Annotated in this window: 54 protein-coding genes and 3 pseudogenes (2 of these 57 cut by a window edge); 29 read left to right on the forward strand and 28 right to left on the reverse strand. The window is 54.3% G+C overall.

The genetic code is table 11. The annotated features are described in order from the left end of the window. On the reverse strand, positions 1-158 hold the 5' portion of the coding sequence (locus QMX93_RS01410; RefSeq protein WP_282351806.1) for an ABC transporter substrate-binding protein. 1,036 nt of this gene lie to the left of the window's left edge; 158 of the gene's 1,194 nt are visible here — the first part of the coding sequence; its start codon is at positions 156-158; the stop codon falls past the left edge of the window. Positions 159-481: 323 nt separating this feature from the next. On the opposite strand from QMX93_RS01410, the gene treS reads away from it, so the two are divergent. Further along, a complete protein-coding gene (gene treS / locus QMX93_RS01415; protein WP_282352018.1) occupies positions 482-2,548 on the forward strand; it encodes a maltose alpha-D-glucosyltransferase in 2,067 nt (688 codons plus the stop codon). Positions 2,549-2,596: 48 nt separating this feature from the next. Here the strand turns inward: treS and umuC are convergent, their stop codons facing one another. The 5 genes from umuC to QMX93_RS01440 form a co-directional block, all read right to left on the reverse strand. Next, entirely contained in the window at positions 2,597-3,877 is a 1,281-nt protein-coding gene (gene umuC / locus QMX93_RS01420; protein ID WP_282351808.1) for a translesion error-prone DNA polymerase V subunit UmuC, read from the reverse strand. Beyond that, positions 3,864-4,295 carry a translesion error-prone DNA polymerase V autoproteolytic subunit gene (umuD, locus tag QMX93_RS01425; protein ID WP_053120212.1) on the reverse strand — a complete coding sequence of 144 codons (432 nt, stop codon included), beginning with the start codon at positions 4,293-4,295 and terminating at the stop codon, positions 3,864-3,866. The genes umuC and umuD overlap by 14 nt, the downstream gene beginning before the upstream one ends. Before the next feature lie 106 nt (positions 4,296-4,401). After that, positions 4,402-4,725 (reverse strand): hypothetical protein, encoded by a 324-nt coding sequence (locus QMX93_RS01430; RefSeq protein WP_212549517.1) that lies wholly within the window; start codon positions 4,723-4,725, stop codon positions 4,402-4,404. Between the two features lie 90 nt (positions 4,726-4,815). Next, positions 4,816-5,628, reverse strand: a complete 813-nt coding sequence (locus tag QMX93_RS01435) for a DUF1206 domain-containing protein (protein WP_282351814.1) — start codon at positions 5,626-5,628, stop codon at positions 4,816-4,818. A gap of 138 nt (positions 5,629-5,766) precedes the next feature. Further along, the gene (locus tag QMX93_RS01440; protein WP_053120216.1) at positions 5,767-5,985 is read right to left on the reverse strand and encodes a hypothetical protein; all 219 of its coding nucleotides are present in this window, start codon (positions 5,983-5,985) and stop codon (positions 5,767-5,769) included. A gap of 378 nt (positions 5,986-6,363) precedes the next feature. Between QMX93_RS01440 and QMX93_RS01445 the strand changes: the two genes are divergently transcribed. The 5 genes from QMX93_RS01445 to QMX93_RS01465 all read left to right on the forward strand — a co-directional run bounded on the left by QMX93_RS01445 (position 6,364) and on the right by QMX93_RS01465 (position 11,981). Continuing rightward, positions 6,364-7,086: a hypothetical protein gene (locus QMX93_RS01445; RefSeq protein WP_282351817.1), complete on the forward strand. Its 723-nt coding sequence runs from the start codon at positions 6,364-6,366 to the stop codon at positions 7,084-7,086. After that, positions 7,083-9,083: an integrase gene (locus tag QMX93_RS01450; RefSeq protein WP_282351819.1), complete on the forward strand. Its 2,001-nt coding sequence runs from the start codon at positions 7,083-7,085 to the stop codon at positions 9,081-9,083. The genes QMX93_RS01445 and QMX93_RS01450 overlap by 4 nt, the downstream gene beginning before the upstream one ends. Beyond that, positions 9,080-10,066 carry a TniB family NTP-binding protein gene (locus tag QMX93_RS01455; protein WP_282351821.1) on the forward strand — a complete coding sequence of 329 codons (987 nt, stop codon included), beginning with the start codon at positions 9,080-9,082 and terminating at the stop codon, positions 10,064-10,066. Before QMX93_RS01450 ends, QMX93_RS01455 begins: the two co-directional genes overlap by 4 nt. Positions 10,067-10,279: 213 nt before the next feature. Further along, entirely contained in the window at positions 10,280-10,909 is a 630-nt protein-coding gene (locus QMX93_RS01460) for a hypothetical protein (protein ID WP_282352020.1), read from the forward strand. Between the two features lie 76 nt (positions 10,910-10,985). Beyond that, positions 10,986-11,981, forward strand: a complete 996-nt coding sequence (locus QMX93_RS01465) for a hypothetical protein (RefSeq protein ID WP_349016146.1) — start codon at positions 10,986-10,988, stop codon at positions 11,979-11,981. Positions 11,982-12,084: 103 nt separating this feature from the next. Here the strand turns inward: QMX93_RS01465 and QMX93_RS01470 are convergent, their stop codons facing one another. The 3 genes from QMX93_RS01470 to QMX93_RS01480 form a co-directional block, all read right to left on the reverse strand. Then, a complete protein-coding gene (locus QMX93_RS01470) occupies positions 12,085-13,767 on the reverse strand; it encodes an ATP-dependent helicase (RefSeq protein WP_282351827.1) in 1,683 nt (560 codons plus the stop codon). After that, on the reverse strand, positions 13,764-15,683 hold the full coding sequence (locus QMX93_RS01475; RefSeq protein ID WP_282351829.1) for a TOPRIM nucleotidyl transferase/hydrolase domain-containing protein: 1,920 nt from the start codon (positions 15,681-15,683) through the stop codon (positions 13,764-13,766). The genes QMX93_RS01470 and QMX93_RS01475 overlap by 4 nt, the downstream gene beginning before the upstream one ends. Before the next feature lie 360 nt (positions 15,684-16,043). After that, on the reverse strand, positions 16,044-16,304 hold the full coding sequence (locus QMX93_RS01480; RefSeq protein ID WP_282351831.1) for a hypothetical protein: 261 nt from the start codon (positions 16,302-16,304) through the stop codon (positions 16,044-16,046). Between the two features lie 467 nt (positions 16,305-16,771). Between QMX93_RS01480 and QMX93_RS01485 the strand changes: the two genes are divergently transcribed. Both QMX93_RS01485 and QMX93_RS01490 read left to right on the forward strand, forming a co-directional pair. Then, positions 16,772-17,098 (forward strand): hypothetical protein, encoded by a 327-nt coding sequence (locus QMX93_RS01485; protein WP_282351832.1) that lies wholly within the window; start codon positions 16,772-16,774, stop codon positions 17,096-17,098. 29 nt (positions 17,099-17,127) lie between these two features. Continuing rightward, positions 17,128-17,508 carry a histone-like nucleoid-structuring protein, MvaT/MvaU family gene (locus QMX93_RS01490; RefSeq protein ID WP_282351834.1) on the forward strand — a complete coding sequence of 127 codons (381 nt, stop codon included), beginning with the start codon at positions 17,128-17,130 and terminating at the stop codon, positions 17,506-17,508. 321 nt (positions 17,509-17,829) lie between these two features. On the opposite strand, the gene QMX93_RS01495 is transcribed toward QMX93_RS01490, so the two are convergent. After that, on the reverse strand, positions 17,830-18,303 hold the full coding sequence (locus tag QMX93_RS01495) for a helix-turn-helix domain-containing protein (RefSeq protein ID WP_259073791.1): 474 nt from the start codon (positions 18,301-18,303) through the stop codon (positions 17,830-17,832). Positions 18,304-18,512: 209 nt separating this feature from the next. On the opposite strand from QMX93_RS01495, the gene QMX93_RS01500 reads away from it, so the two are divergent. The 3 genes from QMX93_RS01500 to QMX93_RS01510 all read left to right on the forward strand — a co-directional run bounded on the left by QMX93_RS01500 (position 18,513) and on the right by QMX93_RS01510 (position 20,925). Next, entirely contained in the window at positions 18,513-19,247 is a 735-nt protein-coding gene (locus QMX93_RS01500) for a metallophosphoesterase family protein (protein ID WP_282351849.1), read from the forward strand. Positions 19,248-19,738: 491 nt separating this feature from the next. Next, positions 19,739-20,236 (forward strand): hypothetical protein, encoded by a 498-nt coding sequence (locus QMX93_RS01505; protein WP_017135660.1) that lies wholly within the window; start codon positions 19,739-19,741, stop codon positions 20,234-20,236. A 53-nt stretch (positions 20,237-20,289) separates the two neighbouring features. Beyond that, positions 20,290-20,925 carry an HAD family hydrolase gene (locus QMX93_RS01510; RefSeq protein ID WP_282351855.1) on the forward strand — a complete coding sequence of 212 codons (636 nt, stop codon included), beginning with the start codon at positions 20,290-20,292 and terminating at the stop codon, positions 20,923-20,925. A 74-nt stretch (positions 20,926-20,999) separates the two neighbouring features. Here the strand turns inward: QMX93_RS01510 and QMX93_RS01515 are convergent, their stop codons facing one another. Both QMX93_RS01515 and QMX93_RS01520 read right to left on the reverse strand, forming a co-directional pair. After that, on the reverse strand, positions 21,000-22,223 hold the full coding sequence (locus tag QMX93_RS01515; protein WP_282351856.1) for a hypothetical protein: 1,224 nt from the start codon (positions 22,221-22,223) through the stop codon (positions 21,000-21,002). Between the two features lie 112 nt (positions 22,224-22,335). Beyond that, on the reverse strand, positions 22,336-23,442 hold the full coding sequence (locus tag QMX93_RS01520; RefSeq protein WP_282351858.1) for a DUF2971 domain-containing protein: 1,107 nt from the start codon (positions 23,440-23,442) through the stop codon (positions 22,336-22,338). Here QMX93_RS01520 and QMX93_RS31015 point away from each other — a divergent pair. Beyond that, positions 23,393-23,647 (forward strand): ATP-binding protein, encoded by a 255-nt coding sequence (locus QMX93_RS31015; RefSeq protein ID WP_349016152.1) that lies wholly within the window; start codon positions 23,393-23,395, stop codon positions 23,645-23,647. The two genes, QMX93_RS01520 and QMX93_RS31015, sit on opposite strands and share 50 nt — an antisense overlap. A gap of 183 nt (positions 23,648-23,830) precedes the next feature. On the opposite strand, the pseudogene QMX93_RS01525 reads toward QMX93_RS31015, so the two are convergent. Next, a pseudogene (locus QMX93_RS01525) lies at positions 23,831-24,040 on the reverse strand (zinc-binding dehydrogenase); the annotation flags it as partial. Between QMX93_RS01525 and QMX93_RS31020 the strand changes: the two are divergent. From QMX93_RS31020 to QMX93_RS01540, 4 genes are all read left to right on the forward strand, one after another. Then, on the forward strand, positions 23,939-24,478 hold the full coding sequence (locus tag QMX93_RS31020) for a TonB-dependent receptor (RefSeq protein ID WP_349016154.1): 540 nt from the start codon (positions 23,939-23,941) through the stop codon (positions 24,476-24,478). The pseudogene QMX93_RS01525 and the gene QMX93_RS31020 overlap by 102 nt on opposite strands. Before the next feature lie 226 nt (positions 24,479-24,704). Next, on the forward strand, positions 24,705-25,325 hold the full coding sequence (locus QMX93_RS01530) for a hypothetical protein (protein WP_017135666.1): 621 nt from the start codon (positions 24,705-24,707) through the stop codon (positions 25,323-25,325). Positions 25,326-25,587: 262 nt separating this feature from the next. Further along, on the forward strand, positions 25,588-26,451 hold the full coding sequence (locus QMX93_RS01535; RefSeq protein WP_282351861.1) for a class I SAM-dependent methyltransferase: 864 nt from the start codon (positions 25,588-25,590) through the stop codon (positions 26,449-26,451). A gap of 390 nt (positions 26,452-26,841) precedes the next feature. Then, positions 26,842-28,380 (forward strand): IS3 family transposase, encoded by a 1,539-nt coding sequence (locus QMX93_RS01540; protein WP_282351863.1) that lies wholly within the window; start codon positions 26,842-26,844, stop codon positions 28,378-28,380. A 97-nt stretch (positions 28,381-28,477) separates the two neighbouring features. On the opposite strand, the gene QMX93_RS01545 is transcribed toward QMX93_RS01540, so the two are convergent. From QMX93_RS01545 to QMX93_RS01555, 3 genes are all read right to left on the reverse strand, one after another. Beyond that, entirely contained in the window at positions 28,478-28,867 is a 390-nt protein-coding gene (locus QMX93_RS01545; RefSeq protein WP_282351864.1) for a hypothetical protein, read from the reverse strand. Positions 28,868-28,961: 94 nt separating this feature from the next. Then, a protein-coding gene (locus QMX93_RS01550) for an IS3 family transposase (protein WP_087535084.1) occupies positions 28,962-30,112 on the reverse strand; the annotation gives its coding sequence in 2 pieces (ribosomal slippage) (positions 28,962-29,878 and positions 29,878-30,112; 1,152 coding nt in all). A gap of 79 nt (positions 30,113-30,191) precedes the next feature. Then, a complete protein-coding gene (locus QMX93_RS01555; RefSeq protein ID WP_282351868.1) occupies positions 30,192-31,133 on the reverse strand; it encodes a tyrosine-type recombinase/integrase in 942 nt (313 codons plus the stop codon). A gap of 204 nt (positions 31,134-31,337) precedes the next feature. Between QMX93_RS01555 and QMX93_RS01560 the strand changes: the two genes are divergently transcribed. After that, positions 31,338-32,327 (forward strand): DNA-binding protein, encoded by a 990-nt coding sequence (locus tag QMX93_RS01560; protein WP_282351872.1) that lies wholly within the window; start codon positions 31,338-31,340, stop codon positions 32,325-32,327. 399 nt (positions 32,328-32,726) lie between these two features. Here QMX93_RS01560 and QMX93_RS01565 read toward each other — a convergent pair whose 3' ends face one another. The 6 genes from QMX93_RS01565 to QMX93_RS01590 form a co-directional block, all read right to left on the reverse strand. Next, a complete protein-coding gene (locus QMX93_RS01565) occupies positions 32,727-33,596 on the reverse strand; it encodes a hypothetical protein (RefSeq protein ID WP_282351874.1) in 870 nt (289 codons plus the stop codon). Then, entirely contained in the window at positions 33,593-35,176 is a 1,584-nt protein-coding gene (locus QMX93_RS01570; RefSeq protein WP_282351876.1) for an AAA family ATPase, read from the reverse strand. The genes QMX93_RS01565 and QMX93_RS01570 overlap by 4 nt, the downstream gene beginning before the upstream one ends. 371 nt (positions 35,177-35,547) lie before the next feature. Continuing rightward, positions 35,548-37,731, reverse strand: coding sequence for a DEAD/DEAH box helicase (locus QMX93_RS01575; RefSeq protein WP_282352022.1), 2,184 nt, complete (start codon positions 37,729-37,731; stop codon positions 35,548-35,550). A 43-nt stretch (positions 37,732-37,774) separates the two neighbouring features. Continuing rightward, the gene (locus QMX93_RS01580; RefSeq protein WP_282351878.1) at positions 37,775-39,070 is read right to left on the reverse strand and encodes an ATP-binding protein; all 1,296 of its coding nucleotides are present in this window, start codon (positions 39,068-39,070) and stop codon (positions 37,775-37,777) included. After that, positions 39,067-41,487, reverse strand: coding sequence for a TerB N-terminal domain-containing protein (locus QMX93_RS01585; RefSeq protein WP_282351880.1), 2,421 nt, complete (start codon positions 41,485-41,487; stop codon positions 39,067-39,069). The genes QMX93_RS01580 and QMX93_RS01585 overlap by 4 nt, the downstream gene beginning before the upstream one ends. A 332-nt stretch (positions 41,488-41,819) precedes the next feature. Continuing rightward, complete coding sequence (locus QMX93_RS01590; RefSeq protein WP_168216556.1) at positions 41,820-41,972, reverse strand: hypothetical protein; 153 nt, start codon at positions 41,970-41,972, stop codon at positions 41,820-41,822. Positions 41,973-42,073: 101 nt separating this feature from the next. On the opposite strand from QMX93_RS01590, the gene QMX93_RS01595 reads away from it, so the two are divergent. Next, complete coding sequence (locus QMX93_RS01595; RefSeq protein ID WP_282351885.1) at positions 42,074-42,415, forward strand: hypothetical protein; 342 nt, start codon at positions 42,074-42,076, stop codon at positions 42,413-42,415. 22 nt (positions 42,416-42,437) lie between these two features. On the opposite strand, the gene QMX93_RS01600 is transcribed toward QMX93_RS01595, so the two are convergent. The 3 genes from QMX93_RS01600 to QMX93_RS01610 form a co-directional block, all read right to left on the reverse strand. Beyond that, a complete protein-coding gene (locus QMX93_RS01600) occupies positions 42,438-42,839 on the reverse strand; it encodes a helix-turn-helix transcriptional regulator (RefSeq protein ID WP_282351886.1) in 402 nt (133 codons plus the stop codon). Between the two features lie 615 nt (positions 42,840-43,454). Beyond that, a complete protein-coding gene (locus tag QMX93_RS01605; RefSeq protein WP_282351888.1) occupies positions 43,455-44,972 on the reverse strand; it encodes a purine phosphorylase in 1,518 nt (505 codons plus the stop codon). Between the two features lie 48 nt (positions 44,973-45,020). Continuing rightward, positions 45,021-45,839 (reverse strand): WYL domain-containing protein, encoded by an 819-nt coding sequence (locus QMX93_RS01610; protein WP_282351890.1) that lies wholly within the window; start codon positions 45,837-45,839, stop codon positions 45,021-45,023. Between the two features lie 344 nt (positions 45,840-46,183). Between QMX93_RS01610 and QMX93_RS01615 the strand changes: the two genes are divergently transcribed. From QMX93_RS01615 to QMX93_RS01640, 6 genes and pseudogenes are all read left to right on the forward strand, one after another. Beyond that, on the forward strand, positions 46,184-47,128 hold the full coding sequence (locus QMX93_RS01615) for a CBASS oligonucleotide cyclase (protein ID WP_282351893.1): 945 nt from the start codon (positions 46,184-46,186) through the stop codon (positions 47,126-47,128). Next, entirely contained in the window at positions 47,125-47,613 is a 489-nt protein-coding gene (locus tag QMX93_RS01620; protein ID WP_282351895.1) for a hypothetical protein, read from the forward strand. The genes QMX93_RS01615 and QMX93_RS01620 overlap by 4 nt, the downstream gene beginning before the upstream one ends. Continuing rightward, positions 47,613-48,509, forward strand: a complete 897-nt coding sequence (locus QMX93_RS01625) for an ATP-binding protein (RefSeq protein ID WP_169840237.1) — start codon at positions 47,613-47,615, stop codon at positions 48,507-48,509. The genes QMX93_RS01620 and QMX93_RS01625 overlap by 1 nt, the downstream gene beginning before the upstream one ends. Before the next feature lie 160 nt (positions 48,510-48,669). Further along, positions 48,670-49,218, forward strand: coding sequence for a 3'-5' exonuclease (locus QMX93_RS01630; RefSeq protein WP_169840238.1), 549 nt, complete (start codon positions 48,670-48,672; stop codon positions 49,216-49,218). 42 nt (positions 49,219-49,260) lie between these two features. Beyond that, positions 49,261-49,475, forward strand: a pseudogene (locus QMX93_RS01635) (histidinol-phosphatase); the annotation flags it as partial. Then, entirely contained in the window at positions 49,464-49,814 is a 351-nt protein-coding gene (locus QMX93_RS01640; protein ID WP_282352036.1) for a hypothetical protein, read from the forward strand. The pseudogene QMX93_RS01635 and the gene QMX93_RS01640, both read left to right, overlap by 12 nt. A gap of 126 nt (positions 49,815-49,940) precedes the next feature. Here the strand turns inward: QMX93_RS01640 and QMX93_RS01645 are convergent, their stop codons facing one another. Continuing rightward, complete coding sequence (locus tag QMX93_RS01645; RefSeq protein WP_176687844.1) at positions 49,941-50,309, reverse strand: histone-like nucleoid-structuring protein, MvaT/MvaU family; 369 nt, start codon at positions 50,307-50,309, stop codon at positions 49,941-49,943. A gap of 309 nt (positions 50,310-50,618) precedes the next feature. Between QMX93_RS01645 and QMX93_RS01650 the strand changes: the two are divergent. The 3 genes and pseudogenes from QMX93_RS01650 to QMX93_RS01660 all read left to right on the forward strand — a co-directional run bounded on the left by QMX93_RS01650 (position 50,619) and on the right by QMX93_RS01660 (position 53,880). Then, positions 50,619-51,747: pseudogene (locus tag QMX93_RS01650) on the forward strand (alkene reductase). A 44-nt stretch (positions 51,748-51,791) separates the two neighbouring features. Beyond that, positions 51,792-53,501: an RNA-directed DNA polymerase gene (locus tag QMX93_RS01655; protein ID WP_282351912.1), complete on the forward strand. Its 1,710-nt coding sequence runs from the start codon at positions 51,792-51,794 to the stop codon at positions 53,499-53,501. 160 nt (positions 53,502-53,661) lie between these two features. Further along, positions 53,662-53,880, forward strand: coding sequence for an antitoxin Xre/MbcA/ParS toxin-binding domain-containing protein (locus tag QMX93_RS01660; protein ID WP_282351914.1), 219 nt, complete (start codon positions 53,662-53,664; stop codon positions 53,878-53,880). A gap of 378 nt (positions 53,881-54,258) precedes the next feature. On the opposite strand, the gene QMX93_RS01665 is transcribed toward QMX93_RS01660, so the two are convergent. Next, positions 54,259-54,618 (reverse strand): hypothetical protein, encoded by a 360-nt coding sequence (locus QMX93_RS01665; RefSeq protein ID WP_282351917.1) that lies wholly within the window; start codon positions 54,616-54,618, stop codon positions 54,259-54,261. Positions 54,619-55,264: 646 nt separating this feature from the next. Between QMX93_RS01665 and QMX93_RS01670 the strand changes: the two genes are divergently transcribed. Continuing rightward, entirely contained in the window at positions 55,265-56,047 is a 783-nt protein-coding gene (locus QMX93_RS01670; protein WP_282351918.1) for a hypothetical protein, read from the forward strand. Positions 56,048-56,232: 185 nt separating this feature from the next. Further along, positions 56,233-57,219 carry a hypothetical protein gene (locus QMX93_RS01675; RefSeq protein WP_282351921.1) on the forward strand — a complete coding sequence of 329 codons (987 nt, stop codon included), beginning with the start codon at positions 56,233-56,235 and terminating at the stop codon, positions 57,217-57,219. Positions 57,220-57,346: 127 nt separating this feature from the next. On the opposite strand, the gene QMX93_RS01680 is transcribed toward QMX93_RS01675, so the two are convergent. After that, positions 57,347-57,671 carry the 3' end of a hypothetical protein gene (locus QMX93_RS01680; protein ID WP_282351923.1) on the reverse strand. The gene runs 878 nt beyond the window's last position, so 325 of the gene's 1,203 nt are visible here — the last part of the coding sequence; its start codon lies beyond the right edge, outside the window; its stop codon occupies positions 57,347-57,349.

Below are 57,671 nucleotides of genomic sequence, written 5' to 3' on the forward strand. Positions count from 1 at the left end.
TCACCGGATTTGGCCGACTGCCCGGAAAGGGCCGCGACCAGACCGACCTTGATCGGCGGCTCAGCCGCTTGCGCGCCACCGAACATTGCCATATTGAGCGTGACTGCCGCAGCCACGGGAAACAGCAGACGTTGCAGGTTTTGAAACCGAGTTGCCATGGGTGATTCTCCTGATTGCTAGCAGTTACTGATTTATTGCTAGCAAGGAGGGTGCCACTCGGATTTGCCGTGGAAACTACAGTGTTTACGGGGTGCTCACGGAGTGATTGCGCTCCAAATGAAGGCGAATTGCACCATGGCGAGGCGCCGGGCCATTTGGCTATTTGATTTTTCCGCCCTGTCTGGCGGGTCGAGACGCCTTCGCCAAGACCAATGCAACGAAATCCACCTCCGGGCCTCATACATAAATGAATCGGGCGGTGTCGCTGTGCTGGATGCAAGGCCCGATCGCACGCTCACTCCAACGAGAGGCAATGGTTTTCATGACGACGGCTGAACAGAACCAAGTGGCGTGGTTGGTCGAACAATCCATGCTGCATGCCGCAAGGCAGCGGGCCAAACTCTATTCGGGACAGGGCCGCTTGTGGCAGCAGCCCTACGCCCATACCCGGCCTCGGGACGCTTCGGCTTTGGCCTCGGTCTGGTTTACCGCGTATCCCGCTTCCATTGTTACCCGTGAAAACGGCACCGTGCTGGAGGCCTTGGGCGATGAAGGTTTGTGGCACCTGCTCTCGAAAATCGGCATTCAGGGTATTCATAACGGGCCGCTGAAAAAGTCCGGGGGCCTGCGGGGCACTGAACACACGCCGACCATCGACGGCAATTTCGACCGCATCAGTTTCGACATCGACCCGCAACTGGGCACCGAGGCGCAGCTGCAGGCGCTGACCCGCATGGCCGCTGCGCACAACGCCGTAGTCATCGATGATGTGATCCCGTCGCATACCGGCAAGGGCGCGGATTTTCGTCTGGCTGAGATGGCCTATGAAGATTATCCGGGCCTCTATCACATGGTCGAAATCCGTGAGGAGGACTGGCCGCTGCTGCCTGATGTGGCAGAGGGGCGTGACGCGCAAAACCTCAGCCCGCAGCAGGTTGATGCGCTGCGCGACAAGCATTACATCGTCGGCCAGTTGCAACGGGTGATCTTCTTCGAGCCGGGGGTCAAGGAAACCGACTGGAGCGCGACGTCCATCGTCATTGGTGTTGATGGCAAGCCGCGCCGCTGGGTGTACTTGCATTATTTCAAGGAAGGCCAGCCGTCGTTGAACTGGCTGGATCCGACCTTTGCCGCGCAGCAGATGATCATCGGCGATGCGCTGCACGCCATCGACGTCATGGGCGCAAAAATCCTCCGTCTCGATGCCAACGGTTTTCTCGGTGTGGAGCGCAAGCTCGACGGCACTGCGTGGTCGGAAAGCCATCCGCTGTCGATCACCGGCAACCAATTGCTGGGCGGGGCGATTCGCAAGGCCGGCGGCTTCAGCTTTCAGGAGTTGAACCTGACGGTTGACGACATCGCTGCCATGTCCCACGGCGGCGCCGATCTCTCCTACGATTTCATCACCCGGCCGGCCTACCAGCACGCGTTGCTGATGGGCGATACCGAATTCCTGCGCCTGATGCTGCGCCAGATGCACACGCTCGGCATCGACCCGGGCTCGCTGATCCATGCCTTGCAGAACCATGATGAACTGACGCTGGAACTGGTGCATTTCTGGACGTTGCATGCCCACGACACCTACATGTTCCAAGGCCAGACGTTCCCCGGCAACATCTTGCGCGAACACATCCGCGAGCAGATGTACGAGCGCCTGACCGGTGAGCACGCTCCCTACAATCTCAAGTTCGTGACCAACGGCGTGTCCTGCACCACCGCCAGTATCATCACCGCCGCCCTCGGCATTCGCGACCTCGATGCAATCACCGCTGCGGATATTCAGCAGATCAAACAAATCCATTTGCTGCTGGTGATGTACAACGCGATGCAACCCGGGGTGTTCGCGTTGTCGGGGTGGGATCTTGTCGGTGCACTGCCTTTGCCGGCAGAGCAGGTCGAGCATCTGATGGGCGATGGCGATACCCGCTGGATTCATCGTGGCGCTTATGACCTGGTGGATCTGAACCCGGAGGCGTCGCTGTCAGCGGGCCTCATGCCGCGTTCGAAATCCTTGTACGGCAGCCTGCCTGCGCAATTGCAGGATCCGGATTCGTTTGCCTCGCAACTGCAGCGAATTCTCTCCGCGCGCCGGGCCTACGATATTGCCGCCAGTCGGCAGATTCTGGTTCCGGACGTTGAACACCCGGGGTTGCTGATCATGGTTCACGAACTGCCTGCGGGCAAAGGCACGCAGATCACCGCCCTGAACTTCGGCGCGACACCGATTACTGAAACCCTGCACCTGCCCAACATTGCCCCGGGGCCGGTGGTCGACATCATCAACGAGCGGGTCGAAGGTGACCTTACGCCGGAGGGCGAATTCACCATTGTTCTCGATGCCTATGAAGGCCTGGCGCTGCGGGTCGTTAGTAGTTCGCCGATGATCTAGGACTTTGCCGCTAGCGGGTGTTGTCGGATGTTCGGCGACACCCGCCGGCTATCGGGCCTTGACCGTCCACAGCTGATTGACCTTGGTCGTGTAGCTTTGGCTCATCAGGTCTCGACGCATCCCCCAGTCAGGCGCGGCGGGCACACTGGCCACCCGAAGAACGCCCTTGCCCCAGCGCCCATTGATCTCATCCAGAACGCTCATGACCTTGTCAGCCATCGCCGGTTGCGAATGGGCGAACAGGTCATCCGTGAATTCACCCGGCTGCCGCAAATCCATCAGCAGCACTTCGGCCTTGCTGTATCTGAAACCCGGTCGAAACAGCCGATTGACCGCTTCCGTGGCTGCTTTCGTCATCAGACGCACATCGTTGGTCGGGTAGGGCAATTCCACCAGCGCGCCGTTCGCATACTTCGCTTCTTCCGGATTGAACATGCCGGTGCGAATGCTCACGCGGATCTTCTTGCACAGCGAGTTCTGCGCGCGGAGTTTTTCGGCCGCACGCTGGGTGTAGGTCGCGACGGCTTCCTTGATCGGCTCGATCTGCGTGAGTCGCGTGCCGAACATCCGGCTGCAGCAGATTTCCTGCTTCGGCGGGTCAGCTTCTCCCAGTTCGAGGCATGACGTGCCGGCGAGCTCGCGTGCGGTCTTCTCGATCACCACGCTGAATTTCTGCCGAAGCATCCACGGGTCGGCTTTCGCCAAGTCCATGGCAGTTTTGATGCCCATGACTTCCAGGTGAGCTTTCATGCGTCTGCCAATGCCCCAGACCTCGCCGACATCGGTGTTGCGCAGCGTCCAGTCACGTTTGAACGGATCGCAGAGATCGACCACGCCGCCGGTGATGTCCAGCAGCCTTTTCGCAGTGTGGTTGGCGAGCTTGGCCAAGGTTTTGGTGCGGGCAATGCCCACGCCGACAGGAATGCCCGTGCGTTTGAGCAGTGCAGAGCGCATCTGCCGACCAAACGCGGACAAGTCACCGGCAATGCCCGTCAGATCGGCAAACGCTTCGTCGATGCTGTAGACCTCAAGCGCAGGCACCAGCGATTCGATGATGGTCATGACGCGCTCGCTCATGTCGCCATACAACGCGTAATTACTGCTGAACGCGACGATGCCGTTACGGCGCAGATGATCCTTGATCTGGAAGTACGGCTGGCCCATTTTCACAAACGGTTTGGCGTCGTAGCTGCGCGCAATCACACAGCCATCGTTGTTGGACAGCACCACGATGGGCGTCTTCGCCAGGTCGGGCCGGAAAACCCGCTCGCAACTCGCATAAAACGAATTGCAGTCAATCAGGGCGAAGACCGGTTCAGGTGTTGTCATGATCGCGCACGCTGTATTTCACCACACCCCAGATCACCAGCTCATCGCCTTCCATGACATGTCTTGCCGGGTATTTCGGGTTCTCCGATAAAAGCATCACGGCGTTCTCGCGCAGCAGCAGACGCTTGCAGAAGGGTTCGGAGTTCAGCGCAGCGATGACGATATCGCCACTGACCGCATCAATACTTCGATCAACGACCACCAGATCCCCTGAATAGATGCCGGCGCCCTGCATGCTGTCGCCGTCAATTCTCACCAGGTACACGTGCGGCGCGCGGATATCGAACAGCTCATCGAGGGAAATGTGCTTCTCGATGTGATCAGCCGCCGGGGAGGGGAAGCCCGCCGGCACACGGGATGAGTAGAGGGGCAGCTTCTGGCCGCCGGTCGCGAGTGGGCCGAGGAGGGTGATGCTCATGATGCAAGCCTTATCAGGTTAACTGTACATGCATACAGTTAACGATTTGCTTGGCTTTTGGTCAATCTAAGGGCACGGCAATTCGACGGATGACCGTATTGGCGGGCTAATCAGTTCCTTTGCAGAGCGTTTCATACCATTGCGCGTAAGGCGTATTGGAAACTTGATGCCTGTTTAGATCAGGACTGCCATCGTCCCACCACACCGGGCCTCGTTCTCCGAGCGCAACTTTCGCAGCATGAACGCGTGCTCTTACTGCTTTCAATTGCTGCGGATCACTGGCGGCTTTTGCAACTTTTACGTCCCGTCGGGCGGCCATGAGTTCGTTTACAAGTTGCTGTCGCAGATCTTCTTGCAGCGAGGGATTGGTGCATCGCCATAGCTGCCCTTTGACAACAAAGTAGCGACCGTCAGGCGTCACTGGGTGCATTGCTCATCTCCGATCGTCCAAAGAATGCTCGATGGACGATTGTCGAAGTATCGGGAACAGGAGGGCGGTTCGTAGTTAATTCCTGAGGATCTACTGACTGGAAACGCCCGGCACGTCCATGTTGATCTTGCGCCAGCACGCTTCAGAAAAACTGTAGACCGAAAAGGCAAGCAGCCCCAAGGCCATCACCATCAAAATCAGCCATCCTGCGGGCAGATTTTGCAGCGCGTCCAAGGCCTCTTTCATTCCGGGAGGATCCATCGCCTGATACGCGGAACCGCTGACGGCCAGCAGCAATGCGATCTCTATAAACACCACGCCACGGGCGATCAGACCAAATCGAGATACCGGGCGGACATAGCGCATGACGTCTTCGTCGGCCTCGAAATACTTTTCAAACGAGGCCTTCCAGCCCTTGATGATGTGAGCAATACCAACACCTAACGGAATAAGCGCAATCAGGTACACCAATACGTTCGAGTATTCCCACGACAACAGATGCGCCAGCCAGTCTTTGGTTTGCCCTCCGGAACTGCCCGAACTTTTGATCCCACTCACAAGCAGGCTCAAGGCAAATAACGCGAGCGCGCCATTGACCAGACCGCCCGCCAAAAGACCCGCGCGAATTACCAAACCTTTGAGTTGGGTGCCGTGGTGATCAACATCTCGCGTGGCTTGCAGTACACGCCAGGCTGCGAACGCGAGCAGACCTGCCACTACAAGTCCTACTAAAAAATAGCCGAATGGCTGGGCCAACAAAGCTTCGAGACTTTTGTGACTGTCTTTGGGTTTGGTTGAGTCATGGGCGGCGAGTAACGCGAAGATACCGATGATCAAATAGAGCACGCCTCGAGCGGCGTATCCACCTCGAGCGAGTATCACAAGGCTGCGGTGCGCGGACATCGGATCAATTCCTGAGAGTAATAAGGAACAGACCGTTGCGGTTCGGAGGGGTTCTACTGCGATTTACTGGGTGGGAATCCAGGTTTAGAGGCGCTAGTTGCCCAGAGAGGCGGAGCACTAAGGCTCCGCACAGACACTTCAGACTTTATTAGCGTTGAGCTTGCGCAGCTCTTCGTAAGTCGCCGACTGGACGAACCAGAAACCGGAAACGATGCACCAAACCAACGTGCCGGCCACGAAAATCCCCAGCGCTGGCAAGAAACCGGCGGTGAACAGAGACACGATAGCGACCAGCCAGATAACGGCCAGGGAAACGTAGAGGACGAGGTTGTTGACGCTGATGACGAAGTCTTTCACAGGGCGTGTTCCTTACGGGAAGTGATAAAGCCCCCAATCCGGGGGTGCGCATGCTATCACCAGCCGCGATGACTTTGAACAACAAGGCCCGTTGAAAGAGCGTGATCATCTGAAACGAATTTATCGAAGCCGTGATGCAGAGAGTGTCTGTATCCAATAACCTCCGCATTCACTCTAACCCCTTGCCACCATTACGACTGCCCGCAAAAATTCCACAAACCACCGATTTTTCAAAATGGAAATTTCACAAGTTCGCGAAACATAAAATTCAATATTTCCAGCTAAAACAATAGCTTATAAACCTGAGAAATTTCCAGTTGCACCAGCCTTAATTGCTGCTAAACCTTAAGGAATATTACTCACTTGAGGTAGGTTGTAATGACCTATGTCGGCGCATTTGTCACGCACGGAGATGACCCTGAGCTTTACATCGTCACCGGCAAAGTCTCAGCGGGTGCTCGCGTCCGCATCCTCAAGTGGGGTAAAGGTCTAGTCAGGACTGCCAAGCAGAAGGATATTTTGGTGATCCCGGCGCTGGTCGCGGTCGAGCGCCTGCGCATCTTGATCGTGGCACAGACCCCGAAAGCAAATCACGATGTCCTAGATGGGAAACAGGATTTGGTGGCAGCCGCGTATGCCTACATTTCCAGCCACGAGTCAGCATTTCACACTGCGCGGATGGCTAGGCGTACGAGCTTGAGCGCTGGCCGGGTAGACACAAGCGTCGCAGCGAACAAGCCCCACAAGCCCCAGCCAGCTCAGCACCCCAGACACCTGAAACCTCCAGTACAGTCAGAACCGTCATCCAAGATCCTTCCTTATGAGGAGGACTTCATCAGGGAAGGTGTCATCACCGAAATGGTGGCATCAAACTTGGTTCTCACAGACGCAGGTCGAATCGAAGTCTTGGGCACCAAAGTCGATCTGTGCCGGCTGATCCAAATCTATTGCGCAACAGCAGGGGTGGGCGCACCCACGAAATCCCTCATGCTCCGTCGAATCCGTGACATCACGACATTCCTCTCACAGGGAGACCCTGACCCTACAGTGATCGCCACTCCGCGTGGACTGATCTTTGACATCAAGGGGATGGAGCCATGACCGCTCTGGTGCGTATCGGTGAGCTAGTTACGGTTGATGAAGTCAGTGAAGCCATCGACGCTAAAGTCGCGAGAGCGCCAGGGGAGTTCGTACCCAGCGAAGAGCAGCATTCCACGCCTGTTGAGGGCAATCCGGTCATCGACGATCCAATGGCCGCTGAAGAAGTATCAAACCCTAGTCCGGCGTTCTCGGTTTACGAAGTGGTCACCTACGACCTCACATCTAATACCTACAGGCTCAAAACGATAATCGGCGTAGAAATCTTCCGTACTGTCTCTCAGAAGAACGTCGTCAAAATGGATGGCCATTTTGACAAAGCAGCCATCGCAGCATTGGCTGAGCACCACGAGCACTTTCGAGCAAGTCTGGGTGACCATGAGCCAGTTCCGGTTACTGAAGCTCAGAGCGAGGCCGAAACGGAGGCCCAACGGCGAACGGATATAATGCGTAAGCACTGCGCGAAGGTCGATCCGATTTCCAAGCGCCAGGCTATGGCGGAATTGAAGGTCGGCCCGACTATCTTCCACAGAATAAAACGCATCCATCTCCTCAACCCGGATTGGCGAGCGCAGTTAGCGGGTAAAGATGGCAGACGCCCAGGGGAAAAACGCATCGATCCCGATGTGGATGCGATAATCACTGTAGTGTTGGATAGTCATCGTATTAACTATGGTGGCAATGACGCTGAGGTGCTGGATGAGATCCAGTTGCAGTGCAAAAAAATCAACAAGCGTCCTCCCAGCCGTACCACTGTGTGGAGACGTTGGCATGCACTTCCGGAGAAAGACCGGCTTGAGGCAAGTGATGGGCCCGAGGCAGCGCAAGCGAAGTTCGGTAATTATCCCACACCCACTGTGGAAGAGTTTTATCCCGGTAGAATTCATGAAATTGACCACACACCATTAGACTGTCATGCGATTTCTTCCACGGGTGCCCCTTTGGGCAGGGCCTATCTCACGCTCGTACGTGATCGAGACACAAAGGGCATCATGGGGTTTGCACTATTATTCGGTGCTCCAAAACGCGCTAGCATATCTGCAGCCGTACATATGGCCTTATGCCCCAAGACCGCGCTTTTGGCTAAGTTCGGTCTTTCTCATCTCCATTGGCCACTCTATGGAAAGCCGGTGCAATATGTCGTAGATCATGGATCTGATTTAATGGCCGAAAGCTTCAGGGTTGCCTGCGAGCATGAAGATATCAAGCACATCCCACGACTGCGCCCTCCATCGGGAGGCGGGATAGAGCGGGGATTAGGAATACTAAACCGGAGCTTCGTCCAAACCTTGGATGGTGCCACAGCCTCTGCCACTAAGAAGGGGCCTGGTTATAAACCTCATAAAAAAGCAGTTTACACATTAGAGAGGCTGACCGAGCTCATACTCGTCTGGATATGTAAATTTAATAACAAGAAAAGTCGCAAAGATCAGTTGTCGCCCAATCAGCGTTTTGAGCGAAAATATGGTCTGCACGACGGCGTGATAATTCCACCGCCGACAGTCTCCGACCCAGGCCGATTTGTTATTGATATCCTAGAAGGGCGTGAGGTAACCGTAGCACGTAATGGCGTTGTTACGCGCGAATTGGTTTATAAGTTCGGCCCTTTCTCCAAGATGGTCGGCGAGAAGATTTATATCAAGATTGATCCAAATAATCTTCACAGGATATGGGGGCTTTATAAAGATCACTGGCATCCGCTCTGGTTGGTCAATTCACACACTGAGCCACTCACTTTAGCTGAGCAAAAGATGATCCTGAAGGCAAGACGTGAAGACCCCGACGCTGATGACAAGCGCCTGGATGCTCAGGAGCAACTCAACAGCATCAAGGCGAAGGGCAAAAAGGAGGCTAAAGCCATCCAGAGGGCTCAGGAGGATGTTGCCCAGATCGAGCGTATGGGTCATTTCGGGCCTACCCAAGAGCCCAGTGAACCCGATGATGCCGAGCCAACTACGCCCATGCCGATCATCATCGCCGAGTTGGATGAGGACATATGAACGAGCACCTCACCAGGAAGACCCGCGAGTATTTACTCCTGCCACCCGAAGAGCGTGCGCTCATGTGCTACCGAGATGTGTGGGTGCCCCATCCCTACGGCACCGCGCTGACTGAATGCGCCAAGCTTCTGGTGTCGTTGCCGAGGGTAAAGGCGAATCCCGGGATGGCCGTTATCGGGGCTCCTGGCGTCGGTAAAAGCAGGCTCGCTCAGCGGTGGAGCGAGGAAAGCTTTTCCGACAAGGGAGGTTGGGCAGGAAAGGTCATGTACATCGATCTGTCCAATCGCAAGAAGGGCGTCGATCTGGAGAAAAGGTTCCTGCAAGAACTGGGGATGATTGTCCGTGGTAAGGCTTACACCTTCAGTCCCAGAGACTACGCAGAAGCACAGCAGGCTGTCCGACGGCTCAACATCCGCGCAGTCATTTTCGATGAAGCCCATGGTCTTGACCGGCGCGTGACGAGCCAGCGGCTCCACAATATGTTCGAGGCGTTAAAAGGCTTCTCTAATCAGGACTGGGGCTTGAATGTGATCCTGTGCGGTACCAACGAGCTCCAGGATATGCTGGAGCTCGACGACCAGATTCAGTCGCGTTACGGGCATCGCACGACTGAGCTGCCTGAATGGAAAAATGACAATCTGCTTGCATCCTTCATCGCGGCCTTCATGTGCTACATGCCCCTGCGACTTCCATCCGAAGTGTCATCAACCATTTTCCGCGACAAACTGTACGAATTGGCGTCGCCTGCACGTGTTGGAGCCAAGACGCAGAAGGGTAAAAAATACAAGGCTCGTAGCAAGTGCAGCTCACTGAGAACCGTGATCGACATTTTGAAGGAGGCATGTCGCTACGCCGTTATTTCGGGCGAGGAGTACATCGACGTCGTGAGCCTCCAAACTGCAGCAGATAGGCTTCACGGGAAAGCCGATGCTCAGGCCCTCTTGATCCAGAATGCGCGGATCACCATGGCAACGAGTGAGTGAGGAATGAGAGCCATCAGACCTTTTGGGGACTTGTCCCCGTGGATTGCAAATACTAGCAATGACTCGGTCTTACGGGACTGTCTGGCTGCGATTGCCGAGCATCAAGGAACGATGCCCCGGGCCATCTGCATCACCGGACTATCGGGGGCTGGGGCGTCCATGCTGATGGAAAGAGTATCTGCCCGAGCGCGTAAGGATGGAAAGCGAGTGCTGATGCTGGATGACACCCCCTTTCCTGGTAACAAATACTTGCACGCTAAATTGCTCCATTGCCTGGGGGTGGGTACGGTAAGTTCCATACCCTGCTTCCATGGCCTATCGACCATGTGCGCGGGAATTTTAGAGTTGCGGCAGTACGAGGTGTTAGTCATGGAGGATGCGCAGAAATACAAAGACGTTGAACATCGGGGCGTCCGTCCTAACATGGAGACACTTTTGAGCATTCCCCGCCTGCGACGTCCGCCCTTGCTCATACTGAGTGGGCTTACTGACGCAGTAGAGCTCCACCATGCAAGACTCGTGGATGCTGGCATTCCTAGCGAGATCAAGGTGCTGCAACCGATGAAGCTTGATCAGGACTACCAAGCTTTCGTGGAAAGGGTCTGTCAGGCATATTCGTTGGGCTCAGACTTCCTCATGTCGCTTGATATCTCCCAGTTGTATCGCGAATCACATGGCCTGATAGGCCTCACGGTCAGGATTATTCACTGGTTGTATCTGCAGCGTAGCGCCATCGTTCGAGCCTCACGGAGCAAGGTCTATCAGCAGTTGCTCGTCGAGAACGAGCGCGACGAAGATTTCGAAGACGGGGCTGGCGACGGCCCACCCGTAAGCAATGAGTAGGGGCTCGACGGTGCGTGCGTTTTATGGGCTCCCGAAGCCACTTCACGACGAATCACTGTCGTCGTGGCTGACCCGGATGTTCCATCTACATTACGTCGATTCGACTTTCGAGACAGAGATCCTACGCCTGGCGGCCCGAGACCCCGGAGTGAAGGGTGATTTAGATCTGATTTACAAATCCTCTGCATTTCTAGATCTGTTCAAGTGCATTCAAAGGCCCCAAATCCTTGCTCAGTTTGAGATGGTTGAATCCCACACAGTCCCGTCCGGAGTAGACGATAAATATTGCCGGTTGTGTTTTCAGAACGACATCAGCGCCTGCCAGACACCAATCTGGCGAAAGTCATGGAAAATGCGCGGCGCATCTGTGTGCGTTCTTCACGATCGTCCTGTCCTCCTTTCCCGGCTTATTGAGCGGCCAAAGGATCTACGGGATCGGGGATGGCAGGGCTACCAGGAGTATCTAGATAGCCCATTGTCTCGACTGGACGTTGATTTTGCCCTGCGAAGGGCAGCGCCTAATGCAGTAGTCGCGAATAACCGAAAGCTGTTGCTGCTGACTCAGCGGGTTCAGCACTGGTACCAACGTGTCCTCTGCGATAAAGCTGGCGAAAATGCCGGGAATGGACAAGTGTGCAGCGGCTTACAGTTTTTGATGGGATTATGGCTTCACTCATCCACCCATTATCGGTTGAGCCCAGGCATTGCGCGAACCTATTTTCACGTTCCTTTCAGATCCCCCAGTATCGGCATAACTGAAAAGATCACATCGCCTCAGGTGTCGATTGACACCGCGAGCCCGCGAGAAATTGCGGTAGCGTATTGGTTGTTGGGAATCGCGTACGGGCTGATCACGCCGGAAGAAGGCAAGCTCATAAACCAGATCACCCGATCTGAAAGTGCCGAGTTCCCTACTACCAGGCTGCAGGTGGCGGCGGCTACCACCCGAAACTATCTAGAGGAAGGGTTGGCCAGGATGCTGGAGGAAGCGACCGAATCGCTGACCCCCAAAGAATTTCAGGCGATCTCATGGGTGTTTGTTCGGCTGCTCAGGTCAAAGGGCGCGCCGTAGCTAACTCGTGCATTTCTATGCCATGCGCATTCAAGTTGATCAGCCTTGACCGCGGATACCACATTTAAGCCTCTGGCACCTGTGTCATCCCCACTAACCGACCTCATTGCGGCTGTTTGGGCGACAGATGCTCGGTGACGTAGGTGACGAAGGTCACGTGCGGCTGTCTCGCGACATCCCATCTTTTGCCCGCCGATATTCCCGCTGGACGTTGCCTCTGATTCGCCGTGGTGATGATCAGGCGATCCTTTGCTCGAGAGACTGCGACGAAGAAGACCTGTCGCTCGTCCTCGATTTTACCGCGGAAGGTTTGCTGCTCGACTCCGGAGATGATCACTGAATGAAACTCCAATCCTTTGCTTTTGTGCATGGATAAGAATCTCACTGCGTTGTCGTCGGAGAACCGGGCAAGCGCCCTTGGCAAGTCGGGTTCTGTCTGCAGGAGGGTGGTGATGTGATTACGGGTATCGCGAATGATCTCCTTCAGGCGTCGCTTGGTTTCGTAGTCTGAAGAAATAGCAGTCATGACGCCATGCCCCAAGGTGTCGAAGAACTCTTTGGCGAGCTTCCACCAATCGGGGTAAGGGGTCGTTGTCTTTGCTGCCGCCTTTACCTGCTGCTGATGCTGCTTGTAGCAAAGCTCGAAGGATTTGTGAGTTCTGTCGCTGGTGCCCTCATCATCAAACGGCGCGAAGAGATCCATCAGCCGCGACCAAGCCTTATTGGAGCCTCGCGTATAGAGGCAGGTCAGGTAGTCGATCATCAGCCTGGCTGCAGGTTCCTTGAGTAAGTCCTGGAGGGTGTTCTCATTGCGGAAGGGTATGTTACGAAGCGTCAGCTGCTCCATGAGTTCTTCCCCATACAGATCGATTTCACCGCGGAAAAGCACGGCGATTTCGGCTGGTCTTAACTCTTCGACCTCAATCCATTTCTGGATCAGGTTTGCCAGAGAAACGGCCTCAGCAGTGCTCGAGGAAAAATTTCCTGCGCGGATCACTCCGTCGTCTCCGTCGATTAATTCATCGGGCATAAGGGCCGAAGGGTCGATATCCCGAATGACGCTGTTCTGCATGCGGAGCAGGCGCGGCTTGGATCGGAAGTTGCGGTAGAGCCGTAGCGGTCGGGCGGCGAAGTCATTAGCGTAAAGCTTGAAGATGCCGTCTAACGCGCCGGCCCAACCCATGATCGTTTGCTTGGTGTCGCCTACAGCGGTCAGGAGCGCCGGCGTTCCATCAAACAGGAGCTTGATCAGTTGGTACTGATCTGAGGTGCAATCCTGGAATTCGTCGAGAAATACGTGCGCATAGGTCTGACGGATAGTGTTTCGGGCGATCTTGCTTGTACGCAGAATCTTGAGCGCCATGGGAAGCAGCTGCATGAAGGTAATCTGCTCGCCAGGAATGGCCTCTTTGCCTATTGAGTAACCAGGGTTCAGAGCCTCAGGGCCGGTCAATAACACCCGAAAGCGACTGACAATTCGGTTGGCAAAGGAGTGAAACGTGAAGCTGTCGAAGCGTGTTGCTTGCTCCCATCCGCATCGCAGGCTCACACGTTCCTTAAGATTGCGACTTGAGTCGGACTTGAAGGAAATCGCAAGAATTCGCTTGGGATACCGGCAACTGCCAGTGCGCAGGAGAAAATCCGCACGCTGGGCCAGTATCTCCGTCTTGCCTGCGCCTGGCCCCGCCAAAAGAACAAGCGAATGCTGGGTGTCTTTGATAGCGTGCCAAGCGTTCGTTTCCAGAGTCAGCCCCGGTGAAGGCGTCCAACGGTCAGGGTGAATCACTCCGGTGACTCCTCTAGCGCTGCAATCACCGCGTTAGCGAGTCGATCCAGTGCAGGTGGGAGGCCGGCGAGGAGATCAGCGTCAGAGAGGCTGGAGAGCGCGGTGAGATGAGCCGCGGGTTTGCTGCCGAGTTTGAAGAGATGGTGGTAGGCATCGAACCAAGCCTGCTCTTGCGGACTGTATTGATCAGCGCCTTGATGGCTTTTTCCGAGAACCGCCTTCTGGCTTTCTAAAGTTGAAACAGCAGGTAGTGCGTTGAATGCTAGAGGGAAGGCGGTCAGCATGGCAAAGTCTAGATCAAGTGGTGCCGAGAAAAACACGCCGCGCTGTTCAAGGAGGTCGAATAGGGTCTCTGTTGATGTAGACGAGACCCCGTTGTGGATTCTGACTTTAAATTCATGGCTGTCCCAGGCCGGGATCGTATAGGGCAAAACCTTGAAAGGTTGAAAAAGCGCTAGTTGGTCGTTGACATATTTCAGCCGCCCCCAGCCGCCCTGGTACCGTGCAAGATCTAGGTCAAGCAAGGTGATGTACGGCGTGCCGAGCTGAGAAAGCAAACGCCAGAAGTGATTCACGTGGCGGCCACCCAGGGGCGCGATGGTCACCGCCGATTCGTCGACCGGCGCCCCTTTGGCTTGAAGAATCCTCGGAAGGACGATCTCCTCGCTGTCACCTTCACCCAAGACTACAAGCCGGGAGAAATAGATCTCGGGAAAGGCCTGGACGGCTTCTCGGACGAATTTATGGGCTACATCCTCCTTGGCGGGAAGCGTGATGCCACTGACTAGAGAGCACCGATTCGAGCCGAGTCGCAGGTAGCGGATGTTCTCAGGATCAACCCGGCGCAGCATCGAGGGCGCGTGTGTTGCGATCAGCGCCTGAGCATCAACACCTATGGATCCTTTCAGAGCATTAACAATCCTGCCCAGGTACTGAGGTGACAGGCTGTTCTCGGGCTCCTCCATAGCCAAGATGGTGAACGCGGGTGGTTTCAACTTGGCTGGATCAATAGCCGTATTCTTACCTGACTTCACGTCACGGTTGATCGAATGGGCAGCGAGTACGAGAGAGAGGTAGAGCATCGATTTTTGCCCGTCACTCAGCCTAGAAAAATCTACCTCACTCACTCCATGCCCCGGTGTGAATGAAACCGACATGTGGCGTAGCAGCATCTCGATGTCCGAGCTCACGAAGGTGAGCTTGGGCTCGGCGAAGAATGCTCCCTTGTGTAGGCCTTTCCATGACGCATTCAGGCTTTGTCCGAGGGCTTTGACAGAAGCATTACCTGCAAGGCAGTTGGTAATCTGGTCGGTCAACTCCTTGACCGTATTGCGATCGCCGCCCCATTGAGTTGCACGCAATAGCCGTCCGAGTAAAGCCGTCGCTCCGTACGCGATGTGGTCGGATGGATCACGCCGGGCCGGGATGTAGTGAAGGTGGATCTGGTTGCGTTGGTGCTTGGGAACTATGGAGCAGACGGTGGGGTTTCCATCGGCATCCGCCTGCGTGACGTAGACGAGCGATTCTTCGACATCACCTTCGTCGTCGACCATGGCAGTAAGGCGGTAACGAACTCGCGGCACATCGCCCGCAGCCTGGAGGCGCATGTGATCGAAGTGCGGAGCAACTGTATCGTTGTCCTCATCGTCAGCTGTCTCCGGGAAGTTAAACTCGGCCTCCAACCACAGCGTGCTGCCGCCCTCAGCATTGCTCTGGCCAATTGGGACGTGAAAGTCAGAAGGCCGGATGCGACGCAACCCTGGCTCAAATGCGAATAGCCTGCAAAGAGCCTGGAGGACTGCGGTTTTGCCTGCGCCGTTCGGGCCCAGGAGGTACGTTATGTCTTCGAACGTGATCGGGGTCGGTACAGGGCCAAACGACTGAAAATTGGATATCCGCAGGCTGCACAGCTTCATTGCTCGCTTTCCTTATCTGACAAGCTGTCTATCCGAAAACGCGCAGGAGTTACTAGCTACGGCTCGCTCTGTCCCTGTCCGTGTGTTGCGCGCTGCGGTGAAGAATACTGCGCCAGCTTGGGTGGCAGAAAGGCCCGTTAGAAAAAATTTTGCCGGTATCCAGAGTTTCCTAAACCGTGTAGTTGCTATTGACGCTATCAGGCAGTGCTAGTCGAAGTGGTCATTGTTAGGCTAGGAACATAGTAGTACGGGGTGATATTTCTCCTGCTGTTGTCAAAAAGCTCGCGCCGCTATTTATTTGCTTGCATGCGCACCATGACCGTCAGCTAACTAAGCGCAGTATGAAAAGTGACCCAGCATTTATGTTGAAAAGCGCGTCACGGTATATCCAAGATTACTGACTAAATCCCAAGTAATAAATATGCCACGAAGCTCCCTGCTTCTAGTAACTATCGCCATCTCCGCAGATACGTTGCTCACGCTCAAGCTCGAGTAGACCATCACGTCCAAATTTGCAAATGCCGAAATGCCATATGGCTGGATAAGATTTACTTTCGGCGCCCAAGCCAGTTGCACGCCGATTTCCAGATAAGTATCGGCCAGTACATCATGGGTAGTCACATCGCTTGGGCGCCTTTTGGGATATCAAGCCACCGAGGCTCAGATAGCAGATTCTCCTTCACTTCAAAGGCAGGTGAGAAGGTTTTCCAGGCGCAAAGCCCTGTGCTAGAGCCTTTGCCACCCGCATCGACGGATTCTACCAAAATTGATCACTGAAACGGTTTCGGCCTATATTGATCTGGGTGTACAGCGCATGCCCTAAAAGGGTGGCCATCATACCTGGCGGGAATGTTCGGTTTTTACGAATTATCGATCCCGTCTCGATCTCGTCAGTCGTTCTGGATCCTTAAGGCAACCTGCTCACGATGGTTCTCGCACGCCTACAAGCAGCCAAAATACTGACGCTAAAGGCGTTTAGAAAAGGCCCTTACCCAGCGGGAGGGTAACCGTCAGACTGGGTTTCTTCAAGAGAATGCATCGGCTACACTCAACGCACATGGCTCACTCAGCGCAGATTGGTGGATGATATGAGCAGGTCGCATACCCTTGTCGAGTTACGGCTGGCTGAGCATCAATTGGCCACGATGCTGGTCGCTCTGTCGAAGAAGAAAGGTCAGCCTGACTATCTGCTGGACATCGAGTTTCAGACCCAGCTCAAGGCACTGATGATCGAGTTTGGTTATACCACGCCTCAAGTTGTAAAATTGCTCCGCGCTCGCGAAAAATTCACCCAGCAGGGTGTGAATCCATTGCTAGATCTTATTCCAAATGGAAGTACTGAGAACAATTTCGTCGATTGTGCAGAGCCCGCAAAAAATGAGCGATCCCGAGCTCGGGAAAGCTCTTATGCCTGATAGCCTTTCTTGCATAAGGTGAGAGCGCTATGGAAAAGTTGATTAAGCTGCTTGAAGTAAATGATCGGCTTGCCAATGAGTGCTCTACTGCCATGCCGCTCATTAATGATCCTGAAGTAGTCAAGGCTTTTAACTTCCTGACTCGCCTGGACTCACTTGCTGATAAGTATCAGTTTGCTTCGAAGGATATAGTACTGCTTCTTGATCCCAGTCTTGGCTTCGAAGAATTTTCTAAGGTGCCTGCAGGGCAACTGAATTCACCTGCTAAAAAAAGAAAGCCCCGTCCGCTGAAGAGCTACCTCAACCCTCACACGGGCGAAGTGATAGAGACTCGCGGGGCTAACCATAAATTATTGAAGCAGTGGAAAGCTTTACACGGCGCCGCAACTGTCGAGAAATGGACGCGCTAGAGCCACTAATCGGGCACTGCAAGCCTGACCTAAGGCGCCGTGATAGTAAGCGTTCATACCGTAGGGGGTGCCAGTCCGCACTATACGGAGGACTGAACCAGGCACCGGGTCACCAATGACCGTCGCCGTGGAATCCCGCGCCACTGTCGGGTGGCAGCCATCTGTACACCGCAAGATTTGGGACGTCTGTGCCTGCGCTAGGCCCTGAACCTTGAATACCTAGATCGACTTCTTAAAAACTTGATCCATGAAGCGGCCTGTCGATCGACTCCGCAGCTCACCTTCATCAAATCCAGCTCGCGGTGACACGGGGTGATGTTTTCAACCTTCGTCCTTCCAAAGCCGGCTAACCGTCGACTGCCCAAGCCCCAGCAGCCCCGCAGTCTCAACCTGGGTCTTGCCCTCAGCCCTGCACTTGAGTACTGCCGCCCGGTTGATCTCTTTTGATCGAATACGGGGATGCACCGAGTGAAGTTTCCCGTCCCTGAACTCGCCGTCGAGGTTGTCCAGGACACCTAGCTTTTCCAGCTTGGCAAGCTCGCCGGCCAAGTCTTTCAAAAACTCCTTGGGTGTTTGACGGCGGGCATGGGAGGAGGCCGCGGCGAGGAGGGCGACTAGATTGATGTCGAGGACAGTTGAAATGTCCTCGAGGGTGGAGAGGGTAGGACTGCTTTTGCCGTGTTCGATGTTGCTCAGCTGACGAGCCTCGACCCGACCATGGAAGTCTTCCTGGGAGAGATTCTGGGCTGCGCGCGACAGCCTCAGGACGGCGGCGAATGGTTCTCTCAGCGACATTGGGAGCATCCAAAGCTGAGGATAAAGCCATATTGCACGCTTCCACTCCATGCAATATAGTGCTCCGAGCGAATACAAAGGCACTGTGTCCGAATTTTGATGGGAGCGCTAGGAAGCCCTCAATCCATAGCATCGGCATACCCATGCGCTCGCCGCACTGACAGATCCGGTGTGCGTCAATTTACTGCTAAATTCTCAAGAGCCAGCGTTTGCGAATCAGAATTTACTCAGACCTACACGCCGAGCTCCACCGTTTCGACCCGCCGTCCCTTGATGCTGGAGTTGACCTGGTAATCCTCGCCGGCGACATCAACAAAAAGGCCAGGGGCGTCCAATGGGCCAACGATACGTTCGTCTGCCAGGTCGTGTACGTCCCAGGGAACCACGAATATTACGACGGCCACCTTGATCGCACCTTGCACAAGATGCAGGACGCCGCGGCCGGCCACGTGCATGTGCTGGAAAACGAATCGCTGATTCTGGGAGATGTCAGAATCCTCGGCAGTACAGCGTGGACTGACTTCACGTCAACAGGGAACCAGATCGCGGCTAGCAACGCTGCCAGGCAAGGCATGAACGACTTCAAGTACATCAGGGCAGACTCGAACTACAGACGGTTGAGACCGGGTGACCTGGTTACCCGAAACCACATTGCCAAGGACTGGCTAACCCAAAAGCTTGCTCAACCGTTTGGCGGCAAGACGATAGTGGTGACCCACCACTCACCATCGCCCGTGGTGATTGGAGAGCAGCATGAAGGGCATTTGACCGCTGCATACACGAACGACTGGCTGCGTCTGATCGAGAAGGCCCATGTGTGGGTATTCGGTCACACGCATGAAGCTACAGATGTTGAATTAGCAGGCTGCCGGGTGATCTCTAACCCTCGTGGCTACCCGAATGAAAATACCGGGTTCGACCCTTATTTTGAGATCCAAATCTAATGGCCACTTCGGCGATGAAGCACTTTTTTGACCACGCTGTCGAGCCGATAGAGCGCGAGCGGGATCTTCCCTCAGAAGTTATCCAAGCGCAGGGCATAGACTGGGGGGTGAGGGTCGACGCTTACCTTATCAACGCTGCGAGGGCAGGGCAGAGTTACGCTGCGCTCGTTTACAACGATCAGTCGAACGTGAGCACGAATGGAATGACCGTAGCTACCCCTCCACTAGAGGTGGTTGACACGAGGGCGGGGTTCAAGCTCATGCGCAGCCTAAGTGGCAGAGACTACTACGTTATCGCTAGTGAGCTGACCGAGCCGCGGTGAGCATCCCCTGGGTTGGTTAAGCCAGGCTGATGGCCGCTTTAAAGCTGTAGTACAAGGCGCGGGGAGCACGTTGAATTTAAAGCTTTGTATATCCCGTAGACCAGCCCGCTGGACGGCTTCGTGCGCGCTCGTGTTCACGTGGCCATTTGAATGCACTAAGGAAAATGCATGCCTGATCTGAAAAGAATTGAGCTTACCGTCAAGAATTATAATGTTAAAAACTCTGCTGAAATTGATACGCTCTATAGCGAAGTGCGGTGTGAAGACAGTGAGGGTCAAACCTTCTATTTCAAAGAAGTTTGCATGCTGGACTACCTGAAAAGGCACGGGGCGATTGTTACTGATAAGCCTCGCACGTGGTACTACAAGCATTTGAACAAGAAAAGCATTGTTCTTGTTGCATTCCAAAAGACAGATGGAAAGGTCGAGTATGACCTTGATCACATGAAGCTTGTCGCCAGATCTAGCGTACTGAAAGGCATTGTATTCACTCTGGCAGCGATTCCGGCAGGACTAATTATCGCAACCGCCACATACGGCCTGGGTCTTTTGTTTATTCCGGTGGGGGTTTTCTACGGATATAGAAGCATGTTCACAATTCCCAAAATGCTTCGGCGTAAAACACTAGTAAGCGAACTGGCAGGCCATGGTATCGTGGTTCGCTAACGGCTAAGTGCCCGTAATCGCCCAAGCTATGTTATCCGATTGAGGAGGGCCAGATGGTAGATGGGGTGATTTTCGATGCCTTCGGTACGCTTCTTGAGATTCGGAACCGGCAGAATCCCTTCCGACGGCTTCTCCGGTTAGGCTCTCAGCAGGGGCGCACCGCGTCATCCGATGACATACGCTGGATTATGGCGCACTCCCGTGGGCTCGAGGAGACAGCATCGGCATTTGGAATCAAACTCGAGCCGATCCAACTGTTCGAGCTGCAGAGCACGCTCGATCGTGAGCTTGAGTCGATCAAGTGCTTTGATGACGCTCTACCTGCCATTGAGCGTCTCCAAGAGCATGGGATCAAAGTAGGGGTGTGCTCAAACTTGGCCGGGCCTTATTGCTCAAAAGTAAGGAGCCTGCTTCCCGGGCTGAATGCTTATGCGCTGAGCGCTGAAACTGGTGTCCTGAAGCCAGACCGAGAAATGTACCGAAGCGTTTGCGCCATGCTGGATACGTTTCCTGGCCAGGTCATGGGATCTGGAACCGCCCAAGTGCTTATGATTGGGGATTCCAAACGATGTGATGAGCTAGGCCCTCGCCCGTTTGGAATTGTGGGCCATCACCTGGATCGGAAGGGAGCAGGGCGCTTCCAAAGTCTGATCGAGTTCACTAGTGCCATTACAGAGGCCTCGCAGTGAATCCGATCGCTTAGGTTTCAAAAATCGTTACGCTGTTGCTGTTAAGCGGCTAGGAATCCAATTTAAGCTGGTACTCAGTAAGAGTTCAAATCGCTGTCCTTTTCGATGCACTTTACAGCAAGCCAGCGTATGACTGGGGCAACCCTTCGTAGCGCTTGGGATTCAGCAGTGTATGGCTCAAACGTGGGGGTCAATTGCCCTTTACGAGTTTTCTTTGAATGCACTACTGCGCATCGAATTTCGTAGAGCCAGCGAACTAGGCCTTTACCTGCGCCTGCGGCATCATTGTACTTGTCTATTTTAATGCCTGAAGATGTAGGCAGATCGGCTTTAATGAGGGCTATTTCTTTAGTGTCAAGGCTTCCAATGAATTCGCTGACTTCTTGATCTGTGACTAGCAGTTCTACCACGCATTCTAACTGGAGTTTTTCTGAGCGGGCATCTTTCCCAAGAATTCTAGGTGCTTCCTCGAAATAGTACTCCAATACATTGTAGAAGCCCACAAAACTTTTAAGTGCATTTAGCTCATGCAATCCTGAAAAGTAGTGTGACAACATGACGGGATTGTGGAATTTTGTGGCAGCGATACGCTCCACTGGAAGAGAGTGGTCACCACGCCAACCTAAGGTGGTCGACTCCGCCCGCTCAGATATTTGACGAAGAGATAGATCCGTAAGCGCCATGGCTGAATCGTAGTCAATCAGGCTTAACTCAGGTTTTACCACCCTCATTTTGCCCATGTAGCCATCGCGGCTAGCGCTCGGCATTATTATTGCCACTACCTTCTTGTCTAGAACGCCGGTAACGTTTTCTATATGGCGGTACAAACTTTCTTTAATGTAGTTCCGCCCTATGTCCCAATCTTGAAGATCCACCTTGTCATCTGCATCGATGGCTTCAATGGAGTGCACGGATTCGTCATTTAGAACGTCTGCAACAAGAACTTTTGTCAGTCCACGATCCGCCAGTAGATAGTGGTCGCGTGCATCATCCTGCCAGAACTTACCCTCTAGAACCTTAAAGCTCATGCGGGATTCAGGGTGCTTCTTGCTATATTCGAAGAGATAATTGTCAATAAGAAATTCTATTTTATCATCAGATAATACGTCTTGATCTTTCTCAAATCGAACCTGGGCAACGGAGTCTAGGTGGTCTAGATAATAAAATGCTTGCGCCGTAAGCGCGGGCTCACCGTGCACGATAGGGTGGATAATTGCAGGAGCAGTTAGTCCTGTGCATACAACTACCTTGCTTAGCCCTATTCCATTTTCAAGTTGAAGCAATCTATTAATCGCCACAAATTATTCCTCTAAAAATACCTGTCTAGACCTACACGACATTTTACCTAGATCAGGGTAGTGATTACCCGTTTCAATTATTGGTGCTGAACTGCCCGCCTAAGCGTGAGCATCATTTCGAGGGCTGGTCGATGTTAAGAACATTTAAACGATTCTTAAGATCTGCATCGCTTAACGGGCTCGACCCATCCGTGATACGATCACATAGATAGTCAGCGCCATCTGCAACCTCAACTGTTCCCCTGCTGGTTAGCTCAGTATTTAATGCCAAGAATTTTTCACGCCCGGCATGTAGCCTATTATGCCTCAATGCGGATAATATTTTATTTTTATAATCTGCGTTGCATCGGGGGCCAAAAATCACCCCTTTGATTGCTGTATAGTTGTGATGGAAAATCCTTTGCATTGGAAGATCTGGAACTTTTCCCTGCATAGCCAGAAAGCGTGGATCATCAGTTTTGGTAATTAGGAGTCTAGATTCTTGTTCGTAGTCCCAGAAAGAGTTTTTCTGGACAAGAGAAAAAATTTTCGTTGCAATGCCATCCGTAGCGCTTTTAAGGATAGGGATAGATTTCTCAGAGTCCAAGTAGGTTACTGGCAGGAGCTGATGCGTTGCCCATTGAGTTGAGTTTGGATGGGCGTGAAGATCAATTTTTTCTTCGTGATCGTCATAAATCAATGCGCATCCTTTAAATCCGTCTGCGTAATGTGCCCACATTTTTGGCTCAAGCGCTTGCTTGGAGAATGAAACGCTATAAAATGTGTGGTTGTGCCCGCCACTCAGAAGAGCTGTTAAAGTTAGTATGCAGATTTTTGCGCGTGTCTCAGCTGGGCTATCTTGGGTGAATGCAAAATTTGATTCTTTGTCACCTCCTTGCCAAAGGGAGGAGGTGAAGATTGTGGCAAGCTCATGCTCTTTTTTTCTTATGACTTCGAATATTGACTCGGTCGACTTGAAGCTTACGTTTTTGAATAAGTCGGCCAGTTGGGTAGCTAGCTTTAAGCACCGAAGATCAACATGATGGCTCATGTTCCAGGCATCATCAGCTTGTGGGCGCTGCAGAAGTTTTGACCAGAGTTCTACATCGTCTTCGAAATAGTAAACGCCCATAAGATCATTCGGGTCGTTCAACTCGCGATTTTCGGAGAAGTACAATTCATTATAGCGGATGGCGCTCTCCAGACGGGCGCCAGACCTGAAGTATTTAAATACAGCCATATTCATATCCTTTGAAAATACATGTGCGATCTTTGTAGCTAGCTGTCATTATGCCATTATACACTGCCAGCACCAAGAGTCGGGCAGTCTTGGCTTGGGGCTTTCCATCGTGGAAGAGATTGTGACTCGACATGGCGACACTATCGATTTCGAGTCCGGTCTGGCTGCGGGCACCACTTTTAGCACTTCGCTACCCACGGATTAATCGCTGACAAACCAAAGCTGGCCATTGCGAGTAGCCGATTAGGGTCGAAAGCGGTCATCCACTACCGACCGCGATCAACCCGAAGCTGTGCTTCCCGGAGGAAAATTGCTGGCAAGTAAGGGATCTGGCCGTGCGCCGTCGGCCAGCCTCGGATCCTTGCCGTCCGAGGTCAGGACAAACGAGTCAGGAGACCTTGATAACTACCTTGCCAAAAGCGCCTCGTGCCAGGTGTTCGAAGGCCTGGTGAGCGTCGTAGAACGCGTAGGTCTGATCGATAACCGGGCGAATCGTATGTTCGCTCAGGAATTCGTTCATGCGATCGAAGGAAGAACGAGGTGCCACGGCAATGCCACGAATCGTGGTCTGGCGGAAGATAAGCGGCATGAGGCTCAGAGGGGGGCAGAAACCAGCTTTAACTACCAAGTCTCGTCAACTGTCAGTACCTACATGAGCTACGGGCGCATCATTGATGCAGTGATCAACAATCCTCCTGCAGGTACCGGGGCGCAGCTTGTGGTACCCGAACACACCTACAAGGCCGGAGTGCAGTATAGAAATAATTTTATGGATGGCCAGCTTACGCTCAACGCTGACGTTTATCACCTAGATGGCACCCCCTACTCCACAGGCACCGACAAGCATGAAATGCCGCCCTACACGCGGTATGACCTCCGGGCTACTTACGATTACAACGAGTACAGTTTCAGTGTTTACGGCACCTTCCAGCCCCACCGATACGGTACCGAGGTGGCTTACGGTACAAATGTCGGTTTGGTAATTGTGCCTCAGCCTTCTACTACGTTGGGGGCTTCGGTTAGGTACTACTTCTAGAGACGATTAACAAGAACTGACTACCAGGTCGTTTTCTCGTTAATGCCTCTAAATTCTGCAGAATGCCCGGGCTCCACCAATCGAAGGCAGCGTGCGCGTAATCATGCGCGCATGCAGGTGTCCGCTTACCGTGAGTGGTCAAGGGGTAGCGCAATGCCTATGCTTGATATCAAAAGGCTATCAAGCCTAGGATAGTGATCATCCTTACTCAGCGGAAGAGTTGCAAATGAAGTCGAAATCCATCCAGGAACAATTTGGCCAAGAGCTCATTGACGCCGTTGCTCGTTTTGCAAAGAAGGAAATTGGGACGCCGGAGCAACTGGAGGAGCAGGACTTCAAGCACGTGGCAGACAATGAGCTGCGCAAGGCGCTTGCTGAGACGCTCTATGGTGCCAGGTGGCTGTACAAGCTGGGCTTGGCGTTGCTGGCAAATGGCGATGAGCAATCCGCTCACGTAAGAGTGCAGGTCATCGACTATGCATCAATCTGTGAAGCGCTGCTGGCCGACATGATCGTGCAAGCGCATGCAAAAGGTGTGCTTGCAGGCGATCAGCACACCTTTTTCGATGTTCGAAAGAAGTCGCCCATGAATTGGGGGGCAGATCCCCGGACATCGATTCACAAGACGACGTTCGAGTGGCGCATCATTGTCTCCCAAGAATCGGGCATCATCGACTCGAGCCTTGCAACCAGCTTGCATACGATCCGCAACCACCGGAATACAGTGCACCTGACCCTCAAGATCCGAGAGGGTGTTGCGTACTACGCCGGCATGGCACGCCGGGCCCATACGGCCATGCGGGTGCTGATCAGCCAGACCCAGAAATGGACGAAGTCCCTCGACTAGTTGCAGCTGCCGACAGGCACCAATTGGGCGAGCCGAAATCTTTTTTGGGCCGCACTCTGGTCTCTGCTTCAGCCCCACCAGGCCGGCGGCTAGCTAGATCGACCTCGACCGCCGGATCTTGGGCCCTTGATGTCTTCAGCCCTTAATGGGCGCTCTTTACTCTGTGTCGCGTCAGCCGTGCAAGCTTCGATGGCTGCGCTACGCGGGATGTTGCTGAAAGCCGTTTGGCCACCGATACCTTGATCATGGAAGCAGGAATCATATGGTAAAAAATCCCCAGAACGTCCAGCTCTCGCCGGCATTACGAGACCTTGAACACTATCGCCATGAATACGTCGAGAACTGGTCGGTCAACTCAAAAGATCATGAGGAACATGGCCATTACACCTGGATGGCACGCCAAGTTGCGGGCTACCGCCATGTACTCGAGATAGGCTGCGGTACCGGTCAGTCCACTCTCGCATTGCTGGGCAACGGGCACACCGTGATCTGCATCGAGGAGAACCCCTACTGCATCGATGCCACTCGCACTGCAGTAGATGCCGCTGGTTATCGGGTCGCAGTGCTCCACCGTGCGACCGCTCGTTCGTTTGTGGGTGACGACCATTCTTATCACCTTGATTTCGAGAACGATATCCCAGATGCCCCTGATGCTGACTGCTTGATCATTGAGGGCGATGCACTGGGAGACGAAGCCCTTGAGGCGTGGCTGAGGCGACAGCCCAAATTTGACGCTGTGGTGTGCTGGTTGCTAGGGACGCATTTCGCGAGAGGGCACAACGTCGCAATTGATACCTCGGTGATAAAGACTGCTTTTGAGCATCGGATTTTTGTTCAAAACCACGTGTACGAAGTCGCCGATGAAGTCTTACGGTCAGGCGGTATTCTGAATGTGATCGACCGCGAGCAAAACCCAGACACAGAGGAGATGAAGCGCGGGGTTTTGGATTCACACCGAGACCAAGCGAGTGTCACTTCGCTCAAGGTGCAGGGCCTCAGTTCCACCCCGTATATCGAGCCCCAGGCGCCAGGTGCGATGCGCATGCAACTGACTTTGCCGCCGGGAGCAAGCCTCACGGATGCCCCATCACTCGTTCTGCTGTCAGTGACATCCGTTAAACCCTAGACGGGATGTTGTTTTGTTGGAGTCGCCCTGTCGATGACCATGATGCAATGCTGTGCAATTACTTGATGGTTGGGAGTACGTGATGCTACTCCTGCTGGTTTTTGGCGCAGTGATGATGGTCGGGGCCGGGAAGTCCTCCATTGCTGGCTTACGCCTTTTCAGGAGGTGGTTTTCAGGTTGCGCCAGTTGTCTAGCTACGAGTCCGCAATCTGGGCAATCGCACCTGCAACGACAGTGGGAAAAGGCGTATTGACATCACTTAACTGGCTTTGGCCTACTCGCCGCACCTAGTAGACACCTGAAGCGCGATTGAAGACCGGTTGTTGCCGCTGACCGAAAATTGACCCAAAGGGGATGCGGCGGAAATCTTGGACTACCTGGAGGTAGTTCATGTATTCATACGAAGACCGCATCCGAGCGGTCGAGCTCTACATAAAAGTGGGGAAACGCATTGGGGTAACGATTCGTCAGCTGGGCTACCCGACGAAGAACTCTTTGAAGAGCTGGCATGCAGAGTATGAGCGATGCCTCGACCTGGCGCGTGGCTACGAAACCTCGAAGTCGAAGTACTCACTGGCCCAAAGGGAAAAGGCTGTCGAGTACTATCTCGAACACGGTCGCAGCATCGCCGCTACCGTCACGGCGCTGGGCTACCCGGCACGAGATTCGTTGCGTGCCTGGATTTACGAATTGCACCCCGAGTTGCATACGCGTGTCGTTGGCCGATCTGACGGGTTGGCTCGCCCGCCAGCGATCAAGCAGGCGGCGGTTATCGCGCTGTGCACGCGAAAAGAAAGTGCGAAAGCCCTGGCTGAAGAACTAGGCGTATGTAGGCCGAGCTTGTACAACTGGAAAAACCAGCTACTCGGCCCAGAGGCATCTGCATCCATGAAGCGCCGGCTAGAATCCCCATCTTCACCGGAACGAGAAGAGTTGGAACGACAACTCGAATCTCTCAGGCTCGACGTGCGCCGTCTGCAGCTTGAACACGACCTGTTGATGAAGGCGAATGAACTCATAAAAAAAGATACGGGCATCGACCGGCAAATCCTGACCAACCGGGAGAAGACATTGCTGGCTGATGCCCTGAGGCAGACGTACTCCTTGTCAGAGCTGCTTAAAGCGCTGGGCTTGGCCCGAAGTTCCTATTTCTACCATCGAGCCCGAATGCAGGTGGCGGAAAAATACACCGAAGTGCGTCGCGCCATGGCAGACATCTTCGAGTGCAATCATCGCTGCAATGGCTACCGACGGATGAGGGCTTCGCTGAGCCGGCAGCGCGTCAGTTTGTCAGAGAAGGTGGTGCAGCGTTTGATGAAGCAGGAGTGCCTGGTCGTCGCCAAGCCAAAACGGCGTCGATACGGTTCCTACCTCGGGGAGATCAGTCCCGCGCCGGAAAATCTCGTCAACCGCGACTTCACAGCTGTTGCTCCGAATGAGAAATGGCTGACTGACATCTCGGAGTTCCAGATCCCGGCCGGCAAGGTGTACCTGTCTCCCGTCATCGACTGCTTCGATGGGAAGGTCATCAGTTGGTCGATTGGCACGCGTCCCGACGCCGAGCTCGTGAACACGATGCTGGATGCAGCCATCGAAACGGTGGCGGGCAACGATAAACGACCTGTGGTTCACTCCGACCGTGGTGCGCACTACCGCTGGCCCGGCTGGTTATCCCGCATCGCTGATGCGAAACTCATCCGTTCGATGTCGCGCATGGGCTGCTCACCTGATAACGCAGCTTGTGAAGGCTTCTTTGGCCGGCTGAAAACGGAGCTGTTCTATCCTCGCAACTGGCAGTCACCGAGCATCGAGCAGTTCATTCAGACCCTGGACTCATACATTCGCTGGTACAACGAGAATCGCATCAAGATTTCCCTCGGCGCTCTCAGTCCTGTTGAGTATCGTGAGAGCCTGGGATTCGCGGCATAACCAGTCCAACTTTTTGTCCGCATCCCCCTCATCCACGTGGGACAAGTGCGGATCGATCATCACTGACTATCTCGCATACCAGCATGCGAACGCTGACTCATGCATCGGGATGGATGTATTGGATGGTGATACGAACATTCGCCCAATCCTTCCTCATCTCGTTCAGCACTTCGTGGCGCGCGTTGTTGAGATGCCACCGGACATCGCTCCTGGGTTGGTGGGCGATTATCTTTTTGAGATTCAACTCGCCTGCCTCAATTGCTTTTGCAAAGACTGGGATCTCAAGATTGTTGGCCAGTATCTGAGTTTGAAGCTCTCTCAGAGCTGTGGCACCAAGGCGCCGGATGCTTTCGTTGGTGGTCGCATACTCTGGATCATATTTCAGTAATTCCGCCTCTCGAGCATACGAAACGAGAAACCACATCCTTTGATCGTAAGCCTTCAATAATTCACGGAGCATTTTACGGTTTTCAGTCGCGAGCCTCACTATGCAACCTCCTCAGGCAACCACTAGATCGAGGCAAAAGAGTTTACTGGCGTGAGGGCGATCACGACCACGTGATTGAATCGCCCCTGGTTTTCTAGACACTCTCCAAGCTCAGGAAATAGCGTTTCTCATACTCTACTGGAGACAGCTGCATAGCACTGCTGTGTCGGCGTTTAGGGTTATAGAACATCTCGATGTAATCGAAAATATCACTTCGGGCTTCTTCACGGGTTGTGTAGATCTTTCGTCGGATTCGCTCTCGCTTCAAAAGCTGGAAAAAGCTCTCGGCTACGGCATTGTCGTGGCAGTTTCCCCGCCGGCTCATGCTGCTGATTACATTGTTGGCCTTCAAAAAGCTTTTCCAATCCGAGCTACTGAACTGACTGCCTTGATCTGAGTGAATCATAACTTGCTGCTGAGGCTTGCGTCGCCAAACAGCCATCAACATCGCGTCGATAGCCAGGTCGCTGCACATCCTTGGCTTCATTGACCAACCAATTACTTGGCGTGAGAACAGATCCAGCACTACCGCGAGGTAGAGCCACCCTTCATAGGTGCGGATGTAAGTGATATCTGTCACCCAGACCTTGTTCGGCTCACTTACCTTGAACTGCCGCGCGAGGTGGTTGGGCGAGGCCACTGTTGGTTTTCCACCATAGAACCCTGGACGCCGCCGATAGCCCGTTTGAGAACGCAGCCCCTCCGCCTGCATCAAGCGCCTGACTCGATTTCGGCCGCATTCCTCTCCCAGCTCACGCAGGTCATCGTGAATTTTGCGGTAGCCGTATACACCTCCGCTTTCCAGCCAAGCGTGTTTGATCAAGCCAAGCAGACGTTGATCTTCTTTTGCTCGGGCAGATTGAGGCTCGGCCAGCCAGGCGTAATAGCCGCTGGGGTGCACCTTGAGGGTTTGGCAAAGGCGCCGCACCGGGTAATCAGTCGAGTGCTTCTTGATGAAGGCGTACTTCAGCCGCACTCCTTGGCAAAGTACGCGGCGGCCTTTTTTAAGATGTCTCGCTCTTCCGTCACGCGCTTGAGTTCAGCGCGTAGCTTGCGCAGTTCGGCCTGCTGATCGTCGTCTTGCTGACGCTGCTCTTGGGGCTTGCTGTAGACCTTGATCCAGGCGTAAAGACTGTGCACGGACATGCCCAGGCGCTGGGCGACATCGGCGACAGGTTTGCCTTTCTCGGTCACTTGCTTGACCGCTTCGATCTTGAATTCTTCGGGGTAACGCTGACGACTCATGGCACCTCCTATTTGGGCCTCATTATGAGGCTTGGAGGTGTCTACGAAACCAGGGGCGATTCAGATTGCTCTCTCGTGATCAGCCTTCAAGCTTTCTGATAAGCCCACCAAATTGTTGCGCAGGCTCAACATAGCGTAACGCGGACTTCATATCGCTCCAGCCAACGTATTCCATAAGCGTTTTGATGTCCCATCCTGAGCTCGCGGCCCAAGTGGCAAATCCACGTCGGATTGAATGAGCACTGTAGATTTCGGACGGCAAGCCGCACCTCTCCAGTGTGTCGCGAAGCAGGGGAATAAGACTATGGGCCGCAATCGGGCGATCACTGATGTTGCCCCATCGATCAATCGCCCTGAAGACACCGCCGCGGGTTAGGCCGGCTGCTTCAATCCAGGTCAGATACGCTTCGACCGGGCACAGTTTGCTCAACGATGGAGTCTTGTACTCACGCCCTATGTTCTGCCGGTCTCCCTTAGTCGATCCCAGGTAAAACCGGATCCCGACGTAGCGCTCGGCATGAGTATTCTCGATCGTGAGTCTGGCGAGCTCATCACCGCGGAAGCCCCTCCAAAAACCAATAGTCAGCAGGGCGATGTCCCGCGTCCCCTTAAGAAGTGCGGCCATGTTGCCGACGGCTCTTGCCTGAGCAACGTCATCCTCTAAGCACGCTACTGCTTTTTCGAGGTGTAGTAGTGCCAGAGGTGCTGCTTGCTTCTGTTGCACGGGGTGTACCGCCCGAATGCCCTTCAGCAACTGCCTGACCTTAGGGGCCTTGGTGGGGTCGGGGAATCCGTTGCTTTGGTGCCAGTTGGCAAGCGCGGCCAAGCGTTGCTTAAGAGTGCTGAGCGCCAGCTGGTCTGCGTACTCAGCGATGTAGCGCACCACCGACTCAGTGGTAGTGGGGAGATAGCCGCCCCAAGTCACCTCGAAGTGCGTGAGGGCAGCGGCGTAGCTCTTCGATGTGTTCTCTCGAACGCTCGCTCCTAGATAGCGATCGGCTTTGCTGGCCACCTCAACCACACACGTTCCCCACTCGAGCCCATGGTGGCCCGTATCTGCCGTTTGTACCTTTGCCACGCCATTTTACGCCCGAACATTTGCCTGGCAAGCCATAAACCTCGATTATATCTTGCCAGTTGTCGGCAAGTTCCCAGCAGGATTTAGCATTTTCGTATTATGTAAATTCATGACATGTGACATGACACGAAATAGTCTGGAGGACGTATGGCGCGAGGCGGCGTTAATCTAGCGGTGGTGCAAAAGGCGCGGAACAGCCTGCTAATGCGCGGTGTGTACCCCAGCATCGATGCAGTCCGGGTGGAGATTGGAAATACGGGTTCAAAGACCACGATCGCTCGGTATCTAAAGCAGCTGGAATCTGCAGGATCAGAAGCGAACCCTCGTGAGCGCATGAGCGGCGCGCTGCGCGGGGTCGTCGAAAGCTTGTTGGATCAAGTCCAGGAGGAGGGCAGCCAGGCCTTTCTTGAGGCACGTGCGGAGTTCGAGCACGAGCGCAAGCTATTGATCACCCGAGCCGAGGTATTTGAGAGCGAGCTCGATGAACTCAAGCTCGGTTTCGACGCGCAAGGGCAAATCTTGGCTACTCAAACTGAAGAGCTCAAAACCACTCAGTCCACACTGCAGACTGAGATCACGCGTAACGCCAGGCTCACCCAGAGCAACAGTGATTTCGAAGTCCGGATTCAAGAGAAGGATGGGCAGATCCAGTCTCTGGAGCAAAAGCATACGCATGCCCGGGAGGCCCTCGAACACTACCGTGCTTCGATCAAGGAACAGCGTGACCAGGATCTGAACCGCCACGAGTCCCAGGTCTACCAAATGCAGCAGGAGCTGACCGTCCTTCAGCAGACGCTCATGGTCAAGCAGGAGGAGATCACCCGATTGATCCGGGATAACGAGCGCTTCATTGCCGAAGATCGCCAGCAAGCCAGGGAAGCCTCGCAACATCGTGAGGCTGTCGAAGCCCTGCGGGGTGAGCTGAGCATTGCCAATGCTATTGCTGCGCGTGCGGAAGGTGCGAAGGAACTGCTCGCTCAACAGTTGGAAGCAAAGGCTAAAGAGGCTGGTGAGTCTCAGTCGCAATTGGCAGCTGCGAAGCTAAGGGAGGTGGCTCTGGCACACAGACTCACCACCGCAGAGGCTGAGCTCATGGCTTTGCGCGAATCGAGTGAGGCGGATGGATCGCAGGCGTAATCCAGAGAACCTTGAACCCATTAGCACATCGCGGAGTACATTTGTACTCCTTCCCAATTTACAGCTCGCGATCCGAGCCAGGTAGCCCTCATGCGAACCAGCGCCTGCCATACCCTCTAACCTCAGGCTTACCAGTATCTGTATAGCCGAAGCCAGCTCGCTCGAACCCCATGCAGCCACCTACACATAAGCGGCTGAAATCATGGGCGTGGAGAAGGGCGAAGTTCTATTCGTTGCCAACCATGCCTTCAATTGCTTTGGGCAAAAAGCCGGCGGTATGCGCAGTGCCTTCATTGATCGCAACCTTCCATTCGGTGGCACCCGCACCAACGGGACATCTGAGTGAAGGACATGCAGTCCTTGGCAGACCTTATAGTTGGAGTAGGTGAAACGGAATATTTACTCGAATGCCCGGAAGCCCTCGTCGCAGTACCACTCACTTCTGAGAAGCGCTTGGTACATGGCGGTGTCCCAAGCATTCACATGGACAGCCTTTTTTCCGGCCGCAATTACCCGAAGGTGATCTTGTACTCCGGCTAGGGCGGAGTCCGACCAGACCAGGTCGAGCGTGTCCTTAAGATTCGCGAGTTCGTTACTGGCCTCGATTGAGAACCTTGAAGCCAGTTTGTAGTCCCTGAAATGCGCTAGTACCCTGGTCTTCTCGACCTGATCCCAATCCTCTGGGGGGCTCACGAAAAACTCGAGAACGGGCGGGGTTCCAGTAAGCACCCGCGCGTGTAGCCACTGGTCACTAACTATCCGCGGATGCTCCAAATACGGATGGAGGGTTTGTTGGTCTTGCGCAGTCGCAGTGGCTGCATTTTTGCCAGTATTGCAGTCCTTGCAGGCGGGTACGAGGTTCCACGGCAAGACGGACAGAATCGGGAATCTGGCTTTCGGCAGGTAGTGGTCGAGAGTGCTCGCCTGGCCGAACCCACAGAATGGGCACTTTTTGCGCGGAGCCTTACCGAGTATGTCGGTGTACACCCTCCTAGCGGGTTTCGAGTCACCCACCATGTGAGAGGAGTAGGTAGCTTTCAGCTCCTTCTTGGTTACTTGGCCAACCACGATGTCGTCGTTATCGCAGTCGATAGCGGGGATCGTGAAGAGTTGATTGATAAGGCCTTTCTGCTGGTAGTCTACTGCAGCGGCAACCACCTCTGCTGTAATGGCTTGCAAGCGGGCTCTCAGATCCTCGTCAGCAATGCTGTTTACACAGAGGTCGTAGACCAGTTGCGGATCCTGAGCGGGGACGCTGATGGCTCTCATAGGTCAGACTCCCACTGCTTGTCACGTGCGATGGTCATGGATCTCAAGAGTGCCTGGCCTTCGGTGCCGATCTGACCTGCGTAATCCCCCCTAATTTGCTCATAGGGAGCACCCGTTCGAACGTCGGCGGCTAGGAGCTCATGGAAGCCCGATTTGCTCACCTCCAGACCAAAGACGTGTCGAGTCAAGACGCCAACATTCTCTGCAAACGTCTCGGCATCCGGGCGGTCGACAGTCGCTGTCTCGCCACTCCTGTTGATGATGGATACACAAGACTTGGGGACTTCCTGCAGAACTACAGGTGAGTGGGTGGCGATGATCGCTACAGCGTTTCGCGCCGTGAGCAAATCGGACAATGCCCGGGTGAAAGCAGACAGCAGAGGAGGGTGCAGGTGGCTTTCAGGTTCATCAATCAACACCAGCGTTTTCTCGTCTACGGTTTCGACGAGCTGGGTAATGGTCAGCAGAACAATAGCGTGGCCAGAGCTCATCCCTTCGAGCATGGTAGTGCTGCGTCGGACGAACTCGGCCTTGGTTTCTGATCCATCGGCGTCAAAAACCTCAATCAGCTGGATGAGGTTCATTTCCTCGAAATTGAAGTCAGATTCGAGCTTGTGAATAGCTTTGATCCACCGTGCTCTCTTTGCGCTTAGGCTAAGGCAGACTTTGAGACTATCGGCCAAATCAGTGCAGAGGTGGGGCTTGGTTTTCAACCCCCAAACATCCTCTCCCCCAGCGGCTAGCACCTTGTGCTTAAGGCCTACATATCGATATCTCATCCCCTGACTGGGGTCATCCTGGTTCGGCGGGGGATCAAATGGATCGAACGCGCTGAACGAAACCGACACCACACCTGCAAAGTCATCATTGGTCAGCGGTCGCCTGAAGCTCCACATGTTCTTGTTGAAAAAGCAGCCTTTGGCGTACACCTCTTCACTTGGCGTGACCAAGGAGTCAACCATGCCATTCAACAGGGTTGTTTTACCCACCCCGTTTCGGCCAATCAAGATGTGAACATTACTGGAGGGTTTGACATCTGGATCGACACTGAACTCGAGAGTCAGCGGTGCGATTCCGTCTGATCTTGCCTTTTCGTAAAAGAAGTCGTAAGGGGTCAATGGGGCGTCCCCGGTGAGGATCCGCTTGAATTGGTGGTCGATCGTTGTTGGGTTCACTGCCCGAAGCAGGGAAGTGCTAAACGCTAACTCTGAAGAGGAAGCCTCCCGACGCTCCTTGGAGAAAGCCACATCCCCTAACGCGTGGAGGATTGCATGAGCCTCCTCCAGCGAAAACAGCTCAAGCAGTTTCCGATAGTATTCGACGTCCTGCCCCAGGCTGAAAAATTTGGGTTCTAACGACGTGAATTCATCAGGCATCCCATGTTCAGTCCAGCCTTCAGATTGCCCTTGGTAAGCGATCTTCAAGTCACCAACTCTATGTTCGACCCCAGACCCATCAACGATGATAAGGACAAATTTGGTTTTGTAGCCGTAGTCGTCCCAGTTATCTACATACAAAACCCCAGTGTTTCTTGCATCCTGCTGGAGCTTACCTCGGTGTTGAACCTTGATGAATTTCATGCTCATGACGTCCTTGCTCTGAGGGCACACGCGGCGTGTTTTTGGTGATGGCCATTTGGCTCCATGTTAACGGATCGAAATGCTCTGAGGAACCTGATGGGAGTTAGTGGACTGGTGGAAGCAAAAACGCCGCCTGAAAGCGCGGCGCATAAGTTTACCTCCGAGGTTGAGCGGGCAACCGGGGGGCAGCACGAAGCCGGAAATTGCGTTTGATGCCAACTTGTCCGAGCAGGCCAACGACAGAGGCTAGTTATGCCCTGCCCGAGGTCGCCGCTAGGAAGTAGAGGGAAGCTGAGTTGCCCCAGAAGCTTTCTAATGTCGATGCCGATCTCGAAAAATGGGCGACGGAGTGTAGGAGAGTAGTGCGATCGCTATTCCTCTCTCTGCGAATCCAGTGTAAGGAGTCGAGCTGTGGTGACCGCGGCTTGGAGATCAAGATGGCTTGAGGCGAACGACTTCATGAGGAGCGGGCGGGGAAGGGCCCAATCCCATTTCTCTCGGATCATGTTTTCGACATTTTCCAAGATCGGCTCTACGTTCGAGATGTCCATTTGACCGACTACGCGCAACGCTCGCAATGTGTCCTCCGCGCCGAATGCAACTTCCAGGAATAGCCCGGTGTTTTCACACTGAATGCCCACATGCCTGAGCAACAAGGCCAGCGCATCGTTGGTGTAATCCCCTCGCCAGGTTGCCACATGGCTTACGCTGGCAGAGCTAATTATGGCCGCGTCACCCAACCCGAGAGCGCGGAAGTTACTCCGGGCCTCGTCTAGGAGAGCTTGAGCGTGTTTGTCCAGGAAGGGACAGGACGTGGTTTCCATCAACACGTTTCGCATTTCAAGCCTGACACGATCATCCACCTGGGCACCAAGCCCATCAAACTGAGGAGGCTCGCCGCCCCGAGCCGGTGTGACCACTATCACCTTCGCTTCAAGGTCGACATCCTGAACCTGCCAACGCCTTCCGCCGAAGATGATGCGCTGTCCCTTGGTCAGGGGTTTGCTGACCGGCAGCGAGCCAAGTGGCTTGCCATCCCGGAGCAAACGAAACTCTTCATCGCTTGTGAAGGCGGTGTAGAACTCATAGTGGTTGATCAACCGCTCCCCGAGTTCGCCTGGCAGCAGAAGTCCTGAGCTGTCCTGGACGATCAATTCCTTTTCACCCAAACCCTTGAGCAAAGCCAGGAAATCAGGCTTGGTGACGCTTGCAAAACTGCCGCTTGCGATGAGATTTCCCCATAATTGCGCCGCAGAAGCACCGCCGAGCTGAGCAATTGAGGATAGGCACTGTTGCACCAGTGTCGAGGCGTGTAGGCCTCCCGATCGAGGCGGCTCAAACCATCCACTGATCAGCAATCGGATCATGGCGACCGTTTGGACAAGGCCCTCACGTAACTGATCGGAGAGATCCGACTTATCTGTTAAAGGGCGCTCCCGGCAGTACGTCCTGAGCATTGCAGGCTCACCGGGGCGGCGACCCGAGCGGCCAAGCCTCTGCCTGAGACTTGCCACAGAGGGTGGACAGCCGATCTGTGCGACCGTCCTGATGCTACCGATGTCTATACCCAGCTCCAGGGTGGTAGTGCATACGGCAGAAGCTGGAGGATCTCCCGCTTTCAACGCCCGCTCGGCATCCTGGCGGAGCTCCTTGGACAAGCTACCGTGATGCGGCCAGAACTCGTTCGGAACACCATCGTTTTCGCACAGTGAGCGCAGACGGTCGGCAAACCATTCAACCTCTTGGCGCCTGTTGGGGAAGATCAGGTTGTTATGCCCCCTCAGCACCTTGTAAAGGTGACCTGCGATAGCCACTTTGGTACCTGAGGTGTCTTCCTTCTCTACGCCTTCATCTGTTGACGCGTTCCCCGGGTGTTCCACCACCAGCTGCTGCATGGGCTGCTCAATGTAGCCACGCACCTGTACCTGGAGCTCTTGGCCAGAGGACTTTGACTCAATAACCGTGATGTCATCCGGACGCGCTGGCCTCAGGAACTTGCGAGCCAGCGACATCTCACCAAGCGTCGCCGAAAGCCCTACACGGGGCAGGGTTCTACCTACGACGATTTCAACCCGCTGCATGAGCGATTGCAGCTGCTTTCCACGCTCACTTCCGATGAAGGCATGAAGCTCATCGACAACGATGTAGCGAAGGTTCTGAAAAGCCCCAGGTAAGCCTGAGCCTTTGTTTACGAAGAGGGCTTCTAGGGACTCCGGAGTGATCAGCAAGATGCCCTCAGGCGATTTCAAAAACCGTTGTTTCTTGCTTGCTGCCACATCGCCATGCCAAGCAACGACGGGCAGTTCGAGCCTCTCACATAACCGGCTAAGCCTGTCCCACTGGTCGTTGATCAGCGCCTTGAGCGGGCTGATATACAGCACCGCGCCGGCTGGCTCACTGTTGTTGAGCAGGTTGGTCAGGATCGGCAGGAATGCGGCCTCAGTTTTACCTGCGGCAGTGGACGCTGCAATGATCACATCGCGATCGGCGCCCACCAATGCCGGTACCGCCCACTCCTGCGCATCACGCAGAGACGTCCACCCCTGTGACCAGATCCATTGCTGAACCTCCGGGTGTAGACGCTCGAACGAAGAAGAGTCAGAGCTTGAAGCTGGCGAGCTCATCGTCGGCCTCAACTTCAAGATCTTGCTGCCCGGCCTCATCCTTGGTCAGCTCCACGGCGCCCAGTAAGGTTCGCCAATCCGCGGTAGGGTTTTGCTCGATCACCGCGAGCAAGTTGATGAAAGCCGTAATGGTCGTGCGCGGCGTCCGGAAATATGCCTCGCCCAAGCGCTGATTACAGTGCGCCATGAAAGCGGGGATGGCTTCATCCGGCAGCAAAAACTTCTCAGGCTCACCGTAGGCGTATACGTTGCGCAGCTTCTGCAAAAGCACGTAGAAGTCTTCAGGTGTCAGGCTGCTGAGTCGAATGACAGGCCCAGAAAGGTCGACCAGGCCAGACTTCGCAAAGCTGTTTTCAGCGAGGCGCGATTGTAGGGCAGGGTAGCTGTAGAGCCCCCGACGAGTGTCCATCAGAAACTCTGGTGTGCCGCCCAATACAAACCCCAGGCCTTCAGCGGAACCCTGCAACGAATCGTTGAGGATGCGCAGAATCTGTTCGTAATTGGCGTTACGGGCCTGGGTGTTTGCCAGCTTGTACAGGTTGACCAGTTCATCCAGGCAGACCATCAAGCCGCCGAAACCAGCCAGGCGTACGAATCGTGACAGCAATTTCAGCTGGTCGTAGACAGAAGCATCATCGACGATCGTCCGCACGCCCAGCGCAGCGCGGGCGTCAGTCTTGGTGGAGAATTCCCCGCGTAGCCAACGAATGGCGTCAGCCTTGAGCTGCTCGTTACCTTCCTCGAAGCCGCGGCAGTAGGCGGCAATGACGTCGGCAAAATCATACCCATTGACCATCTCGGTGAGCTCTGCCAGGTACTCACGAATGACCGCCTCACTCTCGACACCTTTGGCCTTGGCTTCCGTCTTAGCCTGGGAGATGAACTTCTCAACGATACCCTGCAGAGCGCCGCCTTCTGGCTTGGTGCGGGTCGCCATGTTTTTAGCCAGCTCCGAGTAAAGCGAGCGCGCTTGGCCACCTGAAGCGTGAAGCCGGCGGTCTGGATTCAAATCGGCGTGCATGGTGACAAGCTTGCGCTCCATGGCGATGCCGCGCACCAGGTTTAGGAAGAAGGTTTTGCCCGCGCCGTACTCGCCAACGACGACGCGAAAAGCCGAGCCGCCATCCGCGAGACGATCCACATCTTTGAGCAGCGAATCGAGTTCACCCGCTCGACCTACCTGGATGAGATGCTGCCCAACACGGGGCACTACGCCCGCACGCAGCGATTGAATGACCGCGTCGCGATCCTTGGCTCGTATCTTACTCATAGGGCTAGCTCATCCAGAATGTCGGGGTTGATTTCGATGGGATCATCACCTTCGGTCACGGGCATGTCGAACAGCTCAAACGCTGTGTCGTTGATCCGCTCCAAGGCGCCATCCAGCATCAGTTCCATATCACTGGCTGCGTCTTCCAGCTCGGCACGACTCCACTCAGCCCGTGACACCAGAAGCCGAAGGAACGCTGAATGCTCGACGTCCAGGCCATGTACGGTAGCAAGCTGTTCGGCGGTACTTTCTTCCTGCCGTTGGGGCGCCTCGGGCTCCAGGGCGCTAGGCGTCTCAGTCAGCGATTCTTCATTGAAGACGCTGGCCAGGAGCGCCGACACTTCTGCCGTTTCTTGTTGCAAGCGAGCGACCTTGTCCATGTCCAGTGCAAAGCCAGAGCCAGTGCTTTCTGATGTCTGTGTCGCAGTGGCCAGCGCTGCATTCGCAGTCAGTGCCTCCACTCCATGGGAGGGACGAACAGCTGCACTGTGGAGGTCGCTGTAGACGAACTGCGGATCGAGGGCGAGCGACTTGTATACGCGCTCAAGGAGCTTAACTTCCTGTGGCGTCACCTCGCCATCCGCTTGTGCCAGGTGGGCCAGGAAGCTGGCAATTTTCCGCTTGGCCTCGATCGTCAGCGGCTCAAGCTTCTTTTTGAGGCTTGCCAGTGTCGGCGGTTGCTTCAGTTGAATCTGGAGGTGCGCCTTCAAGCGTTTTCGATGCGCGACGCAGAGGTGATCCCATGAGTCAATGTGGCCGGACAGCAGACTCACCTCTTCTAGCGAGGTGTCACCGTCTGCCGCAGCCACTGCACTGGCCAGGTCTAAAGTCACTGCTGCAGCGCTGTAAGCATCGGTCGACCGAAGAGTGCCTTCATCAGAGTCGGCTGCGAACAACGCGATGGTGTCTTCCGCCTTGGGCGTACGGCTGCCAGAAAGCACATCTGGCTCCAATCCGATCCGCTTGCTTTCCAAGGCCCGGGCGAGTGCCACGACTTTGTCGCGGGAAAGCGCGCCGGCGGATTTGAAACGGCCTGCCAGCTCAGCGAAACTCATGCAGATAGTTTCGCCGCCGACGCGTTGTTCCAACTGTTCGAGTTCGGCTTTTGCTTCAGCAGGCCAGAGTTCTGTTGGCAACTGCAGGATGGCTTCCAGACTATCTCCAGCGTCTGGGTTGCGCCCCAGATATCGACTGTAAGCGTCTAGAACGGTGGTGCATTCTTCCACTATAACCTGCAGCTTGTTACGCGTTCCTGAGGTTGCCGCGACATCGGGGAGGTCGCCCACGGCTGCTGCCGGGATGTTCAATCCGGAAGAAGCAGGGCGATAAGCAATCTTCAGCTTGGTCTTGTTCTGAGGCAGCACAAGGCCATTGGGATACCGTTTTGCGAATTCGTTTTTGAAGAGTGCTGCGAATTGCTCAGGGCAACGGGTCACAGGTGTGCGCCTGGAAATGTTTGGCTCAGCGAGCGCCCAGGCTAATGCCCAGTGCGGGGGGAGTGGATACTTGTCCACGGCCATCTGGCCCAGCGCGACGCGCAGCGACATGGGCAGCTCGTACCCATCTGCGGCACTGGCGGTGGGTTCACTCATATAGCTTTGAGGTTGAACAGAACCCGCGTCGATATGGGCGAGAAAGCGAGTAGCGTAGCCGCGGAAAGAATGGTTGTCCCCGTAGAGACCAAGCAAGCGTTCGACCTCGGCCTTGATGGTAGGGATCTCTGCTTTAGCCTGAGGATCGCTTGGTGCATCGATCAGCGCGCGGCGTTCTAGCCCGTAAAAAAACAGGAACACGTATCCCGCATCCGCAGGCTGGCGGCGACCTCCTGCCAACCATTGCAGATACGCTCGCCGCGCCTCAGGCGTTATGCTGCGGTAACTTGGCCAATAGGGCATCTGCCGCTCGGTAAGGCTCATGGGTGAGCGTGCGACTCGAAGCGTGGCATCAATCAGGGACGGTTCAGTCTGACCGAACTGGGTTGCCCGCTCGGTGATGTAGAGCATTCCACCCGGTATAGCCAATCCGGCCACGGTGATGGACTCACCTTCTGCAAGCCAGCGAACTCCCTTGGGCTTTGCACTTGGCTTTGGAATGGCGTAGCTCTGACTATCGCTGGACGAACCGACTTGGACAGTATGAAAGTCTCGCTCGCGGGCACTGGTGCTGAACTGGACGGTTAGACTGGGCGAGTTGACCTGTCGAGATGCCGCGGCGATTTCGGCAACAGTGTCATCTTCAGACTCGTAACGCTTTGCCTGAGTGGCGCGTCTGACGGCCCATACCAACGCACCTATGCCCAAGATAACTCCAAGGGCGATCCACGCTTGCTTTGGAACCTGCGCCAAAAGGGCAACAACGAATAACAAGGCGTACAGAGCGATCGGCCCGCCGCCGCTCCCTTTGCGCTTCCGTGGCATATGAGTATTCCGTACAGTTGGTAATGGCCAGATGACATTCTTACGGATTTTACGAGGCGGGCCAAGCGGAACAGACGAAGGGAGCGCTGGGCAAGATTACTTAAACGGATCCCCAACAGAGCCATCTGCTTACACGGCTATGTCAGGGCTGTGTTGCGGGAGGTGAAGGGATCGTGGCGCTGCTCTTGATACGCCCAATTTTCAGCGAGGCCATCATCTTGGTAGTGTCTCGCGATGGGTGATTAAACCCAAGAGTACACATGTACTCCTTCGCATCTCAGGCGTCTCAACTGGTCTATTGAGGCAGCTTTCGACAACGTCTCTTCTGCACTTCAAATAGCGTCTTCCAATGCAGCGATCAGCGCCTCCAAAGCCTCAGCCAGGCGGGCGTCTTCACGGGCATCTCCGCTTTCGGGAACAAACTCTTGGCAGTGCCGTAGCAGTGCGTCGCGGTCGTTACGGTTCAGATCAAGTTGAATGTGCATGTTCGAAAATCCCTAGATGGTTGAACTGCACCCAACCCCTGGCGCTCAAGCACGCTTTGGTCGAATATTGCGCGCCGATTGGAAGCGAGGAGGACAGGGCATTGAAGGTTGAGCAGGAAGCGCAGGTGTGGTTGTGCGCCGCTGAGCACTATCGTGATTCTCTCATGGCGATAGTGGGTGATGCAGTCGCCAGCTTCCGCCGTAAACCGGGCCTGGACAGTTTGACTCGCATCTACAAGCAAGACGTTGGCGCCGTAGCGTTTGCAGTGCTTGAGCGCGTCCTGCCCAGCGCGGATTTGCCGCGCGCCGACAGCAGCTACATCCCTGTCCGGGAACAGTTACGGTCACATGTGATTTATCAGGTGCTAAAACGCCTTGTAGAAGAGGAGGCCGTTCCACTCGAGCGTAGGGATATCCTGTTCTCGATTGACCTTGGACTCTGACACCAGACGATCTCAACCTCTGCTATTCGGCAAAGCACAGTTCAGCTTGAGATGACGGGTAAATAGCCTTGTGCCGGCGTGCCGATGAGGGCTTTGTTATGCAGACAGGAGTCGCTGATGAGACTACCAGGCCGCTGAGCGCGCCATTGGTCTCCAGATCTGCAATGTCAGCTTTCAGCCGCTGTACGAAGGTATCAATTGGTTGACCGCTCTCTACGCTCAACGTCAGTGTGAGAAGGGTCAAAGGGCTGAGCCCCATCGCATCACCTATCGCAGTCAGCTTCTCTACCGTAGGGCTTGATCGGCCGTGTTCCAGCTTGAGCATGTAGCCACGGCTGCTCGCTAAGGCCATATCCTTATGCGTCAACCCGCGGCTAATGCGCATGGTTTTCAATACGGTGGCGAAAGCTGCTTTCAGCGACATAGATGCTCCTGGCCAATGTCAGGCGAGAATGGCCCGCAAACCATTTTCAGCGGAAATACCCGACGTAGAGCATCTGACAGTACCACACAGACCTTCCCGTCAGTTTTAACGAAGAACCTTTTCAGGCCAGCATCGGGATAGGCCTGCAGCTTTCTCGGTGCAAACTGTCCATGACCAGCGCTCAACCTAAGCCAGTTGTTTTCACTAGTATTGTTAATGGAGTCAGTGGTATTCCTGCACTCCAACTACGTCATGTACACACATATGATTTTTTTTCGCGAGACGGGGTTCTATATTTTTGCCTTGGGCAGGTCTGGTCTCTATCACCCTGCAAGCCCTTGCATAGTCCCGTAGGGCCTGGGGTAATCGCTTTCTTCGCAGCCGTTGGCTGCACTTCCGCTTTGCATGCAAAAAAACACGGTAATAGTTGAAAGAAAGTTGGCAAAACTTTGAAGTCTAGAGAGGTGGCCGCACCCAGACCGTGCCGTGCAGTCGGTCTCGCATTACAACTCGTCGCTTCGCCAATGTCTCAAAATGATCCAAGAATAATCGCATAGGTAAAGCGCCCATTGGAGGGGCGCTTCTCGGTGAAGGCCGGAGGAAAGCCAGAATTCCTCAGATGCGGCTCCAGCCGTATGTGGCGTAGTCCTTCGTCACGATTGCTGCAGCTTCAGAGGCGACCCTGTGGAAGGTGTTGTCCTTCGAACTGTCACCAAAGTCACTGATCCCCCGGATGACTAGGACGGGGACTTGTTGCTTGTTGCAGGCATCGTAAACCCCATGAGCTTCCATTTCCGCGACGCATGCTTTGTCGTGGAGGCCCCTGAAGCTTTTGAAAAGCTCCGGGTCTCGAATGAGCAATTCGCCTGACGCGATGGTTGCAGGAGACACCGCGAGCCTGGCAGAAACCTTACCTGCCTTGGATTTGGCCGGCATTGAGAAGCCCAGTTCATCCGCTTGCGCTTGCAAGCGATCCGAAAGAGACGCGGTACCGAAGTAAGCGTTCATATCTTGAAGAGTAGGGAGGCCCGGCCGCTGGATGTCCGGCCGCGGAGCAAGCATACCGCCATCCAGTGCGGCTCCGCCCTCGTAGTACACGACGCGCTCGGACACAATGACTTCACCCAGGCTCATTTTGTCGCGCAGACCCGCGGCGATGCCCATCATGAGAACTTTCTTCGGCTTCAACTCAGACAGCAACAGCATCGTGATGCCCGACGCGTTCACGTTGCCAGCATCACCTAGCGAAGCGATTACGCAGGACAGGGGGCCATCTGGTCGCTGAATAGTGACAGGCCAGTATTGCACCCGCTGTGCCGTGTAACGGGCCGGGACATCGTCAGCGATACCGAAAACCTTTTTCGCCGCTGCAAGCTCAATCGCAATGGCCGTGATAACCAAGAGGTCAGGACTGCGCGCAGCATGTCTTGCGTCGATCTCTGTCTGGAACAAAGCTACAGAGCGGTCTGCCAAGTCATCGAGCTCGAAGATTCGCTCCTGAAGCGACATGTTATCCAGCTGCTTCTTCGCTTGTTCTCCAGTGACAGGGAACATGGTCAGGGGCTCCTTGAAGAAGGCCGCGTTGAGAGCAAGCGCTCCTTGGCCATCGTCGCTGAAACCACCGAGTCGAAGGTCAAACGGGAGGATAGGAAGCTTCTTTTTACGCATCTTGCGTGCGCGGTCAGAGACCCCCTTGCCACCACCCAAGGCAATCATCGCCGTAGCTACATCGACCTGCTCATCACCGATGTTTCCACCAGTGACGAGGTCGTCTTCGACGTAGATCACGTCCGCAAAATTGGCAGCTGAGAGTCGGCGAATGAACATCCGCTGCTCTGCTGTCATTTTCTCCCGCATGGCCAACTGCGAGGTTACGATTTTCAGTTGGTGCGCGGGGGTGCAGCCCGCAAGCAGCTTTTCTGCTTCGTAAGCTACCGTCCAGTCGAAGGTCAGGGCGTCACCATTTTCGTTGGTTGGCAGCCCTGCGAGGTAAACAACTAGCCCGCCTTGGGCGGCGAGGATGCTTTTGGCCACCGCGCGAGTAAAGTCGTGTGCGAGATCAATCGAGGCCTTCTCTGTCTTTGACGAGATGCTGCCTGCGATCAGAATGAATTCATTTTCAAGGTTGGCCATCGTGACGATTCCGGTAGCTAGGTGTTGAATATTGGCTGGTGCTTGGTGTTAGTACTTGAGCAGGGCCCTGATTGCTTCTGGATGTTTTAGGGCGACCTGGATGACCTCGGGTTTTTGACTCGCCTGATCTTCAGTCAAATTGAGCTGGAATAAGAGGTACATGAGCAGTGCCTGACGGCACTCGATGTGCATCTCACCATCTTCCATCAGGTAGTCACTTTCGATCAGTCGGCGCTTTGCCTGACTGAGGTCTGGATGCGCGATCAGGACGACATCCACCATGGTGTTCCAAGGGTTGTCCTCTGAGGCGCGTTCCCGATCAGAGCCCGCATAGCTGCAACGCTTGATTCTGGTAAGAGAGAAATCTCGGAAGGCTTCGCGCTTGTGACAGTACGCTCGTGCGTGCCAGCGGTTGCCGTCATGCACCAGGGCGTGAGGAGATAACTTCCGCTCACCGCCCTCCGGGTCTGTCATGGACTGGTAGAACACCTCGACGGAGCCTTTCTCTCGAATCGCCCGGAGGATTTCCCCAACAACGTCTGCATTGAGACGTCGACCCAGCTTCGGAACACCCGCAACAGGCGACTGCCAGCCTAAGAAGCTGCCGTATGGCACCTCCGGTTGAACAGCCACGCGAAGTAGATCTTCGAGATAGCGTTCAACAGCGCTTGACTCAAATATTGCCTCGAAAGACTCAGTAGCCCGGTAAACCCTGGCACGAGTGTCGTACTCCAGATTGCCCTCAGCCAGCTTTGTATATTCGGTGATGTCTAGGGAGGCCTGGGGTACCGATATGCCAAAGAAGTCTGTGAGGCTGCTCCTGTTGATCTGCCCATCCCATCGCAGTCGATAGTCGATGAATTCCAAGCGACGCTCCTGGCCCCAACGTGCTCCTTGCCGTCCCTTGGAGCTGGGTTGGTCGTCCGTTGGTTTGGACTCGTTTGTCATGTCGAACCTCGATAGCGTATAAAAACTAGACTGTATATAAAAACTATGCGTATAGTAATCATACGCTAGCAAGCTGCTAGGCGCAATTTCCCTGGTGAAGGCTTAGGAGGGCGAGGGGAAGGGCAATGACCTGCAGCGAGCTGTAAGGGCGATTTGGTGCCTGGTGCACGAATCGCTTCGCCATCTCATCCGTCGGCATGTGGTGTAGCTGCTGGTAGGGAGGCTGTTGCAACTAACTCAACACTTCTAGGAGGGGATGGCACATGCCACTCACTAACACTCAGATCAAGTACTACGACAGCAACGTGCTGCGCTTGCCAAAGGACAAACGTGAGACCTACAACGCTCAGGTGGATCGTCTCATTGCAGCGTTGCGCGACAGCTTAAAGACGCAAGACAAAATCACCGTCAAGCGGGTGGTCAAGGCGGGCTCGTTTGCTAAACACACCATCCTCCGTAAGACATCCGAGGACTCGGTGGATGTGGACGTGGTGTTCTACATCAGCGGCGAGAAGGTGGACGAAGCGACCTTCTCCAGCCTCAGCCAGAAGATCTACGACGCCTTGATAAAGCTGTACCCGACCAAGTCCGTCGAGGACTTCGTGATCCAGCGCAAAGCAGCAACTGTTACCTTCGTTGGTACTGGGCTAGACGTGGACATCGTTCCAGTCATCGCAAACCCAGACAAGGAAGGCTACGGCTGGCAGTTCGACCGTGTTGACGGCTCGAAGACTGAAACCTGTGCACCATGCCAGGTGAAATTCGTGAAGGATCGTAAAGATGAAGATCCTGACTTCCGTACTCTCGTTCGGTTGGCCAAGCGCTGGCGCACAAAAACGGAGTGCCCGCTAAAGTCTTTCCACATCGAGCTGATCATGGCCCATGTGCTCGAGGTCAACGGCAAGTCCGGCAAGCTCGAAAAGCGCTTCCGTGACTTCCTTCTGTACATCGCGGAAACGGGTCTGAAAGAGGTCATCAAGTTCCCCGAGAACGGCTGGGTTCCTCACTTCTCGGATCCAGTAGTCATCATCGACCCCGTGTGCGACACGAACAACGTAGCGAGCCGCATCACTGAGGATGAACGGAAGGAGATTGTTCGGATCGCTGATGAATCCTGGGCGACTGCCCACTTCGCATCAGAGGAGGATGACTTCGAGATCTGGAAGGAGCTGTTCGGTCGTGGCTTTAAAGCTGAGGATGCAGCATGACCAGTACGGCCACACAGACCTACTCCTACACGAACACGGATGTTGAAGCTGTAGTACGGCGCATCACGGCTGACCTGGTCATGATTGCTATCAGCAGCGGAGCTGAGACCGAAGAAACCGCTCGTAAGTGGGCTCACGACATCGAGCTTTTAGCCAAGAATGGCTACCTCAAAACTGTAGACGTAACGCTGCTGAGCTACGGCGTCGAGAAGCAAGCTGTTCGCTACAGCGTGGATGAGACCGGCGGACTTTCGAACGATCGTCCTGGCAATGCGCGCTGGCCAAAAGTGACTGGCGCTGTTCTGAGGATCGTCCTGTCTTACACCAGCGCGTACACACAGTCCGCACGGGAAAAAATGGCTGACCGAATGAAGACCGGATGGTCTCCATCGTATGCCGATACGAGTCACTCCACCCTCAGCAAAAGCGGTGGTCGGGAATACTCCAGCAATAATTTCGGAATGCAGCGTGAGGATTACTGCTGATGAGCAAAAACAGCGTTTTTGATACAGCAATCGATCTGCCAGCGAGCCAGCTGAGTGAGCGCGAGAAGGGACTGCTAGGGTTTGAAGGGCGCTACGAGCGCATCCAGAACCAGCTCCGCCTGCTTCTGAACCAGGGGCAACTCCCTGAGTGGAGCAAGGTACATCACAAGGGTGTACTGCCGATCTGCAATCTGATCTCTGACCAGTACCCACTTGTGATTTTTCATGGGGACGTAGGTACCGGCAAAACAGCTACTGCAGAGTGCATCGCGAATCGCATCGTGCGTGAGGCCCGTACTGAGGATTCCGTCCTCTTTAAACTGAGCAACCGCGTCCGCGGCTCCGGTAAAGTTGGTGAGATGGGCACGCTGCTAACACAGGCATGGGCTGAGGTCATCGAAGCGGCCGGTAAGAATCGTCGTGCGATCCTGATTATCGATGAGGGGGATTCGATAGCTGCCTCACGCACGCAGAGCCATAGCCACCACGAAGATAAGGTGGCCGTGAACACCCTGATCCAGGGAGTAGATGACTTGCGCAGATTCGGTGGGCGTATTGTCGTGATCCTGTGCACCAACCGCCTTTCCGTCCTAGACGCTGCGCTGCGCCGGCGTGCCGCGATTGTAGAAGAGTTCACCCGCCCAGACGCTGAAGAGCGGAAGGAGCTTTTCAGCATGGATCTGAATGGCATGGGACTCACGGATAAGCAGCTCACAGAGCTGGCATCGGTGACAGGTGAGCGGAATGGGCAACCAGCATGGACGTTCTCCGACATCCGTACTCGGCTCTACCCGACTGCGATGGCCAAGGCATTCCCGGATCGTCCGCTCAGCTACAAGGATCTGACTGACTCGATTCTGGCGATGAAGCCGTCTCCGGTCATGGAAGACAAATAACCATCACGGATGTCAGAGAAGGTTGCGGGGAGAGGTTGCAGGGGAGGAGAGGGCAAAGCTGTCCTCCATCCTCGCTGATTAAACTACATGCTTTCAAAATGATTCAGTGCCATATAGGTGGGTCGTTGCTCACCCTGGGCCTTGTCCAGCAGGAGTCGCTATGAAGTCGGAAAAGGAAATTTTTGTCTCGGTCGACATCGAGGCGTCAGGCCCAATCCCGGGCAAATACAGCATGCTCTCGATCGGCGCGTGCTTGGCGTCGAATCCTGCAGAACAGTTTTCCTGCTATCTGAAGCCTATCTCTGAGGAATACGTGCCGGCAGCCTTAGAGGTCACTGGTCTGTCGTTAGAGAAGCTTGCGGCGGAGGGGCAGGATCCGGTCGAAGCGATGACTCAGTTCAAAGCGTGGGTGGAGTCTTTGGCAGGAGAGGGAGTGTCGGTTGTCTTTGTAGGCTTCAACGCATCGTTCGATTGGAGCTTCGTGAACTACTACTTCCATCAGTTCCTTGGTGAAAATCCCTTTGGGATAGCCGCGCTCGACATCAAGTCGATGTACTTCGGTACCTCAGAGTGCACCTGGCGGTCAACCCGCTCGAGTGAGATAGAGAAGGTGGTCAAGCCCGACAGCTCTGGCGATCACGACGCTCTGCATGACGCGGTTTACCAAGCTGAGCTATTCCGTCTCATTCGTCAAAAACTGATAGCCTAATGAGACCTGTGAATGTGGATCTCTTAGACTGCCCTCTGTATTGACCGCTACGCGTACTGCATGCGGGCCTCCGGTTTCCTCGACGTGATCGTCGAGGCGAGCTTGCAGCTATATGACGTACTGGTACTCATGCCAATCATATAGGGGGCGGGCGGAGTTATCACCGCCAAGGACGGCACTAGAGCGCAAAACGGTGGCTGTGTTTTGGCTTTGATGACCCCGTGCTGCATGCGCGAATGGTGGAGATGCTGGCCATGCCATGTGAATGGATCAATTTTACTGCGGCAGAGAGGCAAGCGGATCGCTTCGCGGCTTGTTTCTTCATGCCTCAGAAGCTCGTCCGAGAGGGGTTCGAATTCATGTTCTGCTGCATCGGGCGATTGCGCTTCAGCGACGTGATCGCCTATCACCTCGATCCAATCAATCCAAATCGGCTGCTCTACGCTCCAAAAGAATCGAAGGAACGTGAGCTGGCGCTTGCGCGGTGCCCCCGTTTCAACAACAGGAACCTAGTGTCCTTGGCCCAGCAATTTGGGGTCTCAGATTCGGCTATGGCCATTCGGATCAAGGAGCTGGACTTGGTACGCTGGCCTTAAAGCGGGCAGGGAGCTCGGGGAGATTGGGAATGTGGGGATGGCGGTGACAGACAGTCCGGGTAAAGATGTGACCACTGTTGTTGTAAAAAAAGGGCCATGACCAGGCCCTTTCTCATAGTCCAGGATTTACTTAGCCAGCCAGCTTTCAACCTCGTCAGAACCGTACTGGCTCTTCCACTCTTTTAGGGTCTTATGGTTACCACCCTTGGTTTCCACGAGCTCACCGGAGTGGGGGTTCTTGTAAACCTTGGTCTGACGCGGCTTGCGGTTGCTCTTCTCAGCAACAACAGCTGGCGCGCGTCGAGAAGCGGATTGTGGATCAAGAATGGCTATGATATTGCGCAGGCTGTAGCCGTATTCAGAGAGCAGATCACGAAGCTTTTTTTCGAACTCGATCTCGCGCTTTAAACCATCATCGTTTTTGAGGCTCTCGAGCTCGGCCAACTGAGCAGCCAGTTGTTGCTCCAACGCACGGAATTCTGCAAGTCTGGACATTTGATACTCCTGTATGGGATGCGTGGAGTATAGGTGGCGCGTTATAGGCCATCAATGCTCTGTGCTGTATCGCCAGGCCGTTCCGATCCTAAGGGTCGTTCCGGATTTGAGCGAAAAAAGGCTCGACCGGCTCCAAGCCCGGATATGCAATGTCAGGTTAGTCCGCTACATAAATTGCGATTCCAGCAATTTTAATTTGTTAATTATCGCTGTAGTCGCATCAATCACTGATGCTTAGCATAGGGTAATCGCCTCCGTTGCCCAGTGCAGACGAGGTCGTAAAACTTACCCTCATCAGTGAGACTTACTATGACTGACCTTTTCAGACCTTTTGATCTCTCGGGCCTCAATTTACAGAATCGCATCGTGATGGCACCCATGACGCGCGCCAGGGCATCCAATGATGTCGCGGATGAGCTGACGGCTCTCTATTACACCCAACGTGCAACAGCTGGTTTGATCGTCAGCGAGGGGACATCCATCTCACGGGAAGGCCGGGGCTACCTGTTCAACCCCGGAATTTACAGCGCAGCGCAGATCGATGGCTGGAAGCTGGTCACAGATTCGGTGCATGCGATCGGTGGGCACATTTTCGCGCAGCTTTGGCACGTAGGGCGTGTCTCGCATCCTTCGATTCAGGACGACGGTAAGTTGCCAGTCAGCCCGAGCTCTCAGCGTGCCAAGGACTCTGCAGCATATGGCTACAACGAGAAGGGTGAGCCTGATCGCGTCGAACCTCCAGCGCCGCGGCAACTCCACACCGACGAGGTCGAGCGGATCGTCGAGGACTTCGCACAAGCTGCTGAAAACGCAATCCAGGCCGGTTTTGATGGCGTTGAAATTCACGGAGCAAACGGCTATCTCCACGAGCAGTTTTTGAATCCAGGGGTCAATGACCGCACAGATAAGTACTCCGGTGACCTGCTGGAAAATCGGCTGCGTTTCACCGTTGAGGTTATTGATGCGGTCGTCAAACGAATTGGCGCGCACCGTGTGGGGATTCGAATTTCACCCTATGGTCAACTTTTCGACATGCCCCTCTACGATCAAATTGATGAGACCTACCTCGCGCTCGCCGAGGAGATCGGCAAGCGCCACCTGGCTTATGTCCACGTGATGAACCAAGACAGCTTCGAGCGCATTGATCGGGCCGTTCAGGGCGAGTCCCGGCGGTGGTCTATTTGGATTGTTGAAGCAGATGAAGCCAAAACTCGGCGGTACCGCACTGATATTGGCCGGTGGGATGAGCCGTCAACGCGCAGAGGAGTTGGTATCCGAGGGCCTGATTGACCTTGCTGAGTTCGGCCAGGCTTTCATCAGCAATCCGGATCCGGTTGCCAGGCTCGAGCATGATTGGCCGCTTACCCCTGCAGATCGTGACACCTTCTACGGCGGCGATGAGAGAGGCTACATTGACTATGCACCTCACAAGGGGTGAACTGCGACCTTTCATTCACCACTGCCGGATTGCCAAGGAGAGCCATGCAGCTACAGGACTTGCTTTCGAGAGGGTATTTTCCTATCCAACTGCCGGTGGGCTTCAGCACCAAGCAGTTGGCAGAAAACATTGGGGCACTCCAAGCCTGCTGGGATGACGCCCTGGACGGAAGAAGGCGCATACTCTCCCAATCCGAACGATTTTCTGTGGCCAGGTCGTCATATAGTAGACGTACAACTTCTATACCGAACCCCGTCAACTTCTTTGGGCTGGCCCAGGACATCTGCCGGTATTGGCCACAAATCCAGGAGCATTTCAACAAGAGTGAAATCTCTCGCAGCATCCCAGGAGAAGGAGGCTCGCTGCGGGCAATTGAACTGACGAAATTCACTGATTTGTACGAGGAGCGCGTGCGCCGTTCGGCAGGAGCACGCTTTGCACTGGTCACTGATATTTCGAGCTATTTCCCAACCATTTACACCCATACGATACCGTGGGCCTTGCATTCGAAAGCTGTTGCCAAGGTGAACAGGGGCAAAATCCCTCAGTACTTCGGTAACATTCTAGATCAGCGCTGCATGGGCACGCAGGATGGCCAGACCATTGGGTTGCCAATTGGCCCGGACACTTCACACATCATTGCGGAAATGATAGGCGTCGCAATTGACGAGTCCATCCGAAATGCCCTGGGCGGCTGGCCTAAAGGCTTTCGCTATGTCGACGATTTCACCTTCTTCTTCAACACTCGGGAAGAGGCAGAACGTGCGCTGGCTGTCATTATCAAGTGCGTCAGCGCATTTGAGCTCCAGATCAATGCTTCAAAAACGAAGATTGTTGAAGTTCGCGAGCTCGTCCAGGAGTCTTGGAAATACACCCTCAAGAAGCTGAAAGTCTCAGCGAAGCGGCGGCAGCAAAAGGACGACATCCACCACTATTTTGAGGTGTTGTTCTCGCTGGAGGCGCGGTTCAAGGACGAAAGCTTGGTGAAATATGGCCTAAAGCAGCTTTCGTCCACCATCATCAAAAAATCCAACTGGCCTATTGCCGAAGCGTACCTACTCAAATGCGGGTATGGATTTCCCAACACGCTTCAGGTGATCACTCAGATTCTCGTGACCTACCATGGCCATCAGTATCAATTGAACATGGAAGCACTCGGCGATTTCTGCAGAAACCTCCTTGGATCAGCGTCAGCGGCGAACCATCACAGTGAAACGGCCTGGTTGCTTTGGTTGTGCAAGGAGCTTCAAATCCCTCTGGACGCAGCACTTGTGCAGCAGGTACTACAGATGGAGAGTTCCGTTTGCTCCCTCATAGCCTTGGATCTGAATCACTCAGGTTTGGTGCGCGGTGATCTTGACCTTAGCGACCTCGGGCCTTTGGCGATGACTCAGGCGCTTCTAGGCAATAATTGGATGCTGGCTTATGAGGGCGGACGCCGGAGCTGGCTTGCCAACGAAAGCGTTGAATTCATCCGGGATGATGCTTGCTTCGCAGCACTGCTAGATGCTGGAGTAGGCTTTTATAGTGAAGCGGCTCAGCTTCCTCCCATCTTCCAGGTCAAGCAGTCAGCGCCCGTCGATATTGATTTCGACTCCGACGACGCAATCGAAAACGACTTTGACTTTGATGACATGGATGAAGAGTACTTTGACGCAACCGACCAAGGCGATGATGATGACGGCGAGCCAGGAATACCCGCGCAGCCAGTTCTTAACGCTGCCGACGACATCGATCTCGACGAAGTTTGGTAGAGGGGCGAGTAAGGCACGAATGGCGGTGGCTAGGCGAGCTCAGGTAGGCCTTGCCTTTGAAATACTGCTCAGGCCAACTCGTATGCCGGCCCAGTCCCACGGCAATCATCCATGCAATCAGCCCTCGACGGAGGGCTGCTAACCCAGACGGAATCTCTCAATGAGCAATTTGCCCCCCGATCAACTCGCTCGCCATTCAGAAGTGCTCGATGCAGCAACGAGTCTGTTCGGCGGCGATCTTGATGCAGCTCGGCGCTGGATGTCGGGCCCGCTGAAAGCGTTTGGCGGCAAAGCTCCAGAGGCCATGGTCACAACAAGGCTCGAAACTGATACGGCCATTGAGTACATCAGGCGCTTGGAGCATGGGTTCGTTGCCTGACTAGACGAGAGCTCTGTAGCTGGCCATTGGGGCGGGGCGGCAGCCAGAAAGGGCGACCTTCGAACCCCCAGCGAAAGCCGAATGTCCACTTAGCCAACCTCTGTTGATCTTCGATGGCGTGCTACGCAGCCCCCAGCAGCTGTTCAAGCTGCGCAATAACTCGGCGGGGGCAGTGCACTGCCAGACTTACTAGCTAACCGCACGCTACTGCGCGCTGGACATTGCATCGCTTAAGCAATGAAACAGCGGCATCGGCCAGTTGCCTGATCGCCGCAGTGTCCGCTCTTTCACCGAACTTAATGAAGTCCGGGAGGGCGGTCAGAACGACTGCTCATTGCCAAGTGGATTTGATGACAACAACACCACTGGCATTATTTACTACTGCGTAAAATCAAGGCGGGTACGGGCAGGCTGACCAACAAAATTGACGATCTCAAACTGAGAGCGCTCCGTCTCGCCTGCGTTGATAGCGGTGATCCTTGCTTGAACATACTCGTCCCAACCAGGATTACAGAATTGCGTGTCAGGCCAAAAGTTGTGTGCCTCGTCTGCCACAAATTGCCTGGCAATCGCTCGCTGTTCCGCACCAACCAAACACCAAGCTGCCGCTACTCTGTCGTTCCAAGTTGCGGAGGTCAGTAGGTGTATCGCAGCAAAATTTCCTAAACAAAATTGCTCGACCTCTCTGTCAAACGCGCACATCGCGTTTAACTGGTCTAGATAGGAACCTTTGGACATAGTGTCTACCACCGTGAAAAACCAACCTTTCGCCTGGAATTGGCTGAGACTTATGAGTCGTTTATGGGCAGGGGGCAGACGATTCCTGCTAAACCACGCCTTCGTGCCTGTTCTAGTCTTGGTAGTTGGAGTATTTATATTGCTGACGGACATTTTCAACCTCACGGCTATTGTATTTAGAATGTATGCATGTAAACCATCGACGGGATGCTGCATACTTTCTTCAGAATGCCTTTGGAGCCAGCTGGCACGCAACCAAATAGGGTAGCCGCAAGAGAAAGTGGAGCAGTGTGATTTCCAAAGACGGCCTTGGGAATGGAAATTATCTGTTGCCGTGACAAGGATGGCCTTGGGGATTCGTGCCGCTGGTCTGAAGCCAGCCGAAAAAATCACCTTTGACGAGGGGGGCAGGGGGCCGGAAAATTTCGCTCAAAAATACACTTAGTAGATTAAGCTTCCTGCATCCAGCTGATCGCAACCCATTGGGATTATTGCGTTTTTTTGTGCAGGATTTGAATAGTCTACTTAGTGGGCTTTTTGCATCCAGCCTCTGGTGGTGAGCGACAAAGTCCTCAATAATTAATTAAATGCTTATTTCGTATCGTACAATTTCTGATCGCAACATGGTGCGCACACGAATGTCCTCTTGACAGCCCGGATTTACGCTCTAACCTCAAACTCGAATGATCAAGAAGTAATCCAGTCAACACAAGCATCTACTTACATTGCTCATCAGGTTCTGCACGGAATTTTCTTTATGACAAGGTTATTTGAAAATGCCGTCCAGCGCTCTGCCGCTGTTCTGGCATCGGCCAAGGTAGAGACTTCTTATTTCGCGATTCGGGAGATAGTCGCAGCCTATCTTGGCTATGAGTCCTCTCATTTGCTTGAAAAAGAGCAGCGTAATTCAGATCCACATTCTGATTTGGATGATGCACAGTTACTGGTTCTTAACGATGGCATGGCATCCGAACGAGCGTCAGAGCTTTGTAAAGACTGGGAGAACTGGGAGATTTGCATGGATGCCTGTATGGAAGGGATAGGGCAATCACACCTTCAACCTGTCACCAATAAAGAACTGTTCCCAACTTTTTATCCAGACAGTGTCGGCCGGCTTGGGGATCCTCAGGCATTTGTGTTGCTTGGCGTTGAAGACTTTGAATCTCATTATGCCGAAAAGGTTCTACGATATATCCTGAATGAGGAGCTTGGAACATTATTCTCGAAAGATTGCTCCATCGTATGCAACTTAGATCTTGAGCAGGATGCTACGTCGTTTTGGTCTGCACCATACACGTGGAAACTTAATGCCATCGCCCGCTGGTGGCGTGAGGGGGAATGCCTACACTCCGCACCATGTACTTTTACGTTCTGGAAAGCCGGTCGTTCGGGTCTAATTTTTAAGGGCTGGAAAGGCTGCATCCCATAAGGCTGCGGCCAGGCGAACTCATTTGCGGATGTTGCTGCATGGTTGATCCTGCATTTGGCATATTACACCGACGACAGCGAATGATGTAGCTCAACTGCGCGGGAAAGTGCGCAGAGCGGGAACGTCGCCCGGATTAAATTATAACGCCTAGATGCCTGTAAACGTTAAATTCAAGAGGCCAGTCAATGAAATCTCACTCGGCGGCACCAGTCATCGAATCCACTACACTTACTATCATGGTGTATGGAAGTGATCGCACCACAGCAATTGGGCGCGCGAAATTGACGCTCCTTATTGATCCAATTTGTGGTTGTGTTCTTCGCGAGGCATTGAGTACATCCTCTAAGCCGGAGGATGTTTTGATAGAAGCCTTCTCTTCCTGGCAGGCGTCTAAATTGACCAGCGGTAAATCAGAGGTAGTGTTGCGCTTTGGAAGTGCCTTACGCTCCACCGCTGTTACGAATGCCGCTAGAAGCGCAGGCTATCAGATCCAGAACCGTAATCGTCTTTATACCGGCACTGTAGAACGTGCTGTTGCTAACTTAACGCGAGGTTGCGAGATGAAGTCAGGGTTGAGGCCGAATAAAAACAGCAAAGTAACAGTCGCAGAAATGCAACAAATCGTATCAATCTCCGCCGCCGTAAATAACCAGCAAAAATGGAACAGAACGGATATCAACCAGGCAAAAAACGCCTTCAAACCGGCTGGCACAGGCATCCCTCTCGAAGTTCGTAGACTGTATTCGAGTGTGCAGGAGTCCTCGTTAGAGCACGGGTTTGACATTGAACAGGTGAATTTAATCTGGCGGGCGGCGAGCTTAGCGTACTCAGTGAAAGATATATCTTCGATGTTCGAAGTTACTCTGGAAAAATTCACCTCGACGATAACTTATCACGATCACCTACGAAGGGCCTTCAGGTCACCCTCACCAGCATCTGTTCAACCAGCGGAGATCCTTGAAGGGAAGGGCGCTGTAGCAATAAGAACATTGGCACATCTGAAAGTAAAACGTGATCGACAGGCTTTCATCTGGACTCCTGGCATGGATTGGAATTACACAGTCGAATCATGGGTCGACTTTACTTACGCGCTATTGGAGAAACTCGTTAAAGATGGCTTGGTACCAGATACCCTTCGTTGCAAGCTGTTCGCACGAGATCTTGGCTTGTAATACCTGGGGCACATGCCTGCTCAGGCATTGCTCGAAAATCCCTTGCTGTATCGGTCACCATCTTTACAGGAGCCGAAGCACTCCTTTTATGGTGCTGGCCCCTTGTGATTATCAGAATCTGCGCGCTTTAGGGTTTGACCAGCGTCAGATCGCCTTCACCCGCCAGCGGATTCACATAGAGTTTAGGGATATGAGCCTCACCAGGGTACTTCATCTCTAGCTGTGTGACGGCCCTATCAAACGCCTGGAGAACGTCCTGTCCGAAGCCGATCGACGCATAGAATCGCGCCGCGAAGTCTTTCGCTGCTACGTCGGCGATAGCGCCATCCATGCCAATAGCGGCCAAAATGTGCTTGGAACATTGCTCCGCCAATTCATGGGAGTGGCAGCAATTGAATACAGCGACTTTTAGGTACCTCTTGCTTCCGATCACCGCGCGCAGCATCCCTTGT

This window comes from Pseudomonas sp. PS01303 (assembly GCF_029959385.1).
GTDB classification, from domain to species: domain Bacteria; phylum Pseudomonadota; class Gammaproteobacteria; order Pseudomonadales; family Pseudomonadaceae; genus Aquipseudomonas; species Aquipseudomonas rustica.

Coding starts and splice junctions, on each gene's coding strand:
- treS (WP_282352018.1), top strand. CDS start 482: ATGACGACGGCTGAACAGAACCAAGTGGCGTGGTTGGTCGAACAATCC.
- umuC (WP_282351808.1), bottom strand. CDS start 3,877: ATGACAACACCTGAACCGGTCTTCGCCCTGATTGACTGCAATTCGTTT.
- umuD (WP_053120212.1), bottom strand. CDS start 4,295: ATGAGCATCACCCTCCTCGGCCCACTCGCGACCGGCGGCCAGAAGCTG.
- QMX93_RS01430 (WP_212549517.1), bottom strand. CDS start 4,725: ATGCACCCAGTGACGCCTGACGGTCGCTACTTTGTTGTCAAAGGGCAG.
- QMX93_RS01435 (WP_282351814.1), bottom strand. CDS start 5,628: ATGTCCGCGCACCGCAGCCTTGTGATACTCGCTCGAGGTGGATACGCC.
- QMX93_RS01445 (WP_282351817.1), top strand. CDS start 6,364: ATGACCTATGTCGGCGCATTTGTCACGCACGGAGATGACCCTGAGCTT.
- QMX93_RS01450 (WP_282351819.1), top strand. CDS start 7,083: ATGACCGCTCTGGTGCGTATCGGTGAGCTAGTTACGGTTGATGAAGTC.
- QMX93_RS01455 (WP_282351821.1), top strand. CDS start 9,080: ATGAACGAGCACCTCACCAGGAAGACCCGCGAGTATTTACTCCTGCCA.
- QMX93_RS01460 (WP_282352020.1), top strand. CDS start 10,280: ATGCTGGATGACACCCCCTTTCCTGGTAACAAATACTTGCACGCTAAA.
- QMX93_RS01465 (WP_349016146.1), top strand. CDS start 10,986: ATGTTCCATCTACATTACGTCGATTCGACTTTCGAGACAGAGATCCTA.
- QMX93_RS01475 (WP_282351829.1), bottom strand. CDS start 15,683: ATGAAGCTGTGCAGCCTGCGGATATCCAATTTTCAGTCGTTTGGCCCT.
- QMX93_RS01485 (WP_282351832.1), top strand. CDS start 16,772: ATGAGCAGGTCGCATACCCTTGTCGAGTTACGGCTGGCTGAGCATCAA.
- QMX93_RS01490 (WP_282351834.1), top strand. CDS start 17,128: ATGGAAAAGTTGATTAAGCTGCTTGAAGTAAATGATCGGCTTGCCAAT.
- QMX93_RS01495 (WP_259073791.1), bottom strand. CDS start 18,303: ATGTCGCTGAGAGAACCATTCGCCGCCGTCCTGAGGCTGTCGCGCGCA.
- QMX93_RS01505 (WP_017135660.1), top strand. CDS start 19,739: ATGCCTGATCTGAAAAGAATTGAGCTTACCGTCAAGAATTATAATGTT.
- QMX93_RS01510 (WP_282351855.1), top strand. CDS start 20,290: ATGGTAGATGGGGTGATTTTCGATGCCTTCGGTACGCTTCTTGAGATT.
- QMX93_RS31015 (WP_349016152.1), top strand. CDS start 23,393: ATGGCGCTCTCCAGACGGGCGCCAGACCTGAAGTATTTAAATACAGCC.
- QMX93_RS01520 (WP_282351858.1), bottom strand. CDS start 23,442: ATGGCTGTATTTAAATACTTCAGGTCTGGCGCCCGTCTGGAGAGCGCC.
- QMX93_RS31020 (WP_349016154.1), top strand. CDS start 23,939: ATGTTCGCTCAGGAATTCGTTCATGCGATCGAAGGAAGAACGAGGTGC.
- QMX93_RS01530 (WP_017135666.1), top strand. CDS start 24,705: ATGAAGTCGAAATCCATCCAGGAACAATTTGGCCAAGAGCTCATTGAC.
- QMX93_RS01535 (WP_282351861.1), top strand. CDS start 25,588: ATGGTAAAAAATCCCCAGAACGTCCAGCTCTCGCCGGCATTACGAGAC.
- QMX93_RS01540 (WP_282351863.1), top strand. CDS start 26,842: ATGTATTCATACGAAGACCGCATCCGAGCGGTCGAGCTCTACATAAAA.
- QMX93_RS01560 (WP_282351872.1), top strand. CDS start 31,338: ATGGCGCGAGGCGGCGTTAATCTAGCGGTGGTGCAAAAGGCGCGGAAC.
- QMX93_RS01565 (WP_282351874.1), bottom strand. CDS start 33,596: ATGAGAGCCATCAGCGTCCCCGCTCAGGATCCGCAACTGGTCTACGAC.
- QMX93_RS01570 (WP_282351876.1), bottom strand. CDS start 35,176: ATGAAATTCATCAAGGTTCAACACCGAGGTAAGCTCCAGCAGGATGCA.
- QMX93_RS01580 (WP_282351878.1), bottom strand. CDS start 39,070: ATGAGTAAGATACGAGCCAAGGATCGCGACGCGGTCATTCAATCGCTG.
- QMX93_RS01585 (WP_282351880.1), bottom strand. CDS start 41,487: ATGCCACGGAAGCGCAAAGGGAGCGGCGGCGGGCCGATCGCTCTGTAC.
- QMX93_RS01590 (WP_168216556.1), bottom strand. CDS start 41,972: ATGCACATTCAACTTGATCTGAACCGTAACGACCGCGACGCACTGCTA.
- QMX93_RS01600 (WP_282351886.1), bottom strand. CDS start 42,839: ATGTCGCTGAAAGCAGCTTTCGCCACCGTATTGAAAACCATGCGCATT.
- QMX93_RS01605 (WP_282351888.1), bottom strand. CDS start 44,972: ATGGCCAACCTTGAAAATGAATTCATTCTGATCGCAGGCAGCATCTCG.
- QMX93_RS01615 (WP_282351893.1), top strand. CDS start 46,184: ATGCCACTCACTAACACTCAGATCAAGTACTACGACAGCAACGTGCTG.
- QMX93_RS01620 (WP_282351895.1), top strand. CDS start 47,125: ATGACCAGTACGGCCACACAGACCTACTCCTACACGAACACGGATGTT.
- QMX93_RS01625 (WP_169840237.1), top strand. CDS start 47,613: ATGAGCAAAAACAGCGTTTTTGATACAGCAATCGATCTGCCAGCGAGC.
- QMX93_RS01630 (WP_169840238.1), top strand. CDS start 48,670: ATGAAGTCGGAAAAGGAAATTTTTGTCTCGGTCGACATCGAGGCGTCA.
- QMX93_RS01640 (WP_282352036.1), top strand. CDS start 49,464: ATGCTGGCCATGCCATGTGAATGGATCAATTTTACTGCGGCAGAGAGG.
- QMX93_RS01645 (WP_176687844.1), bottom strand. CDS start 50,309: ATGTCCAGACTTGCAGAATTCCGTGCGTTGGAGCAACAACTGGCTGCT.
- QMX93_RS01655 (WP_282351912.1), top strand. CDS start 51,792: ATGCAGCTACAGGACTTGCTTTCGAGAGGGTATTTTCCTATCCAACTG.
- QMX93_RS01660 (WP_282351914.1), top strand. CDS start 53,662: ATGAGCAATTTGCCCCCCGATCAACTCGCTCGCCATTCAGAAGTGCTC.
- QMX93_RS01665 (WP_282351917.1), bottom strand. CDS start 54,618: ATGTCCAAAGGTTCCTATCTAGACCAGTTAAACGCGATGTGCGCGTTT.
- QMX93_RS01675 (WP_282351921.1), top strand. CDS start 56,233: ATGAAATCTCACTCGGCGGCACCAGTCATCGAATCCACTACACTTACT.